Below are 57,671 nucleotides of genomic sequence, written 5' to 3'. Positions count from 1 at the left end.
AATATCAGAGCCTTGAATATCTCTTTGCGCTTGTGGAATAGGATATAATTCACTTTTACCGGCAGTGAAGCTTGCGCCACCAAATTTGGTAACAAGGAATTGTCCTTCATAAGCTAAATACTCATTTAATGTTTCAGCAGCTATTCCCCAACGTACTAAGTCAAAGAAACGGTGACCTTCTCCTGAAAGCTCAAGCTTTCTTTCAAAACGAACTGCAGTTCTTGCAGCATCCTGAGTAGCAAAGTCAGCAGCTACGTATTCAGAGATATTGTAGTTTGCGGCATCTGTACCATCCTCATTTTTAACCCAATGCTCAGAAAGAGCAGCTCTACGGCGTACCTGGTTTACATAATCTAATGCCTTTGTAAGTGATCCTGCTTCAACTTCAGCTTCAGCAGCCATCAGCAATACATCAGCATAACGTATAATGGTATAATTCATGGTGGCATAACCACGTGTCCATGAGCTACCATCTGTAAAAGTATTCTCCTGTGATTTGTAATAGATATATTTCTTAGGAGAGTAAGGACCCGCATACGGGAAACTTCTAATCCAGGCAGAACCAGGATGAGGTATCCAATCTAAATAAGGGATCGATTTTCTCCCGATAGAATGATCTATTCTTGGATCTAACGGACCTGAATCAGGTACAAAAGTAGCTTCATCATTTCCATCCACAATTACGTGAAAGAATGCATTTTGAACTGCGTTGGCCGGATCATTATAAGACTCATCTAACAACGGCAGACCGTTTGCTTGTGTTCTAAAGGAATTGGCTAAAGATAAACTTGGCTGAAAGAATCCACAGCAGTTACCAGGACCATCAGGACCTGTGTTGTATGGGTAGTTTAAATCATCAAAAGCATTTGCATTTTGAACACTTCCCGTATTATTAGCAGATTCAACATCCATTACAGATTCTGCATGGTTGTCATTTTCCGCATTGTAAATTTGCGCGTAATCATCTAATAACGCATACTTTAAACCATTGGAAGTAACTCCATTAGCAATAACATCATCAAACCAGGTTATAGCTTCTGAAAACTTCCCCTGAAATAATTTGGCTTTGCCCATATAAGCTGCAGCCGCCCATTTATTTACCCGACCGGCATCTGTAGTCTCAGGTAAATTATCATACGCATACTGGAAATCAGCTTCTATTTGAGCCCAGGCAGTCCCTGAATTAGGAACCAGAATTACTTCCTCTGCGGGAAGAGTTTCATCAAAAACCGGGATGTTACCGAAATGCTTCTGGAGATCAAAGTAAAAATGACCACGCAACATCCGTGCCTCACCCGTTACCCTGTCACGATCAGACGCTATTAGAGCGTCCGGGTTGGCAGCAACAGTAGCAAGCACTCTGTTAGCCCTTGCAATACCTTCATAACGTCCACGCCAAAGGTTATTCAAATCCCCACTGGTAGGATCTGTTTCATAACGCTGAATGGGGTTGATAGTCGAATAATCCCCTGCATCCGTTCCTTTATTGGCTTCTCCACCCATAATTGAACCGGTAACCCAATGGTTGGGTCCTTCAAATCGATTTCCAAATACGCCATTCAATGCAGAATACGTCCCAATAAGAAGGGCTTCAATACCATCTGCGGTTCCCAACTGAGCATCACCCAATGAACCTGCAGGCGGTACTTCTAAAAATTCATCGCTACATGAGACACCCAATACGAGGGCGCACATGACGAAAACTCCGAATTGTTTAATCTTTTTAATTGTCATCATAACTTTTTTTTTCAAATATAATTAAAATTTTATCATAATTATTCATAATCAAGGTCTTAGAGTCCAATATTAACATTTATCAAATAAGATGGTGTTACGGGGTAGTTACCTACATCAATACCAAATCTAACATCAGCATCTCCACCAACAACCGGGTCTAATCCGCTATAACCCGTTATGGTCCAGATATTATTGGCAGAAAGTCCTACTTCAAATTTGCTAAGTACATTGGAATTATCAACCAGTTGACTAAAAGAGTAGGTGAAAGCAAGTCTTTGAAGTCTTGCATAACTACCATCTTCTACATACCAGGAATTAGAAGCTCCACTGGTACTTAGGTTAGATGCACTTTCCCAGATAGGAGCAGCAGCGTTGTTACCTAATTCAGGAGTCCATGATTTAAATGCAGCGACACCTTTAGCAGAGCCTTCAAAAGTACCAAAGAAATCTCTAAACCATTTGGATTGATTAAAAACCTCCAAGCCAGTAGACCAGTTCCAGAACATCTCCATTCTTAAATCCTTATATTTCAAATCTATAGTTGCCCCACCGCTGTAATTCGCTATAGGATCACCAAGATAGGTTCTGTCTTCCGGGGTAATTGCACCATCTCCGTCAACATCCCTATATTTAAATCTACCTACACCTGCTCCGTCCTGTGAAGGAGAAGAAGCAACATCTGCCGCACTTTCGAAGTAACCTATTACATCATAACCAAAAAAGGAAGATAATGGCTTTCCAATCTGGTTCCTTGTAGGAAATATTCCTCTAAAACCATCTCCATCCAAAAAGTCGATACCTGGTGCAAATGATAACACTTCATTTTTAAGGAAGGTGTTATTAACCGCAAATTCAAATGTAAAATCTTCTGTGAAATTTCCTTTATAAACTACTCGTAAGTCAATTCCCCGGTTAAGCATAGAACCCACATTTCTGGCTGGTGCCTGGGCGAAGTTGCCGGTTACACCTGCTAATGGTACACGGAATAATAGGTCTTCGGTATCGCGTTTCCACCAGTCGAATTCAATATCTAAATGGTTGTCAATAATAGTAGCATCAAAACCTATGTTGGTAGTAGTACTGGTTTCCCATTTAGCATCCGGGTTCCCTATACGGCTGGTAGCAAAACCTTCATCGGCACCACTACTTTGACCTTGTATGGGATAAAAAGTATTATCCAAAGCCGAGGCTGCCAAAGAAAACTGGTTAGCAGGGTCTACGTTGTTGGAGTTACCCATTTGTCCCCAGCCAACTCGAACTTTTAAATCCTGAAAAAAGTTTTGGTTATCCATAAAGGATTCACCAACAATCCTCCAGGCTCCTGAGAATGCAGGAAAGGTACCATATCTGTTGTTAGCCCCGAATACGGAAGAACCGTCTCGCCGAACAACCCCAGAAACATAATATCTTTCGTCATAGTTGTACTGCAACTGGCCAAATAAAGAACTAAAATTAACACCTTTTCTTATAAAACTTTGAACTACCGGGCTCTGTACTGCAGAGAGCGTTACAAAATCTAAATCTGTAGAGAACGGGTTGATACCGGAACCTTGAATTCTTCTTCCCTGAGGCGCGGCTACCGGGGTATTTGTCCCTTCAATTGCTTCCTGACCTACTAAAACTTTTAATTTGTGTTTGTCAGCAATTAATTTCTCATAGGTAATGGTGTTCGTAAATGTCCATGAGAAGCCATATTCTGAACCTTCACTAAAACTATAACTAGCCTGTGGTTCAGAATCTCCCAAATACCTGTAATTGTAATCTAGATTGTTAAAATTATAATAGAACCCACCTATACTACTTCTAAAAGTAAAGCCCTCAAAAGGTTTGATCAGTGCATAAAAATTACCAATGGCACTTGTTGAAAAGGCCTTATCATCACCTCTGTCTTGTTTTAATCTTCTCACCGGGTTACGCGGGTTATTAAAACCTGCGGCCCTTGTACTGGCATAGCTGCCAAATTCATCAAATACCGGGATAATCGTTGGCATACGATAGGCTGAAAGAATTTCAGATTCATCATTCGCAATACCTTGTCCCCCGTTACCACCGGTTTGGCCTACAATTGATTGATATGTAATCTGCAGATTTTCACCAATACTTAACCAGGGTGCCAGATCAAATTCTGAATTAAAACGGGCAGTATACCTGTCCTGGCTGTTCGACAAAAGAATACCATCTATAGACTGCATATTTAATCCTACATAGAAGCGACCATTCTCGTTACCTCCATCAAAACCAACGCTAATCCTTGTAGCCGGTGCAACCCTGGTAATTTCTCTATACCAGTCTGTTCCTGCAAGGTTTGGCCTGATTAAAAAGACATTTTCGGGATCTGCTTCATAATTTGCCTGAATCTGAGCTAAATTTATATCGCTGGCAGAAACACCATTCTGCCCATCTGCATGCAGATAATCAGGAAAAGTTGGTGTTGCATTAGAACCGTATTGCGGATGTGTATACTGTGGTTCAGTTCCGTTAGCCGCAGCATTATTTCGATAGCCAATATGCGTATAATTGGCCATATCCTGAGGGTTCAGCATTTTTGGAGATCCTGCTACATTGGGATCGGTAATACCACTTTGAATATTAATTGAAATGTTGGTTTTTCGATCTCCGCGTGATCCTTGTTTTGTTGTATAAACAATTACACCGTTTGCTGCTCTTGCCCCATAAATGGATGCCGCAGCAGCGTCTTTAAGCACTGTGGTCGTAGCAATATCGTCCGGGCTTAAGAAATCAATATTTTGAATAGGTACCCCATCTACTATATAAAGTGGTTGGTTACCACCAAAACCACCATATCCACGAACCCGCACCTGACTTTGAGTTCCTGGCTGGCCATTAGTGATTACTGTAACACCGGCAACCCTACCAGCTAATTGTTGTTCCACGTTACCGGAAGGAATTGCTGCCAGCTCCTCGGCACTAACAATGGATACCGCTGCTGTGGTTTCCCTTTTTGACTCAGTGGTATACCCTGTTACTACAACTTCGTCTAATGCAAGCCCTTCTTCAAGAGTTGCATTTATAACACTGGAGCTACCCACTGTCAATTCTGCCGAATTGTAACCGGTGTAAGAAAACACCAGGACATCTCCGGGACTGGCCTGGATGGAATAATTTCCATCAAAATCAGCCGCGGCACCAGTTGAAGTGCCTTTAATTACCACATTCGCTCCAGGAAGCGGAACCCCGCTTGCATCTGTAATAGTTCCTGTGATGGTGGATTGAAATGCTTCAATCGTCGTTACTGTTTCGAGACTTGTTGTCGGTGCTGCAAGAGCAAACGAACAAACAAGCCCCATAAGTAATGAAAAAACCTTGATACTGGACCTGCTGATTTTGCCAGCACAAGATTTTAACGAGTGATAATCACTTTTTAGAATCATAATCGTTTGTTGTTTAGTTAGCTTTAATTAATTGATTTTCATGATTTTAAATAACACTTAAAGCGAAAACGTTTGCGGTAAATGTTAAAATAAACCATAAATTTTTGATAATATTAATAAAATTATGCGAATAATATAATAAACGGTGACAATATTTTGTCAATTAGTTGTCAAATAATGAAATATTAGGAATTTGTTATATAAATAAATTTAACATTTTGTTGTTTTTTATCAATTCTTGTAAACTACTACTATTTTTTTTAATAAAACAATACCTTTTGGGGTTAACCAAAAGGCATTGCTTACTACGCTACTGATACTACCTTACTAAGAAGGGCATCACAATTGCAATCGTTCCCCTATGATTTGCCAGTCAGAAACGGGAAACGCCGCGCTAATTCAAAAAAACCAAGCGCAGGTTGGGGAAACTATTTTTAATGCTGTATTTCATTCATTTCAATTAAGTTTAATATGCTTTTTACAGATTCATTGGTTGATAACCTATCTGTGGGCGTGTTTTTGCAATAGTCGACCAAAATATTTATCGACGTGGTGGCTACATGGGTTCTGGTGTCTGAAGACGCATAATAGATAAAAACGGTTCCGTCATTATCTGCTATCCAACCATTAGAAAAAAGAACATTTCCCACATCTCCTACAATCTCTTTAGTATTCGGAGCCATAAAATAACCCCCGGGCTGATAAATGACTTTAGATATATCCCGCAGATCTGTCATAAAAAGATATAATACATATCTTAAACCTGCGGCCGTATTGCGTACTCCATGTGCCAGGTGAAGCCACCCTTCTTTCGTTTTAATTGGTGAAGGTCCCAACCCGTTTTTCAATTCATATATAGTATGATAGGCTTTTTGGTTTATAATTATCTCGTCAACAACCTCGGGGTGGGTCATGTCATCTATAAATCCCAGCCCAATACCTCCTCCGGATCCAGTTTCAATAAATCCATCCTGTGGTCTTGTGTACAGGGCGTATTTACCTTGAACAAATTCCGGGTGCAAAGTCACATTCCTTTGCTGGTTGGATCCCGAAATTAAGTCGGGTAAGCGCTCCCAGTTTTTAAGATCCCTTGATCTGATGATGCCTGCGTTTGCGATTGCAGAAGAAGTGTCCCCGTGTGGCGCATCCGGATTTTTTCTTTCAGCACAAAAAATACCATAAACAAATCCATCTTCATGAGCAATCAACCGCATATCATAGACATTAATATCAGGGTCATTTAATTGTGGAAGCAGTAAAGGCTTTTCCCAGAATTTAAATTTATTTATTCCATCCGGGCTATCTGCAAAGGCAAAATAAGATTTCCTATCGCTGCCTTCAACTCTTACCACAAGTGTATATTTATCATTCCATTTAATTGCCCCCGCATTAAATGCTGCATTAACACCTATACGTTCTAAGCCATATGGATTAGACGCTGCATTTAAATCGTACCGCCAGTTTATTGGTATATGTTCAGCAGTAATCACCGGATACTCATATCTGGTGATTATCCCATTATTTTCCGGAATTGCATCATTAGGCATATTTATAAGTTGCTGATGATTTCTCATAAGCTGCTCATAATTCCAAATCCGTTTTTGGTTTTTTAGCCTGCCTGTTTCCATCACGTTACATTTGTTGGTCTAACTTATCCCACCAGAATTTTTTAAGGAGAAAACCGCAAACAGCAAAAATCGCAAGCGATATCCATAAGGACGTATATTCTCTTAGGATTAAATATATAGGCATAATTACCAAAAGTGTCTGAGCTGCGGTACCAATAAAAATATTAAACATGTCCATTTTGAACATTTTGTTTTTTACAAAATCCGGATACTGAGCACTAACTTTTTCTTGTATGGGTTTCCAAAAACCCCAGGGCCTTGTCTTTTTATAAAAATTAATTAGAGTGGCTTCATTGGTAGGCGGCCCCATATAAGTTCCAATTATACAGCCAAGGGTGGTAATTATAAGAAACAGGGGGAAAAGATAAAGTTCCAGCGTTTCTTTAAAGACCAGTGGAAAAATAATTGCAGGTATCAGGCCCGATACCATTCCCCAAAAATAACCGTAGCCGTTAAATCGCCACCAGTGCCATTTTAAAGTATTAGAAACTACATAACCTCCCCATAGGGCAGAAACTATCCATTGTAAAACAGAATTCACATCCTCGACGAAAAACCCCAAAGCAATACTCACTATGACAACCAGGATACCACTGCCATAGTTCATCCATTTCACCTCTTTTGGTTTTGCATCTTTTTTATATCTTAAGTAAACATCATTTACAATATAGGCCTGAGCCGCGTTTAAGGTTCCTGCAAAAGTGGACATAAATGCAGCCAATAAGCCAGCCAGTAAAAGACCCATTAAACCAACAGGCACAAATTTACTTATGGCCGAGGGAAGAATATTTTCAAAATCAATAATTCCGGCACGTTGTAGATCCAACTGATCATAAAATAGGATACCCAATACTGCAAAACCACCTATCATAAGATACCTGGTAGGCATAAGAACAATCGACACGAATCCACTCATTTTTGCAGCTTCTTTTGGTGATTTGGTAGATAGTATTTTCTGCATATCATAATTTGGTGCAGGACCGGCGATACTGGCCAGAATACCTTTGAAGACAACCAACATAAAGAACAATCCAAATAATGTATAGCCGTCTGAAGCAATTTTGTCGTTAACTTCTGCAATAAGACCAGTCCAATCAATATCCAGAGTCCATCCAAAAAAGGGATCCATCCAACCTTCTGGAACGTTCAGGGTATTTGAGCCCATTGCCTGCCAGGCTATGAAAGCTATGGCAAATGAGGAAATGGTCATTATTGTAAATTGTAAAAGGTCTGCCCATACAATACCGGACATACCGCCAAGCACCGAATAAAATACAGCGAACAAGGTAAAAACAGTGCCATAGAAATGGGGGACATATTCCAGCGGGACATCAAAAGGAATATAACCGCTGACTATTTCCCAGGGAATAAATATTTCAACAAACTTCCCCAGGCCAATAAATCCATAGGCCAAAAAGCCAAGGCAACTAATAATGGCAAAAGCCACAACAACGGTATGTGATAATTTGCCGCCCCTGCCTTCACCAAATCTGAACAAAATCCATTCAGCCCCGGTTGTGACATTGGAACGCCTTAACCAGGCGCTTAGGTAGATCATTAAAAATATCTGATTAAAAACAGGCCAAAGCCAGGGTATCCAAATACTTTTTAAACCGTATACAAAGGTTAAGGTAACCAGCCACATGGTCCCGGAAATATCAAACATCCCTGAGGCATTGGAAAGACCGAGCATATACCAGGGCAGGGATTTGCCGCCAAGTAAATAATCATCTTTGCTTCTTTGTGCCCTTTTGCGGAGTATAAGACCAATAAGCACTGTAGCTAAAAGATATAATAGGATTATTGCAATATCTATTCCCTGCAGCATACTTTGTTTTAACTTAAAAAATTAAAGATTAATCAAATAAGTTGGAATTAGTAAAAATTAGTGTGCTTTTTTAAATATTCATTAAAATATACACCCTTCATTTGCTAAATTCTGGTTCAAATCTAAAATATTTGTTAATATTGTTTTGGTATTATTTTATCATATCAATGAATTATAACGACAGATCTAGCATTGAATAATGGAATTATTAAAAAAAATTCATCGTGAGATCACACCTCTTTCTAATGAAGACAGTTTTCTAGTTTTCGACAGAGTGAAGGATTTTTTTGATTATCCAGTGCACTTCCATCCGGAATTAGAACTGAACTTTATCTCCAATGGAAAAGGAATCCGCAGAATTGTAGGCGACAGCATTGAAGAAATTGACAATCTAGAATTAGTATTGGTTGGCTCTAATCTTTTTCATGGCTGGGAACAACATGAGTGTACAAAAAAAAATATACATGAAATAACGATTCAATTTCACAATGATCTACTCAATTCCGCTTTTCTTGGCCGTAGAATTATGAAACCCTTAAAAGACTTGTTTGATAGGTCGGCTCATGGAATTCTTTTTTCCGAAGAAGTAACTCGTAATATGGCTCCGAGAATACTGAAAGTATCAAAACTGGGTGGAATCGATTACTTTATGGAACTATTTTCAATTTTATATGACCTGGCGACTTCAAGAAATCAACGGTTGCTGTCTACGACCACAATTCTGCTGGAAGACTTTGAGCACAATAAAAAACTCAAAACATTATATGATTATGTTCAGGATAATTATTCGGCAAAAATGACCCTTCAGGAAGTTGCAGATATAATGAATATGAGTAGTGTTTCATTTAATAGATTTATTAAGAAGCGAACCGGTAAGACATTTGTAGAATATGTAAATGATATTCGTATAGGTTATGCTTCCAAATGGTTAATTGAAAGAGATTTGAGCATATCCGAAATAGCCTTTATGTGCGGTTTTAATAGTATTGCAAATTTTAACCGGGTTTTTAGAAAAAGCAAAGGCAGTACGCCTACTCAATACAGGCAGGATTTTTCCGGTATTCGAAGAGTATTATAATTTCATAGAAGTAGTTAATACGTTTAGAGGGTATTTTATGGCAATAGGCTTACACTAAATTGTCAATTTCTTGTACATTTCTACCAAACTGGACGGACTGCAAAATATTTCAAATAAATAATGTAATTTATGCTTGCTATTAACTGATAATAAAGACCGTAATTAATTAAATAAAGCCTATGCAAATAAAAGAATCACCAACTATGTATGATGCAATAATAGTTGGTTCAGGTGCCGGTGGAGGCATGTCAGCCAAAGTCCTGGCAGACGCTGGTCTAAAAATTGCTGTTGTTGAAGCAGGACCTTTTTTTGATCCTGCAGATCCGGAGCAAATGACCCAGTTAAAATGGCCTTACGAATCACCGCGAAGAGGCGCAAATACTACCAGAGATTTTGGTGAATTTGATATGGCGTACGGTGGCTGGGAAATAGAAGGCGAACCTTACACGCGAAAAGAAGGCACGAAATTCGATTGGTACAGGTCGCATATGCTTGGGGGAAGAACCAACCACTGGGGAAGAATTTCACTGCGTTTTGGACCAAAAGATTTTAAGCATAAAGATATAGATGGCCTTGGTGACAATTGGCCAATTGGTTATGAAGATGTAAAACCATATTACGATAAGGTAGACAAACTTATTGGGGTCTTCGGCACCAATGAAGGACTTCCTAATGATCCGGATGGATTTTTTCTGCCACCACCAAAACCGAGACTGCATGAGCTTATGTATATTAAAGGTGCGCGTAAATCCAATATTCCGGTTATTCCTTCCAGAATGTCTATGCTTACGAAAAAAATAAACAACGATCGAGGGGTATGTTTTTACTGCGGCCAGTGTTCTCGTTCCTGCCAGGTATATGCTGATTTTTCTGCAGGTTCCTGTTTAATTTTTCCTGCTCAGAAAAGTGGAGGTCAGGTCGACCTCTATGTGAATTCTGTTGTACGGGAAGTAACAACGAATGAAGAGGGAAAAGCAACAGGGGTCTCATATATTAATAAGGACGATCGCAAAGAGTACCAGCTAAAGGCAAAAGTTGTAGTACTTGCAGCTTCTGCGTGCAGTTCGGCGCGAATTCTCCTGAATTCAAAAAGCAAACAGCATCCCAATGGGCTTGGAAACAGCAGTAATGTTGTTGGGAAGTATCTTCATGACTCTACGGGAAGCAGCCGGGCCGGATTTATCCCGGGTCTGATGAATCGGAAAGTATACAATGAAGATGGGGTAGGCGGTATGCATGTTTATACACCCTGGTGGCTTGATAATAAGAATTTAGATTTCCCCCGGGGTTATCATATTGAGGTCTGGGGTGGAATGCGGATGCCTAATTATGGCTTTGGATTTAACCCAAATGAGTTTAATAAATTTTTTAACCTACCCACGGGAGGTTACGGCGAAAGTTTACGCAAGGACGTAAAAAAATATTACGGCTCTGTCCTGGGTTTTGGAGGACGTGGAGAGGCGGTTGCAAGAGAGGATAACTATTGTGAAATAGATCCGACTACCGTCGATCAATTCGGAATTCCGGTACTTCGTTTCAATTATAATTGGTCAGATTTTGAAAGAAATCAGGCCAGGCATATGCAGTCCACATTTGAAGAACTTATCCACAATATGGGAGGAGAAGTTCTGGGTGATACACCGTCAAAAGAAGAGGATTATGGCCTTTTAGCTCCTGGTAGAATAATCCATGAGGTAGGAACCACGAGAATGGGCGATGACCCAAAAAAGTCGGTGGTAAATAAATTTCAACAGTTACATGATGTCAATAATGTTTTTATAACTGATGCTGGTCCGTTTGTTTCGCAGGGAGATAAAAACTGCACCTGGACCATTCTGGCCTTGTCCTGGCGCGCATCAGACTACATTGTAGAACAATTAAAACAGCAAAATATCTAAAAAATGGATAGAAGGAAGAGTATTAAATCAATCTTACTTGGAACCGTTGCCGGCGGTCTGGTTGTTCATGGTTGTAAACCTGAAGCAGCAAGTACTGAGGAAATTGCAGCAGTTAAATCAGGTGAAAATCACTTTGGGAGGACACCGGAAGAGAAAGAGCTTATTGAGAAATTAAATTCTGAACAATTTTTTAATGAGCATGAATTGGGTACCATTGCGATACTGAGTAATCTGATAATGCCCCCGAATGATAAATTTGGTGGGGCTACAGACGCCGGAGTTCCAGAATTCATTGAATTTATGGCTAAAGACGTTCCTAAATTACAGACAGATTTACGCGGAGGCCTAATGTGGCTCGATCATAAAAGTAATACTGATTTTGGTGCGGAATTTAAGTCGATTACTGAAGAGCAACAAAAACAAATACTGGATCTAATCGCTTTTTATGATTCCAAAATTCCCATGGATGAGCAACCACTGGAAATACAATTTTTCTCATTAATGCGAAACCTAACACTTACCGGATATTATACCTCTAAAATTGGTATTGAAGAGCTGGGCTATAAAGGGAATATGCCGAACGTTTGGGATGGTGTGCCTGAAGATGTACTGCAACAGCATGGGTTAGCTTATGATGAGGAATGGCTCGCTAAATGTGTGGATCAAAGTAAGCGAGGCGTAATTGCGGAATGGGATGATAATGGAAATTTATTGACGTAAATAAAATTTAATAACATGATGAAAAAAAATAATATTTTAATTCTGAGCGTGGCAATTTTATGTTGTCAGTTTAGTACTTATCAGATTGTTGCTCAGGAAGTAGGGTTACAGTTGTACAGCTTAAGAAATCAGTTTAAAACTGATGTTCAGGGAACCCTTAAACTGGTTAATGAATGGGGAATTACTAAAATAGAAGGTGGGGGTAGTTATGGACTTCCAATGGACGAGTATAAAAAATTACTCAAGGATAATAATCTGGATATGGTTAGTGTGGGTGCCGGTTATGAGGACCTGCAGAATGATATTGAGAAGGTCGTTCAAAATGCTAAAACATTTGGTGCCAAATATGTAATGTGCGCATGGATTCCACATGATGGAAATACCTTTGATATTGCCAAAACTAAAGAAGCTACCGAGGTTTTTAATAAAGCAGGGAAACGACTAAAAGAAGAGGGGATTACTCTGGCATATCACGCTCATGGTTATGAATTCAGGCCATATGAGGATGGCACTCTATTTGACTATATGGCAAAAAATGCCAATCATTTTGCTTTTGAGATGGATGTGTATTGGGTACATCATGGAGGAGGAGATCCACTTGCACTTTTGAATCGCTATCCTGATAAGGTTGTATTGCTACACCTTAAAGACATGGAGCATGGAGTAAAAGGCAACAATACAGGGCATGAAGATGTTGAGACCAACGTAGTACTGGGCACAGGACAGGTAGATATTGCTGGAATAGTGAAGCGATCCAAAGAGCTTGGTTTTGTGAAATATATGTTTATTGAAGATGAGTGTTCCAGGGTTGTAGAACAGGTACCTCAAAGTCTTAAATTTCTTAAAACCCTTTGAGAATAGTTATTAGATCAATCCTTTGGTGTTCTATGTTCTTTGCATTCGGGACTGGATGTAAAAATAATGAAATACAAAGTGAAGCCCAAATTAAGCCAAACATTATCTGGTTGGTCGCAGAGGATCAATCGCCCGATTTTTTTCCGATGTACGGTGATAGTACAATCGCTCTGCCTAATATTGAATCGCTTTCTTCGGATGGTGTAGTTTTTACAAATGCCTATACGCCTGTACCGGTTTGTGCCCCTACCAGAAGTGCCATTATAACAGGGATGTACCCAACTACATTAGGTACTCATAATATGCGCACTTATAATGCCTATTCTATGGAGAATCAGCCATCTATAGGGATTCCCAGTTATTCCCCTATAGTTCCGGACGGAGTTAAAATGTTTACAGAATACTTGAGAAAAGAAGGTTATTACTGCACTAATAACGCCAAAGAGGATTACAATTTTAAAGCCCCCGAATCTGGTTGGGATGAAAGCAGTTCAACTGCACATTGGAGGAACAGGCCTAAAGCCGCTCCTTTTTTTTCCGTTTTTAATTTTAATGTTTGTCATGAATCAGGTATCTGGAAACAAGGAGAAGAAGAATTATTCGTTTCACCAGATTCCATAACCGTTCCACCATATTTTCCTGATAATGATGTTATTCGCCATGATCTGGCGGTTAATTACTCCAACTTAAAACGTTTGGATGAACAATTGGGTGCAATTATTAATCAATTAAAGGAAGACGGCCTATATGAGAACAGTATTATTTTCTTTTATGGGGATCATGGGGGTCCCTTTCCAAGGCATAAACGCGCTTTGTATGATACGGGTATAAAACTGCCTTTGGTTATTAAATTTCAGGATAATTTAAAAAAAGGCAGTTACGATGACCAACTTTTAAGTTTTATAGATTTTGCCCCAACCCTTCTTTCCTGGGCGGGCATAAACCCTCCGAAGGTCATGCAGGGCAAGGCACGATTTGGAGTTTATAAAGACAGTACGGCAAGCAAGTATGTTTTCGCCACTTCAGACAGGTTTGACGAAATGTATGATAAATTACGCGCCGTTCGAACTAAGAGATTTAAGTATATCAGGAATTACAATACCGATATATCAAATGCAATGGCGGTTAAATACCGGGAACAAATGCCTATGATGCAAAATATGATGTCTTTGCAGGCTTCCGGAAAATTGGACTCTCTTGCTTCTTTATGGTTCAGAAGACCCAAACCAGAGGAGGAATTATACGATACGCAAAATGATCCTTATGAATTAGTGAATCTTTCAGACCAAACACAATGGCAGGATACTTTGGTTCATCTGAGAACGGTTTTAAACACCTGGATCAAAGAAACCAATGATTTGGGCAGATATCCAGAAAAAGATTTGATGGAAATGTGGTGTCCAAATGGAGAACCACCTAAATTAGAACCACTTCAAATGGTTGAAAAAGGGGAAAAAATTAATCTGATTTCAAAAAAATCAGATGCTACCATTATATGGAAACAACCCGGGGATGTCAGCTGGCATATTTTTTCTCAACCTTTAGACAAGAAAGTTTCATTTATTGCAAAGGCTGTTCGGATTGGTTATACGGATAGTGATGACTTGTTTTATACTATAGATTAAAATCTAATTCAACTTATTAAAAAGCAGCAATCGAAAATCTATAACCTCTTCACCAATTATTTCCGATGCCCGAAGGGTAAGTTGCCCTTTACCTTTTTTTAATTTCATTATTCCCATGGAAACAGGTTTAAAATCTTTTATATAGGATTCAATTCGGGGAATCCGGTCATTTTCCATACCGCTGAGTGGCGTATCATGATATTCAGTAATCTTTTTACTAAGACTATCGGAATCTAATTCAAGCAGGATGGTAGATCCAACATTTTTTTTAGTACAGGTATAATACAGAATAACTTCATAGTCACCATCTGACAAAACCTCTACATCCCAGGTGATGGAATCGCCAAGATTCTTCCAATTTGTAAAAAAGGAACAATTTGGATATTTGTTGCTTCGTTTAATTCCACCATGAGCAATTCCGTCACGTGCAGGGAGTTGGGTAGTTATAAATTTTGAATGCCCCATGGTAAATGGCCTTATTGCCTTAGAAGCAACAGGCACTTCTTTTTGCCAATTCTCTTTTGCGTTTAAGTGAGAGATATACACCTCGGGGTAATCTTTGGCCACATCGCGTGTCTGGCCTAAATCTGATGGAATATGGTAAAGCCGGTTTTCATCATCCAATCGAAATTCCTGTGATCTCACGCTGGTTTTATCATTCCATTGGTTATAAATAAATCGGGATTCCCAGGAAGGATTTTCTTCAAAAATCAGGGGCTCCGTATTAAGTCCATCCAGGGGTTTTTGAGTTTTTACCTCAATACCGGCTAAACCGGCCAAAGTAGGTAGGATATCAATAGCGCTTGTTATCTGAGTTATGTTTTTGGAAGTTGGGATGGTGTTTTTCCAACTGATAAACAAAGGACTACGCACACCACCTTCGTCTACAGAACCTTTTTTACCGCGCATTCCGGCATTCCAACGCCATCCGTTGGGACCATTGTCTGAGAGGTATACGATAATGGTATTTTCCTCTAAATTTAATTCCTGGAGTTTATTTATTATCCTGCCAACATTATCATCAATATTCTCCACCATGGCAAGTGCGGCCCTTGTAAAGTTGGGATCCTCAATAATGGTATCCCGGTGTTTTTCAGTTAATACCTTATCCTTGAATTTATTCCAATACTTGTCTGGAACCTGCATTGGGCTATGAGGTGTGTTATAGGGAACATAAAGTAAAAAGGGCTTTTCCTTATTCTTAATTATAAATTCCAGGGCTCTATTGGTGAGATCATCTGCCAAAAACCCTTTTCCTTTTACCAGTTTGCCGTTATGCTCTATGAGCGGATCAAAATAATTACCCCAATGCCCGGAAGCAAAACCATAAAAGTCATCAAATCCTCGTGAATTAGGATGGTAAGGGGGTTGCATGCCACTGTGCCATTTGCCATAGGCTGCTGTTTGGTAACCTGCCTTTTTAAATACCTCAGCAATTGTGGTTTCGTCCAGATTCAGCCTTTCACCGCCGGCAGAAGTGCCATAAACTCCAAGTCTTTGAAATTGCCTGCCGCATAGTATCTCGGCCCTGGTAGGAGAACAAACAGGCTGAACATAGAAATTTTCAAAAGAAACACCATTTTGGGCCAGCGCATCAATATTAGGCGTGCTGAGATTGCTGTTGCCGCTTATACTTAGATCGCCCCATCCCTGGTCATCTGCTATAATTAAAACAATATTTGGCCGTTTTACTGTTGTTCCACCTTCCTCTTTAGTATCACACCCCAGGAATAATAGAAGTAACAGGAAACTTATATTCAAATTCATTTTAATCCGATTTCACAGCCAATCCTACCATACTGTCAGCCGTACCATAATAAAGAAACCATTTATTTTTATAAAAGACCAAACCTTCAATAAAAGTGGTCCCCGCCTTGTACTGCCCGCTGGTTTCATGCGGTAGACTCGGGCATATAAACGGCTCCTCAAGTCTTTTGATAAACCGGGATGGATCTTTAACATCAAATAATACCTGACCTCCGCAATAAGTGCCCTCAGCTACTTTATTACTGGAGCCTTCTCCACTTAGATTTTTGCCATTGTAAAGCAAAAGTATTCCATGTTCCGTATAAAGCGCAGGAGGTCCGGGTTCGGTTAAATGACTGTCAAATTCACCAATAGAAGGAGTAAAAACATGCAATAGTTCACCTTCTTTATCCAAATAAGGCTCCCAATCGATACCGTCCTCAGATTGTGCTAAATTGACAAATAACTCTCCCCAATACATTAAAAATTTACCATTTACTTTTTTAGCGATTAGCCGTCCATTTTTTAACTCTGTTACTACTGATCCGGATTTACTCCAGATATTATTAAATTTCCCTTTTTGAAAACTTTCAAAAACCGGCCCATGCTTGGTCCAATTCTTAAGGTCTTTTGATGTAGCACTTGACAATCTGGCCACATCTTTGTTCCAGCTCGTATACATCATTAGGTAAGTCCCGTCGGGCATTTCAACTACTCTTGGATCTTCGATGCCCCCGGGGTAATCCCACTTCTGAAATTCATCTTCTTTTGGATATAAAACCGGTTCGGGGTATTTGCTGAAATTTATTCCGTCTGTGCTGTATGCAAGACCAATGCGTGAGGTTCTTCCTCCCAAAATGGCTTCAGGGTTATCCTCGGCCCTAAAGAGCATAAAAACAGTGTCATTCCGCACCACGGCCGCGGGGTTAAATACATCGGCTTTTTGCCATTGTACATCCTCTTTTGTTACGGGGTCCATGAAAACATAACTGGAATCTGCTGTCATAATAGGATTTATATCCGTTTTTTCGAAGCCAAGCATCCATATATCTGCCTCACTAACCGTTGCCTTAGGTTTTTCTTTATTATTCTCCTTACAGGAGATAGCCGTTAAAGAACAAAAAATTAGCAATAATAGGATACTTGTTTTCATTTGTTTAAATTATTTGTTGTTTTTAGTTCAATCCGGGTTGTTTCAATAGCCTTGCAATTTCCATGCAAGCCCTGCTGTTGTGGTAGGGACATTTCCAGGGACCAACCTTATTTTCATTCTCATAAGGTACACCTTCTTTATTAACCCTAAAAAACCATTCCCCATTTGTTTTGTCTATAATTGTTTGTTCAATAAAAGTCCAGATGCCACTGGCAATATCAAGGTATTTATTTATTCCCGTTATATTCCACACATACAATAAACCAACAATGGCCTCGGCCTGTGGCCACCAGTGTTTATCCGTGTCTACTTGCTTAGTGTGCAAATCCATGTTGTTATAAACTCCATAATCACAATCCAGGGCATTCTTTAAGAAAGAATCGGCTATGGAAACTGCTATGGATTCTGTAGATATAATTAACTCTTTATTGCCCAATTCACGAGCGGCATTAATCAATAACCAGGCGGCTTCAATATCGTGCCCGAAAGATGCTTCGGTAGACAAAGAGTTCCAGTCGCTGCTAAAAAATAATTTAAAGTGGCCATCTTTCGTCAAGAATTTGTCTAAAACCAAATAGATTAAATTCTCGAGGGCGCTGCCTACTTTTTCATTCCTGCTTACTTCGAATAAGGTAGTGTAGGCCTCAAGAATATGCAAATGGGTATTCATCGTCTTACTGGCATTGAGATCCTTTTCACTGAGTCTCATATCCTCTATGGGCTCCCAATCGCGTGTAAAGCATTCAATATACCCCCCTGAATTATGGTCCAGAGCTATTCTCTCTAATTGATAAAAAATTTCAAATGCCCAGTCCAGTGCATTTTGGTCCCGGGAATATTTATAGTATTCAGCAAGGGAATAAATGGTAAAAGCCTGGGCGTAAGTTTGTTTTCTTGTTATTGATGGGAAGCCTTTGTAATCCACCATCCAATACACCCCGCCATATTCCTCATCTTTAAATTTGTCTTTTAAATAAGAAAAAGCCCGGCCACAAATCTCCAGATATTGGTTATTGCCATAAAAATTTCCTGCTGCTGAAAAAGACCAAAGAATCCGTGTATTAAGTATAATTCCTTTATGAGCTTTTGGGATAAGCCTGTTAAAATGATCGCGCCTTCCATAAAAGCCACTGAAGGAATTATCGACTGTATTTAATTGCCAAAAGCTTAGAATATTTGCAAGTTCCTGTACTGATTGCTTTATAAATTTGTCATGACTTATATCTCGCTTCTCGGCTGGTTTTTTGTCTTTGCTACCTGATTTTTTTAACATCATTCAGAAATAAGACATGTGATAAATTTTTATATAAAATAAAATCTGATGCACTGGCTTGTCCGGGATATGGAGCAAAATAGTGGTTTGGCCACGCATTTCTCCAAAATAAAGCCCAGGAAATCCCGCTTTTGGCTATATGCCGATCTAGAACCTCGGTCCACCAGTTGGCAATTGGGATTTCATTTAAGCCAGCCTCTGAAAGAACATACGGTTTGTTTTTATCGGTCGCTATTTTTTGTAACAGACCAATATCGTTTTTAAGGGCCTCAATAAACTCTTCAGAGCTGCCGTGTTGATAGATGTCAATTCCCAATATGTCTACATATAAATCACCTGGATAATATTTAAGATAATCCTCTTTTTTTTCTAAGGTATTAGGGGAGTAGGCATAAAGCATATTGTGAACGCTATATTCCTTGGTAAGAATATCAAAGGTTTCTCTCCAAAGACTAATATATTCTTCCGGGCTGCAATTGCCTTTACCCCACCAGAACCAGTCACCATTCATTTCATGAAATGGCCTGAAAACGACAGGAATGCTATTGCCTGATTCATCTTTAAGCTCGTTCATAAAGTTCGCCAGTTTAGAGAGCCATTCCTTGTATTCATTGTGTAAATTTCCTCCTTTAAGGATTTCAGTAACCGCAGCGGTAGTATCCCAGGCACTTTTTTTTGATACCGGATTATCAGGATGCCAGCTTAAGGTGACGATTCCTCTCATCTTATGAGCTCTTTGGATGAGCTTTTGCATTAGTTTAAAATCTACGGTATCAAGATTTATTGAATGTCCCAATTCTATATGCCCTAATTCAAAGCCGTAAACTGCGGGATACGCTCCGGAGACATCATGAACATCACTTCTTTTTATACTACCATCGTTTTTCCAGCCCATACCATAAGCCGTGGCATCCTGGTGTCCAAATGCATAACCGACTTTGGCAATCTCTTTAATTCTGTTGTATAAGTATTCAGTTTGTCTGCTTCCCATTTTGTCAGCCAGAGTAGCTTCCTGTTTCATTAAGGTAGTTGTCGATTTACAGGACTGCAGGAGAACCAATAAAAGAATAATTTTAATCCAATATGTAATGTTTTTACGCATGGGTGTGTATTCATCCATAAAGTTCCTCAAAAATTAATAGAATCTCTAACTAAATTGAATCATTATTCGATCTGATTTTTATCTCATGCAGTCCACATCAGACATTATAATTTGAATCTGGGAAAATTTTTGAAAAAAATACTTTAGAATAGAAATGAGTTATTAGAAGTACATGTGTTTTTAATTTTCTCTAACTTCGTAATTAAACTATTCAATTGCCGAAATCACTTTTGAAAACCATCACATTTTTTTGTTTTATTATCCTCTTTACCGCGTGCAAAGAAAAATCGGTAAAAGAGAAGGTATTAGATACCGAATCAGATTCAGTTATTGTTTTGGACGCACAAACACAATCAAGAATTGCTCCCAGGGAAGACGCGCTCAAATCTTTAGTTGACATAGCTGATACTACTTTCGTGCGTTTAGCCGACTATAGCAGTGACTTTGAATATGATCTTAGATATGCCACAGAAAACAATTTTTTAAAAGCCAAAGTTTACAACTGTGCAGAATGCTATACGCGAGTAAAGACCGCAAAGGCCTTAATTAAGGCAAACAATGATTTTATAAAGCAGGGATACAAAATTAAGTTTTATGATTGCTACCGGCCTAATTCTGTGCAGTATAAAATGTGGGAGATTGTCCCGAACCCGCAGTATGTGGCGAATCCTGTTAAGGGTTCCATCCATAATAAAGGGGGTGCCGTAGATATTACCCTGGAAACATTAAGCGGAGATGAATTGGATATGGGCACCGATTTTGATTTCTTTGGTAAAAAGGCATATCACGATAATACCGATTTACCTAAGGAAATCCTGAAAAACAGAAAGGTCTTAAAGGAAACTATGGAAAAATACGGATTTTGGTCAGTAAGGACGGAGTGGTGGCATTACAACCTCTCCAGTGCTTCCAATGACCGCATTGCAGATTTTAAATGGGAATGTAATTAGACAAATTTCAGAGATGGCTAAACCAAAGAAAAACAGTCAAAAGATTAGGATAATATATGCTTTTTTAATTTCATTTATGCTTATGCATTGTGCTTATCCCCAGGACACCATTTTGCCTCTTTGGCCTGCAGATGCTGTTCCCAACCGAATTGAATCTGATGAAGTCGAGATACTCGAAAAAGGTGCTATTCAAAGGATAAGTTATGTGCAATATCCCCAAATAGAGGTGTATTTACCATCTGAAGCCAATAGTACGGGTAAGGCAATGTTAATTTTCCCGGGAGGGGGGTACCATATTCTTGCTTATGACTGGGAGGGTAGTGATATTGCCAAATTTTTGAATTCAAAAGGAATTGCAGGAATAGTGGTAAAGTATAGGTTACCTATTTCAAAATCCTTGGAAAATAACCAGTTTGTTCCTTTGCAGGATGCACAAAGGGCCATGAGGCTTACACGGTATATGGCAAAAAACTGGAATATTGATGATAACAAGATAGGCATTATTGGATTTTCTGCTGGCGGGCATCTTGCATCTACGCTTGGGACTCATTTTGATGATGAGGTATATAAGTATGTAGACGGTGCCGATTTATTAAGTGCCCGACCCGATTATATGGCATTGGTTTATCCCGTGATATCCTTTTCTGATTCTTTAGTCCATAGCGGATCAAAAAAGGCCCTATTGGGTGATGAGCCGGATAATGAAAGTATTAGGTACTTTTCAAATGAACTTCAGGTTTCAGAGAATACGCCTCCAACAATTCTTTTCCATGCAGCAGATGATAAAGCTGTGCCGCCTCAGAACAGTCTGTTATTTTTTCGGGCTCTAAACCAAAAAGGAGTGCCGGCAGAACTTCATATTTATCCGGAAGGAGGGCATGGCTTCTCATTAGCCACGAAGCACCAAAGTCTTAGCAGGTGGACTCAGCATCTGTACGAATGGACGCTCCAATTTTAATATAACCGAATTTCAATCAAATAAACTGGTTCGGATGGGGATGTTCGTATGGACTGCGATAAGGTCTTTGCAATAATTTTGTCGCTTCTAAATCATTAACTACCACAAAATTTTTAGGGTCATAGATCAAAGGTCTTTTAACTTCCATAGACATATTTGCAAGAATACAACTGGCTGTTGAAATGTGACCGTCCAAAATATCTGCAACCGGTTTTGTTCCTTTATCTATAGCCGCCAGAAAATCGAGCATATGCAACCTCGTGGCCGGAGCCGCATTAAGTTCTATGTCCTTTTCCGTTAAATCTTCGGGATATTTCTCTTTTTCGTATACTACATCCATGTGTATTGGTTTACCATCCCCGTATGGAACAAAATCGTACTTCATAGTACTCCCGGAAAGTGTTCCCTTTTCACCAAATAATTTAAATGACCAGGGGTATTCCGGGTCATCTGGCGTCCCCCAACTTCTGTGCTGCCAGATGCAGTTGAGATCATCATATTCAAAAATAGCCGATTGTGTATCTGCAATATTGGATTTACCGTCCTTTTGAACATAGATACCTCCGGTAGAACTTATGCGGTTGGGCCAATCCAGGTCCAGCATCCATCTAACCGTATCCAGCATATGAACACACATATCACCCATTATTCCATTACCATATTCCATAAAAGTCCGCCACCATCTTTTGTGCGGCAAGCCATCATATGGTCTAAGCGGGGCGGGCCCTGTCCACATTTCATAATCCAGAAAATCCGGGACTTCCTGAACGGGAGGATTTCCATTGGCACGCATATGGAAATAACAACACATCTCAACATGAGAAATTTTTCCAAGCATCCCGGTGTCTACAATATTTTTTTTGGCGTGTATTAAGTGGGGAGTGCTTTTGCGCTGCGTCCCCACTTGCACAACTCTATTATACTTTCGTGCGGCAGCTACCATGGCTTCCCCTTCAATTACATCAACACTAATAGGTTTTTGAACATAAACGTGAGCCCCCGCCTTCAGGGCATCAATGCATTGGAGTGCATGCCAATGGTCCGGGGAGCCTATCAATACAATTTCAAGACCCTCTTTTGCCAGCATTTCCCGATAATCCGAATATTTTTTAGGTTTTTTACCTGATCTCTGACGCTGGGCCACGAGATTGGCCGTGTTCTCAACAAAATTGCTGTCTACATCACATATAGCTATAACTTCTACATTAGCCACCTGTATGAGCTTGAAAAGATCGCTGCTGCCGTACCAACCGGCACCAATAAGTCCTACTCGCCAGGGCTTATCTCTGTACATAAGTTCAAATCCATATGTTCCGAATGAAGATAATACGGCCGCTGCTGTAGCACCTTTAAGAAAATTTCTCCTGTTAATGTTGAATGTTTTGGGTTCCATGTATTTATGATCAATAATTATACTTAGGTGGTTTAATTATCTAAATATACCGAAAAATATTTTTGCTAAGTCTTCACACATTTAAGAATCTGGAGCTTATTATTAAGATCCTTAACAAAAAATAGATAGAGTTCCCCGCCTTCCGGTATTTTATGTTTCTTTCTAATATCAGCCACCGATATTGGGAAGTTGCGAATGGTAACATTTGCTTTTCCAATATTAAGGGCAGCTATTGACTTTTTATTATATGGGTTAACAGAAAGTATTTTAAAAACTCTCCCGGGAAATTTAACCAGCTTTTCCGAGGTGTATAAATGCGTATGTTCGTGTAACTTTTTTAAATGGAATTCATTTCCTATGGTTTTAAAAGCCCCGGCCTTTAGAATAGCTGCGTTTGGCTCATACAGGAAGTCCAGTGGCTCGGAGAAGTCAGATTTGGTTAAATATTCACTTGAGCGTTTATATGCAAAAAACTCATCCTGTGGTTTTTTGATATTTATTGTTTTTATTAATGGCTCTGCATGATATTGGTCCTTAAGGACCCATAGTATTTCCTTAACATCATTATTCAACGCAACTACATGAATTTCTTCAACACTTTTTAATTCCTTGAGTCCCATGGCAATATCTAAGAGGGGAGAGGTCTTTAAGAGGATAGCTTTTGATTTTTCCTTCAATAGATCTAAATGTTCCGTAATGTCCGGAGAACAATCCGATAATTTAAATACTTTGCCCTTGGTTTTATCTCTTCTGGAGGGGTCTATATAAATCCAATCATATATTTTATCAGACTTTTTTAAATATTCTATTCCATCAGTATTTACAACTTTAATACCATCTGCTCCAAGTACTTTTAAATTATGCGCAGTAATTTCAGATAATTCTTTATTAATTTCACATAGAATGACTTCGCGTATTCTTTGACTAAAAAAATAACTATCCACACCAAACCCACCGGTTACATCCAAAAGAGATTTACCATTAAGTAAACCTGCCTTATAGATAGCTGTATTTTCTGAGGAAGATTGTTCAATATTTAACTTTGAAGGAAAGTATATTTCTGCAGTTCTGAACCATGTTGGAAGCTTAACAGCGCATTTTTTTTTACCTTCAATCTGCTGCGCCAGTTCTTTTGAAGAAATTGCATCAAAATTACTCTTTTTAAGCAATACTGACATGATGTCAGTATTTAAATTATTATTTATATAATTCTGTACACCAGTGCTTAAGATATTCTTATTCAAAGTAAAACTATAAATTTTTTGTCAAAGACTTCACGATCTTATTTTCGGCAAAAAACTCCTTCAAAATTACTTTTATTACGGTATAACCAGGTACTGCAATGATCATTCCTGTGATACCAAAGAGGAGTCCGCCAGTGATTATGATAAGGAAAATTTCCAGGGGGTGAGATTTTACACTATTGGAAAAAATAAATGGCTGAGAGAAAAAATTATCAACCAACTGCCCGATTGCAAAACCCATCATGACATATATAGTTTTAGGTAAAATTACCGTGCTGAAATCGGCTCCTAAATTACTGGTCATGGTTAACAGTGCCATTAAAAAAGCACTAATAACAGGTCCTATATAGGGGATAAGATTCAAAAGGGCACAAAGAAAGGCTATGACCACAGGATTTTCAATGCCAAAGATTAAAAGAACTGCGGTATAGATAACGAATAATATTGAGATTTGAAGTACCAATCCTCCAAAATACCTTGATAAAAGTAGTTTTATGGTGTGCATTGATTTTTTTAACCTGGGTTCCTTGTCATCAGGAATAAGGACCATTAAATTCTCCTGTAGAAGTTTGCTGTCCTTAAGGTAAAAGAAAGCAATAAATAGCACTGAGAACAGACCAATACTTAAACTTCCTAAAAGACTTACGATAGAATTTAAAAATTCCGGAATAACACTAAAATTGATTTTTGAAAATATCTTGGATTCCCGAAGCTGCATTTTAATATCTACAGTGGTAATACCAAAATAGTTAGTCACCTCCCGGTAAAGGTTTTCAATATTTTCTTGTAATGCATCAATATTTAAGAGGGAAAGGTTTTGTCCTTGTTTTATCAATAAGGGTATAAACATTGAAACTATTCCGATTACAATCCCCAAAAAAAGTACCATGGTTAAAATCACAGCCAGCGTGCTTCTCATCTTTAACCTTGTTTTTAGGAATACCACCACAGGCCTTCCAATAAGTGAAATAACCACTGCTATGGCTATATAGATCAAGAGTGTGCTGATTTTGAAAAAGAAATAACAAATAATAAGAACCGCAATAATAACTGCCACAGCCCTCAATATTCCATCTGAAATCATCTTCGAATTCATAGTTTAATTTTTAAATGCATAATGTATAATATTAGCACCCATCTGAAGTGCTTTGAGGCGCACTTCCTCAGAATCATTGTGTACTTCCGGATCTTCCCAGCCATCACCCAAGTCTGACTCATAGGTGAATAACAACAGTAGCCTGTTTTCATGAAAAATGCCTAATGCCTGTGGTCTTTTTCCATCATGTTCATGAATCTTTGGTAAGCCTTTAGGAAATTCATATTTTGATTTAAAAATCGGGTGGTCTGCGGCAATCTCAACGAGTTCCTTCTGAGGAAAAACTTTGATAAGTTCTTTTCTTAAATAAGGCTCCATACCGTAATTATCGTCAATATGCATAAATCCTCCAGAAAGAAGGTATGTTCTTAGGTTATCCGCTTCATCCTGGGTAAAGAAAACGTTGCCATGACCAGTCATATGTAAGATGGGATACTGAAATATTTCTGAGCTGCCCACGTCCACAGTTTGAGGTCGTGGCTCAATTTCTGTATCAATATTTTCGTTACAAAATCTGATAAGGTTAGGTAAGGCTGTTGGATTCGCATACCAGTCGCCGCCACCATTGTATTTTAAAATTGCGATTTCCTGTGAATTAACATTGACTATCCACAAAATTGTTAAAAATAGGGGAAGTAATTTCATAAAAAAGGGTCACTTGTCACGTTTCTAAAGATACTATAATCACCATAAAAAAATTCATTTCTAAAAATCTTTCCCCTAAGCAATAATTCAAAATTTAGGTTTCAAGTTTAAATTGAACGCTGTGACCTATAAATAAATTAAGACTTAACGGCTTTTAGGATCATCTATTAATTAATGCTACAGCGGTACAGGCAACTATAGCAGCTGTTTCAGTTCTAAGTCGGGCTTCACCAAGGGATATTGGTAAAAAACCTTTTTTATAAGCCTCTTTTATCTCCTTATGAGAGAAATCCCCTTCGGGACCTATTAAAATAGTTACATCCTTATCTGCGGCGACGCATCGTTTTAGGTCCAGTTTCTCTTCATCTTCACAATGGGCAATAAACAAGAGTTCTTTATGGTCTTGTGCTATAAATTCTGTATAAGAAACCGGATTATTTATTTTAGGCAGGTACGTCCGCAGTGATTGTTTCATGGCCGACTGAACTACTTTTTGTAGCCTCTCCATTTTAAGAATTTTCCGCTCTGAATGATCGCAAAGGATGGGAGTAATTTCATGAACACCAATTTCCGTTGCTTTTTCAAGAAACCATTCGTAGCGTTCAGCGCTTTTGGTAGGAGCAACGGCGAGGTGGAGCCGAAACATTTTAGGATGCCTCTTTTGCGTCGAAATTATTGCCGCTTTGCACATATTTATATCCGCAGCTAGTATTTTGGCAGTAAACAAATCACCTTTGCCATTAGTGATATAAAGTTCGTCTCCTTCTTTTTTGCGCAAAACTTTTACAATATGTTTACTTTCTTCTTTATCAAAAGAGAACAGATTTGCGCTATTATCCAGCGAAGGGTTGTAGAAAAGTTGCATAGTTAAAAAAAGAAAAAATTAGTTAATTGCTATTTAATTTTATGTTGACGAATTCTAATCCTGACCAGATCCTTTTCACTTCTAATTCAAAGGCCATTTCTAATTGGATATAATTATATCACATATCTCGCCTTTGCCGCAATACGCTGGTCGCTGAATTTACCATCAAGATACTTTAAATAGCCAACAATACCAATCATTGCCGCATTATCGGTACAGTATTCAAATTTTGGAATATATGTGTTCCATCCGTATTTGATTTCACTTTCCTGTAATGCCTTTCTTATTCCGGAATTAGCAGAGACGCCACCTGCTATCGCTATTTCTTTTATCCCGGTTTGAGCGGCAGCTTTTTTAAGCTTATCCATCAAAATACCTATAATGGTATGTTGAATCGAGGCACATATATCATTCAAATTCTCTTCAACAAAATTTGGATTTTTACTAGTTTCTCTTTGAATAAAATATAAGATGCTGGTCTTCAAGCCACTAAAACTGAAGTTTAGGCCTTTTACCTTTGGTTTTGGGAAAGGAAAAGCCATAGGATCCCCTTTTGCGGCATGCTTGTCAACTAATGGTCCTCCGGGATATGGTAAGCCAAGAATTTTTGCGCTCTTATCAAATGCTTCTCCAACCGCATCATCAAGGGTTTCCCCAAGAATTTCCATATCAAAATAATTATTGACCAAAACTATCTGAGTGTGTCCGCCACTAATGGTTAAAGCTAAAAATGGAAAGGGGGGCACTTTTTTATCGCCTTCTTTTATAAAATGTGCTAAAATGTGTGCCTGCATGTGATTAACCTCTATTAATGGCACGTTTAGGCCCAATGAAAGTGATTTGGCAAATGAAGTCCCCACTAGTAATGAACCTAGTAGTCCGGGTCCGCGGGTAAATGCTATGGCTGATACTAGTTTTTTGTCGATATTTGCCTTGGCTAACGCTTGGTGTACTACCGGAACAATATTTTGCTGATGTGCTCTTGATGCAAGTTCCGGAACAACACCACCGTATGCCTCATGAATTTTTTGCGTGGCTACCACGTTACTAAGCATGTTGTCGTTATACAAAACAGCGGCCGATGTATCATCACATGATGATTCAATAGCCAGAATATATATATTTTGTTTATCACTCATGGTTTGGAACAAAAATTGGTAGCACAAAGGTAAAACATAATAGCCCTATCAAAAAACTGAGAAAAATACTCGTTAGAACGCTTTTAGTATTCCTGCTGGCTTGCGTTGTAGGGACTATAGTTCTTTCTATTCCTGCTGTGCAGACAAAGCTTGCGCGTTACGCTACTGACACTATAAATGATGAGTTTGGCACCAATATTAATGTAGACAGAATTAGAATTTCCCTTATTTCCTGGGACACGGCTTTAAAGGATGTTTATATTGAAGATTATAAGCAGGACACGCTGATATATATACAAGAGCTGTCTACCTCCATTTTAAGTATACGAAACCTTATTAATGGGAAATTACAATTTGGAGATATAGACATAGAAGGATTGCTTTTTAATCTAAAAACTTATAAGGGAGAAAAAGATAATAATCTCGGAGTTTTTGTTGACAAGCTGGATGATAAAAAACCCCGTGACCCGAACACACCACCTTTTTATTTTTCTTCGTCAGATGTTCAAATAAAAAATAGCACATTCCGGTTAACAGATATGAATAAGGAAAAAGTTGAAATATTAAATTTCAGGGACCTAAACATAGATGCCGGTGATTTTCAAATTCTCGGACCGGAAGTTACTGCGGTTATCGAAAGTTTATCATTAAAAAGCGCTTTGGGTATCGATGTCGAAAAACTGGCTACAAATTTTAAATACACCAAACAGCAGATGCGATTTGATTCCCTGCAAATCCAAACCCCCAAATCTAATATTGTTGGGAATTTGTTATTTACTTATAATAGGGAAGACCTCGCACAATTTATAGACAAGGTAAATTTAAATGCAGATTTTATAGATTCATCAGTTGCATTGGATGAGATTAATATGCTGTATGACCAATTCGGTTCAGAAAAAATAGTAAATTTTTCTGCCACTTTAAATGGGGTGTTAAATGATTTGAATGTAGAACAATTATTTCTACAATCAGATAATACAGGGATCAGAGGGGATTTTAATTTTAAAAATATTTTCTCAAAGGACAGTATTTTTGAGCTGGATGCCAAAATAAAGAATATTACTACCAGCTATTATCAAATGAGATCATTATTGCCTCAAATATTAGGAAAATCTCTTCCCTCTACTTTCCAGAGGCTAGGACAGTTTACAGTTAGGGGTGATGCATTTATTACACCAAAATCAATAGAAACCCAAGCAAACCTGAACACGGCCATAGGAAGCAGCTATGTAGATCTTACCCTAACAGAAATTGACAATATAGACAATGCAAGTTATAAAGGGTTTGTGTCCTTAATTGATTTTGATTTGGGTCGTTTTACGGATAATAAAAGTTTGGGTAAAACAACTATTGATGTTAATGTAGAAGGTAAAGGTTTTGTAAGCAAGAACCTGAATACTGAAGTTTTAGGACAGGTGTATAACATTACTTTCAATGGGTATGATTATAAAGATGTAAAGATTTCCGGTATTTTAAGGGATCAGTTATTTGACGGGTCTTTAATCAGTAATGATGAAAACCTGCAATTTAGATTTGAAGGACTTGCAGATTTTAGCACAGATAAAAGTAGTTTCAACTTTAATGCTTCGGTAGATTATGCAGATCTGAAAATATTGAATTTTATAGACGACAGTGTATCCATATTTAAGGGCAATGTAAGTATGGACATCACAGGAAGTTCCTTCCAAAGTATTGAGGGGGATATTAAGTTTACCCAAACAAATTATCAAAACATAAATGACACGTATTACTTTGAAGATTTTAAAATTGAATCCACATTTTCTGCAGATTCTACCCGGTCTATAGAAATAAATTCCCCCGATATTATTACAGGATATATGAGGGGTAAATTTAAAGTAAGGGAGCTTGGTAGACTAGTCCGAAATTCAATAGGTAGTATCTATACAAACTATAGACCATACGAAATTTCAGGAGGCCAGGAAATGGCCTTTAATTTTAAGATTTATAATAAAATAGTTGAAGTTTTTTTTCCGGAGGTTGAGTTTGGCCCAAATACTTTTATCAGAGGTAATATTATCGCAGATCAGGGAGATTTTAAACTCAATTTCAAATCGCCTTATATTATGGCTTATGGTAATGAACTAGACAGTATTGATTTTAGGATTGATAACAAAAACCCTCTTTTTAACACCTATCTGGCTGTCCAGGATGTTTCAACTCCTTATTATGATTTAAAAGACTTTAACCTGATTAATACCACCTTAAATGACACGCTGTTTTTTAGAACAGAATTTAAGGGAGGTAGTGAGTATGACGATAGTTATAATTTAAATTTTTACCACACTTTCAATCAGGATAATAAATCAGTGATTGGCTTAAAAAAATCTGACGTAAGTTTTAAAGGAAATACATGGATTCTAAATCGTGAAAGCGATAGCAAAAACAAGGTGATTTTTAATAGTACCCTGGATAGTATTACTATAGAAGAAATAGTTATGAATAATGATAACAGGGAACAAATAAGGCTAAAAGGGCAACTTGCAGATTCTACTTATAAGGATTTGGAACTTCAGTTTAAAATAGTATCCTTAAATAAAATAACCCCTACAATAGACAGTTTAAAGCTCAAAGGGGAGATCAATGGCACCTTAAATGTTCTTCAAAAGGACAATATTTACTTGCCCGTTTGTAATTTGGATATATCTGAATTTGGAGTAAATGACATAGACCTGGGGAACCTTACCATTGGCATTGTCGGTAATCGCGACCTTACCGAGTTTTCCGTAAATTCCCAAATTAAGGAAAACGGGCTTGAAAAATTTGGGGTATTTGGCAAGGTCACAAGGGGTCAGGAAATACCTCAGGCAGATTTGGTCGCTACGTTCAGTAATTTTGATATGGCTCCTTTTAGTCCTTTGGGCAAGGATATTATTTCCAATATTCGAGGAATGCTCAATGGCAATGCTCAAATAAAAGGGGATATAAGGAATCCTGATATTGACGGACTTTTAACTATGAATAATGCAGGGCTTTCTGTGCCTTATCTTAATGTAGACTATGATTTTGGGGCGAACTCTGTGGTTAAGTTAAATGAACAGACTTTTAACTTCCAGAATGTGAAACTTATAGATGTAGCTTTGAATACCCAGGCCGTTCTGGACGGTACAATTAAGCACTATTTCTTTAAGAAGTGGAATTTTGATTTAGATATAAATACCAGTGGGGATAGGTTTTTAATACTAAATACTGAATTTGAAGAAGAAAAACTCTACTATGGATCCGGTTTTGTTAATGGTACGGGACGAATTTTTGGCCCGTCTAATGCCATGAACATTAATTTTGAAGGTTCCACAGCCAGGGGGACATCTTTAAAGATACCGATAAGTGATGTGACCTCCGTGGGGGATTATTCCTTTATCACATTTATTGATAAAAATGAAGTTGAGACTATTGATTTCCAGCGCCAGCTCAAAGAATACGACGGATTAGAACTAAGATTTGATTTGGATGTAACTCCAGATGCAGAGGTTGAGATTGTGATTGACCCCAAAACGGGAAGTTCTTTAAAAGGGACAGGTGCAGGGTTGGTTTTTATAGAAATTAATACCAATGGTAAGTTTAATATGTACGGCGATTTTGTGGTGGTCACCGGGTCGTATAATTACAAATTTGGGGGAATTATCGACAGGACTTTTAGTGTTAAACCGGGAGGAAGCATTGTATGGGACGGGGCACCGCTTGATGCAACTTTAAACATGGAGGCCGTATATTCCCTAAACGCGAATCCGGCTCCTTTACTTGATAATTCCGGATATAGCAGGCGAATACCGACGGATGTGGTTATTAGGCTAACAGATCAGTTAGAGAGACCTACAATTGATTTAAATATTGAATTTCCAGGCACAAGTTCTACCGTAAAATCTGAATTGGAATACAGGCTCCAGGATCCGACAATAGAAGAACGAAATGCATTTTTCCTGCTTGCTCAGGGAACTTTTGTCAGTGAGGGGTCAGGTATAAACCAGCAGGCAGTTACTGGCAACTTAATTCAAACGGCCTCCGGTTTATTAAACCAGGTTCTAGACAGCGGCGGCAATGATAAGTTTGACTTTGGGGTTACTTACGAGCAAGGTTATCTGGATCCTAACGATATTTCTACTGAAGACAGAATAGGGGTAACTGTATCTACCCAGATAAGTGACAAAGTTTTATTTAATGGTAGGTTCGGGGTTCCTGTAGGAGGGGTAAGTGAAACAGTGGTTGCGGGCGACGTGGAAGTGCAGATTTTATTAAATGAAGAAGGAACACTGCGGGCCAAGATTTTTAATCGCGAAAATGAAATACAACAGTTTTTGTCAGAACAACAGGGTTATACACAAGGGGTTGGTATTTCCTACGAGGTAGATTTCAATAGTTTTAAGGAACTAATGCAAAAGATTTTTAGGAATAAGAATGTCAAAACAGAGGAACCTCAGGCAACGGCTACTGTGCCCACTGCAGTTATGGGAAAGGATAGTTTAATAAAATTTTATCCTAAGACAAATATTCCAAAATTGTGATTCATCCATTTTAGTAATGTTTATAAAATATACTAAAAAAAAGCACCCCGAAAAACGGTGGTGCTTTTTAAAAAGTTTATATTTTCAGCCTATAATTAAATTTAAGTAAATTACTTTAAAACATTATATATCAAGCAATTGTAATTTTATCATCTAAATATACATTTTGTATTGCGTTTAAAAGTTCTACTCCATCTGCCATAGGTTTTTGGAAGGCTTTTCGTCCGGATATTAATCCCATACCTCCGGCTCGTTTATTAATCACAGCAGTTTTAACAGCCTGAGCCAAATCATTATCGCCAGAAGATCCTCCGGAATTAATTAATCCCGCCCTTCCCATAAGACAATTCATTACCTGGTATCGGGTAAGATCAATTGGATGATCAGTAGTTAATTCTGAATATACTTTCTCATGTGTTTTGGCAAAATTTATGGCTTTAAAACCTCCGTTGTTTTCAGCCTGCTTTTGTTTTACTATATCTGCCTGAATTGTCGAAGCCAAATGGTTAGCCTGTCCGGTTACGTCAGCTGAAACATGATAATCAATACCCTCTTTTTTAAAACCAGGATTGCGAAGGTAAGCCCATAGTACGGTTACCATACCAAGTTCATGAGCATATTCAAAAGCTTCAGTAACTTCCTGAATTTGTCTGGTGCTCTCTTCTGAGCCATAATAGATTGTAGCTCCAACGGCAATGCATCCCATCTCAAACGCCTGATTTACACTTGCAAACATTATCTGATCAAACTTATTGGGATATGTAAGTAATTCATTATGATTCAATTTAAGGAGAAATGGAATCTTGTGCGCGTATTTTCTTGAAACAGAACCAAGGACACCAAGAGTCGAAGCAACGGCATTACAACCACCTTCTATTGCAAGCTCAACAATCTTTTCGGGATCGAAATAAATGGGATTTGGTGCAAACGATGCACCTGCAGTGTGCTCAATTCCTTGATCTACAGGAAGAATAGAGACATATCCGGTGCCACCCATTCGTCCGTTATTAAAGAGAGTTTGCATATTCCGAAGTACGACAGGATTTCTGTCTGAAGCGGTCATAACACGATCCACAAAATCAGGACCGGGCAGATGTAGATGTTCTTTTTTTACCGTTTTGCACTTGTGATCTAGCAGGTAATTGGCTTCTTTACCTAAAATTTTTTCAATGTTAAATGACATAATATTACAGTTTTCAATCTTCCTATAAAGATACGCCGATAAAGCCACTTTTTAGGCTGATTTTAGAGGTTTTTTTTGGAAAATGTTAATAAGATATCAGCATAATTTAGTACTTTAACCATCCTAGTTATTTTGTGGTTTTAAACTGAAAATTAAATAATGATATATCATGGCAAACATTAAGAAGACCAAAGGCACCATCGGCATCTTAACCGGAGGTGGAGACGTTCCCGGACTTAATCCGGCAATCAGGGCGGTTACTTTTAGAGCAATACGGGAAGGATATAGGGTGATTGGTTTTAGAAGAGGGTGGAGGGGATTAATAGATATTGAAAGAAACAGCAAGCACGACAACAGCAATAACTTTATGGAACTTTCCCAGGTAGTGGTGAACAAAGCAGCAAGAACAGGTGGGACTTTTCTTCATACTTCCAGGACCAGGGCAAGTCATGTACCCAACCTAATGGTTCCAGCTCATTTAAGAGATACCTACAAGAAGGAGATCAATGACCTTACCCCGGAAGTGATCAAAAATCTCGATTGGTTAGGTGTAGACTATTTGATTGCGATTGGGGGAGACGATACGCTTAGCTATGCCGTTCATTTGTTCAAACAGGGAGTTAAGGTAATGGCCATTCCCAAAACCATGGATAATGATGTCCCCGGAACGGATTATTGTATTGGTTTCAGTACATGTGTTACCAGAACAATTAGCCTTACAAACAGTCTTCGGACCGCAGCAGGATCTCATGAACGTTTTCTTGTTCTGGAAGTATTTGGACGCTATGCCGGGTTTACAGCTATGTTGCCTACTTTGGCTGGAGCCGCTAATAGATGTCTTATTCCGGAAGTGCCTTTCAATATAGAACTACTGGCGGAGTTACTTACAGAGGACAGGAATAGAAATCCGAGTAACTATTCGATTGTACTTATTTCCGAAGGGGCAACCTTTGAAGGAGGTGAGATGAAATATGAGGGAATGGAAAAAGATGCCTTTGGCCATGCCAAGCTAGGTGGTATTGGTGATGAAGTCTCTCTCGCATTAAAGAAAATCTCCCCTAAATATAATAACGGAAACCGTGTAAATGTTATCAATCAGAAACTCGGATACATGGTACGCTGTGGTGATCCTGATTTTATTGATTCTGTAGTTCCTACGGCTTATGGAAATCTCGCTCTCGATTTAATACTTAAAGGGATTGATGGTAGAATGGTAGTATTGAAAAATGGGCGTTATGATCATGTGCCCATAGAAGTGGTTACAGAAACTAAAAAGTTCGTTAACGTGGATAAATTCTATAACCGCCCTAAACTGCATCCCTATTATAAAAACTTTGAAATGCTACCCTTATTTATTATGACTAATGACTAACTAGTAAGCAGTCTATTCAACAAACAGGCAGGTCCTTAATTAGTTGATTGAACATAACTTTTTTGAGAGGATTTGTTATTTTATTTGCGAATACTATTTGTCCTGATTAAAATGGCTATTTTTTCACAGATTTTGAGGGGTTCAAGACATCCGTGAATAGGGTTATTTTGCCATATAAATAAAGAAATTTACCACTATAACGATTTAGATGCTGTCTGGTGTTAAATAAAGGGTTTGTCTAATTCTTTTTCTGCAATAAGTTTAGTAATTTTGCAATTCTAATTTTTTAAATGAATTCACAAATAAAAAAAATTGCGGTCTTTACTTCTGGAGGTGATTCTCCGGGTATGAACGCAGCCATAAGATCCGTAGTACGTACATGTGCATATTTTAAGAAAGATTGTATTGGGATCTATCGAGGCTACGAAGGGATGATCGAAGGGGATTTTCTTCCAATGAATGCCCGTAGTGTAAATAATATAATTAACAAGGGAGGCACCGTGCTTAAATCTGCCAGGTGCGATGAGTTTAGAAGCCCGGAGGGTCGCAAAAAAGCTTATGATCAGTTGGTTTCCAATAATATTGATGCTTTTGTGGTTATTGGGGGTGACGGAAGCTTTACGGGTGCTCTAGCTTTTTATGAAGAATACAAAATGCCTTTTATTGGTATTCCGGGAACTATAGATAATGATATTTTTGGAACAACATACACTCTTGGTTTTGATACTGCATTGAATACTGTTGTAGAAGCAATTGATAAGATCCGGGATACAGCAAGTTCTCATCATAGACTCTTCTTTGTTGAGGTTATGGGTAGAGATGTAGGCCATATCGCCCTTAACTCCGGAGTAGGTGCGGGTGCTGAAGAGATACTGATTCCTGAAGAGAATTTGGGTTTAGACAGGTTGCTAGATTCCTTAACTCGCAGCAAAGCCAGGGGAAAATCTTCCAGTATTGTAGTGGTTGCAGAAGGAGATAGAACAACCGGAAAAAATGTTTATGAACTAAAGGAATTTGTAGAGAAGAACCTTCCGGTTTACGATGTTCGGGTTTGTGTTCTTGGTCATATGCAACGGGGTGGAGCACCTTCTTGTTTTGATAGGGTACTGGCCAGTAGAATGGGGGTAAAGTCTGTTGAAGCTCTGCTGGAAGGCAAAACAAATTTGATGGCCGGTATTATTGATAATAAAATAACATTTACGCCGGTAAGTGAAGCCATAAAAGGAAAATCAAAAATTGATAAAGAACTCATCAGGGTTTCAGATATCATGACTATATAGTTTTAATCTTAAACAATAAATAATGTCAACACTAAAAATTGGAATTAACGGATTTGGTAGAATTGGTAGACTTGTTTTCAGAGAATCAGTAAAAAGGGATAATGTAGAGGTTGTAGCCATAAATGATTTGCTGGATGTAGAACATCTTGCATATTTGTTGGAATATGATTCGGTACATGGTCGTTTTGATGGTTCTGTGGCAGTAAAGGATGGCAATTTGGTCGTTAATGGCAAAACCGTTAGAATAACCGGCGAAAGGGATCCAAAAATTTTGAAATGGGACGAAGTAGGAGCAGAATATGTTGCGGAATGTACCGGTATTTTTACAACTTTGGAAACTGCACAATACCACATTGATGGTGGAGCTAAAAAAGTAGTTATCTCAGCACCATCAAAAGATGCCCCCATGTTTGTAATGGGTGTAAATCATAAAGATCTAAAAGCTTCAGATAAAATAGTATCTAATGCTTCCTGTACTACAAACTGTCTGGCACCTTTGGCCAAAGTGTTGAATGACAACTATGGGATTGCAGAAGCCTTAATGACAACTGTACATGCTACCACAGCCACTCAGTTTACTGTTGACGGACCATCGCGCAAGGATTACAGAGGTGGTAGAAGTGCTTTGTTGAACATCATACCTGCTTCAACAGGAGCCGCCAAAGCAGTAACCAAAGTTATTCCATCTTTGGAAGGAAAACTTACCGGGATGGCATTTAGGGTACCTACCGCAGATGTTTCTGTTGTTGACCTAACTGTACGCCTGGAAAAGGAAACTTCATATGAAGATATTAAGAAGACCTTTAAAGCAGCATCGGAAGGCGAATTGAAAGGTATTTTAGGTTATACAGATGAGCCTGTGGTCTCTCAAGATTTTATTGGTGATGCCCGCACCAGTATATTTGATGCAGGTGCCGGAATTGAATTGAATTCAAAATTTTTCAAAGTAATTTCCTGGTATGACAATGAGGCAGGCTATTCTAATAAATTATTAGACCTGGCACAATATATTTCTACATTGTAATTAATTATATTTTATAAGTAAGAATCCTCAGAATGAGCAAAACTTTGCTTAATTTGAGGATTCTTTTTTAATGCCTGATTTATGATTTTAATAGTTGATAGTGGTGCCACAAAGTCTGATTGGATTGCCTTAGATGATAAGGGTAAAGAATTATTTATGACCCAAACGCTGGGCTTAAGTCCTGAGGTTCTTACAAGAGAGGTCATCGAAGATAGGTTAGCCAATAATTTTGAGTTGTCTAAAAACAGAGAGAAAGTTAGCCGACTCTATTTCTATGGCGCCGGTTGTGGTACCGATAGAATGAAGAAATTCCTTAAGAATATTTTTAAATCGTTTTTCCCAAATGCCACGGCAGAGGTTAAGGAAGACACCTATGCTGCCATATATTCCACAACAAAAATCGGACATCAGGGAATTGTCTGCATTTTGGGAACAGGTTCAAATTGCAGCTATTATGATGGTCATCAACTGTTTCAAAAAGTGGTCTCTTTAGGTTATATTCCTATGGATGATGGAAGTGGTAATTTCTTTGGGAGGAAATTAATTCGGGATTATTATTTTCATAAAATGCCACAGGCACTGGGAATTAAATTTGACAAAGAGTATGACCTTGATGCCGATGTTATTAAGGAAAACCTTTACAAGCAGCCAAATCCTAATACTTATTTGGCCACATTTGCAAGATTTCTGATTGAGAACAAAGAACACCCCTATTGTAAAGGAGTTATAGACAAGGGCCTTCAGCAATTTGTAAATAATTACATTATGCAGTTTGAATTAGCTACCAAAGTGCCTATACATTTTGTGGGTAGTATTGCTTATTTTCTTAAAGATGAATTAATAGCAGTTCTGGAAAGAAATGACCTGATCGTAGGCGTAATTCGTCAGAGACCAATTGAAGGACTGGTAGAATTCCATAAAGAAACTATCTGACGGCAATCATCGAAATCTCAACATTTACAAATTTAGGAAGATTAGAGACTTCAACAGTCTCTCTGGCAGGGGCGGTTTCAACATTAAAAAATGAGCCATAAACTTCGTTAATAGCTGCAAAGCAATTCATATCTTTAACAAAGATCGTGGCTTTAACTACATCTTCAAAAGACATATCGGCGGCTTCCAGTATTGCTTTTAAGTTTTTCATGCATTGTAGTGTTTCCTTCTTTATATCATCTTCAATGAGTTTTCCGCTTGAAGGATCCAGGGGAATTTGTCCGGAAACATATAATGTATTACCGCTCAAAACTGCCTGGTTATAAGGGCCTATAGGAGCAGGGGCATTAGGAGTATTTATAATTTTTTTCATGCTTTTGAATTTACCTTTAGCCCGTTAAGCTAATTAAAAAATAGATCAGTATAAACAGGTATGCTGTTTTTTTACTTTTGATATTACCTGGGAGGAGGCTGACTTCTATTTTCAAATTTAAGATCCTTAAGAATGGAGCTTTTAATTCCTATAAAAAAGTACCATCTTTCAAAATCACCAAACGGCGTCCAGTCAAAATTTAATTTAAAACTTTTTAAGTCGCGTCTAAACCGAAGCTGGGTAACAGTAAACCCTTTTCTAACGAAATCATAACCCGATGACACGCCAACGTCCCATCCGGGAGATAGCGTAATATTACCGGAAAACATGAGAGAATTATTGGAGATTTGATTTTGTCTGGCATTATTACTGTAGGTCACAGCATATTGCAGCCGAACATCCCATTCTATTTTATTTTGATAAATAGGATTCTCAACTTTACTTTCATCTCTGTCGTCAAACCGGCTTTCATCAAAGTTATTTGCTTTTCCAAAAAGATCATCTGTCCGGCCGCCACTGGCGGCAACGTAGGCATCACCCTCCGTCGGATATTCTTCACGGTCCTTGCTGGGTTGGAAGTCTTTGCTGGTCAGGGAATAACTTAAGTTACCCCTGGCAGATGTAAGTCTGAACAGACTTCCTCCATTATTAATATTAAATGTATTTATACGCCTGCCATTATTGTCAATTGCATATGGATCCAGATTGGCACCAAAGTTTATGGACATTTTATTATTGAGAATATTGGTGCCGCCGGTTAAACTTACCGGACTTAAATTAAGAGAATCTGCCTGGAAATTATAACCTGTGGACAAATTAAAACTATTTAGAAGCATAACCTTCTTGGGTTCCAAAGCCGTGGAATCCTTGTCCCGTACCTTAGCTTCAAGGGTATTGGCGAGAGAAAAGCTTAAAGCACTGGATTTACCATTCCTTGGGGCACCATAGAGCGTATTTTGAAACCTGGTGTACTCAATGGTATCTCCTGTAACTCCATTAATATATTCATCATAATATTGCTCAAAAGAAGGCGCCCAGCCATAACTAACAGAAGGTCTCATTATGTGCCGGATAGCCTGTATCTTTTTTTGCTCACCAAAATTAAATGTACCATAGACTGTTGTCCCAATACTACTGCTAAGACTGTATTGGTTAAACCGATCAAAACCTTTTATAGTATCGGTAACAACTTTTTGCGTCTCTGAATCAAAACGTTGATTAAATGTTTGCAAGGTCCATACGTCTTCATAGGTGCCACCTGCACTTACACTAAAAAATTTAGCTACTTTAAAATTTGTACTCAGCGGTATCCGATGCCGTGCCCCGACCTTAGCGTTATCAAACATCTTGGATGTTCCAAAATCATCAGTAGTGGTACTAATGCTGTTCCTGGCATTAAGATCATACTGAAAATTGATGTTCTGTAATGCACCTTTTTTTATGCCATCCCTTTTAGCAAGAGGAAAAATACGCTCCATACTGGCCTGTAAAGTGGGTAAAGTTAGGTCTACGACATCTGTATTTGTGTTTTGATTATGTGTAGCGGTCAGGCTTAAATTTACTGAAGGATATTCAGGAAAAGTCCGTGAATAGGAGATGGAAGAGGATAAATTATTGATCTGGGTATTGGGCAAATTCTGCTGAAGTAAAGAGTTTCTATAATACTGGCTACTACCCAGGTTTACTGATGCCGATAATCTCGAATTAGGATTAGATTTTGAATCCTGAGAATGTGAGATCTGAATATTGTAAATAGTTCCCCGGCTGTAATCATCAAATCCTTTTTGACTTGTCACCTGATTTTCATATCTAAAATTAAAATTACCTCTGTATTTATAGCGTTTGGAATAAACAGATTGTGTTCTGAAACCCCAACTCCCGTTGGTATAGAGGTCGCCGGTAAGCGTAAGGTCTACATAGTCATTAATAGGTACATAGTAACCCAAGTTTTGTAGAAAGTAGCCCCTGTCCGGGTCGTTTCCAAATGTGGGCATCATTACTCCTGCAGTTCGTCCGGAAGTCAAAGGAAAATATGCGAATGGCATTGCAATAGGGGTGGGTACATCTGCAATATAGATATTACTAAATCCTGCTATGACTTTTTTCTTTGGAACAAACTTTGCCTTTCTGACTCGAATATAATAATCCGGGTCTATAGTATCTTTAGAGGTAGTTAGCCTTCCTTCACTTAAAAAGTAAACCGAGTCGTTTTCCTTTTTGGTAATCGAAGCATAAACCTTCATGGCATCAGAACCAAGTTGCCCCAGACCCGCCTGCTGTTCTGTTCTGGAATTCCAAATCAGGGCTTTTTGTGTGTCAAAATTAAATCGAATTGAATCTGGAATTACCACGTTTTCCCCTTGTTTAAAATAAGGAACTTGCGAATAATTACCCAAAGAATCTTTTATACGCCCGGCATAAACTTCGTTTTTTATGTAATCCATAATTATTATACCGGCTTTTAATTCGGTATCCTGATAATAAATTTCAGCTTCATTGTACAGATAAATTTTTTGATCTTTTTGACTTAATTTAACATAATCCTTCGCTTTATATTTTATTTTATCCGATAAAAAACCTGGCTTCTCACTAATTGAATCTGATTGTATAGAATCGGTCAAAACTGTATCTAATACTGCAGGTGCGGGCATAAGAGGCGCGTAAATAGTATCTCCCACAGCTTTAATAGGTAAGGGCCTGATCAGATCTTCCTGCGCAGAGAGCGGAATAATGCCCATGATAAGCAGTAATAAGAAAAGTAGAGAATGTTTGTTTGATTGCAAAGCGATAAATCCTATTTTTGTAACGGTAAGGCTTCGTTTTTGGTAGTCAAACTTACATATATTTTTTGGTCTGCTTGTAGCACATTACAATAAATTTAACCATAGTAAATGGATGCAAAATTCTTTTAGCAGATGAAAGATGATAATTGTATTTTTGATTTGTAATAGGTAAAAATCATAAAGATTTTTATCTTAGGAAAAGATATAAGGCCATTACAATTGTTCCATGTTCTTTAAAATATAACTCTAAAATCAATGAAGTTTAATAATTTTTTTTTCATTCCCCTGGCAATACTATTTTTCTTGCTATGCTCATATGACAAAAGTGATTCAGATACTCAGACTGATCAATTTATTGTAGTATTAGACGCAGGCCATGGAGGTCACGATCCGGGTAATTTGGGCAATGGCTATATGGAAAAGAATATAGCCCTAAATATTGTATTAAATGTTGGCAGGAAATTAGAATCCAATCCGGACATAAAGGTTATTTACACAAGAAAGGACGATAGTTTTGTAGATCTTTTTGTTAGAGGAGAAATTGCAAATAAGGCAAATGCGGACCTTTTCGTATCTGTACATTGTGATTCACATACTTCTGATGCCAATGGTGCCGGGACATTTGTGCTGGGATTACATGCAAATCAACAGAATTTTGAAATTGCAAAAAAGGAAAACTCCGTGATTTATCTCGAAGATAATTACGAATCTCGCTATGCTGATTATGATATAAATTCTCCCGAATCTATAATTGGTTTGACTATTATGCAGGAAGAATTCCTGGATCAAAGCGTTATGCTTGGTAAGATGATGCAGGACAATTTTTCTAACAACTTGAGCCGAAATGACAGAAAGGTTAAGCAGGCTGGTTTTATTGTATTACATCAAACTTTTATGCCCAGTGTGTTGATCGAAACAGGTTTTCTTACTAATAAGTCAGAGGGATTATACCTAAGCTCTAAAAAAGGCCAGGAAGAAATGGGCAATGCTATTGCGTCTGCAATAATTAATTATAAAAACAACACCAGAATTAACCTGGAGGATGCGGCGTCTTCAGAGCAAATCACCACCACCAAAATTGAGGAGGAGATACCTGTAAATGAGACAATTGAAGCTTCAAAAACAGAAGTATCAGCAGCCACTGAAAGCAATAATGAGGCGACGAAAAAGGAAATCAAGGAACCAATCGCGGTCGTTTCTGCTGAATTACCTCAAACTGAAACTGCTGAGGCTATCCAAAATAAAACTGATGAGGTTGTAATAAGCCAGGAGGCTAAGCCTGTACCAAATAAAGTAGTGCCTGAAGAAGCGGTAAAAGAAATACCCGAAACTATTGCTGAAGAACCCATTGCTACACCAATAGCTGATGAGAAAAAGGAAGAGGTAATAAAGGAGGAGGTTGTTTCAGACTCAGAAATAGTATTTAAAGTACAATTATTGGCAAGTTCAAGGGTACTGCCTCTGCTTCCTGAAGAGTTTAATGGATTGAGTTCACTCTCAACTGAACGCCATAAAAACATTGTGAGGTATATGTATGGTAAGACCAATTCATATTCTCAGGCAAAATTATTTAAGGCCAATGCGGATGCTAAAGGCTATGAAACTTCCTTTATTGTGGCCTATAAAGAGGGCAAAAGAATTCCTGTAACTGAGGCCTTAAAATACATCTCTGAATAAAAGCAGGTCTTGTAAAATTTATTTCTAATTTTGTTTGTAAACTAAATATATTCGTTTGAAGCTATCCAGGGAAATTAAAACAGGAATAATCGTTATTGGAGGTATTTTGCTGTTTGTCATGGGCTTCAGTTTTCTTAAATCAACCCCTATTTTTAACAATAGCAAAACCTTTTATGCGGTTTACAAACACGTTGGAGGTTTGCAGCCCGGAACACAGGTATCTATTAATGGATTTAATGTGGGCAATGTGACTAATATTACTTTTAAGAATGGAAGTGGCAACCTACTTGTTACTTTTTCTGTTGACAGTAATTTCGAATTTTCAGAAAATAGCGTCGCTGAGCTATATGATACAGGAATTATAGGGGGTAAAGGAATTCAAATTAATCCGGTTTTTGACGGCGCTCCATTTGCACAATCCGGGGATACTTTGTCATCTAATATTAAACCCGGCCTAACAGATTTGTTACAGCAAAGATTAGCACCCTTGCAATCTAAAATTGAAGGCGCAGTTTCCAATGCGGATTCCTTATTAATAAATTTCAATGATATTCTGGATGAAGAGACAAAAAGCAGTTTACGGGAAAGTATCCAGGGGCTAAATACTACCGTTCAAAGTTTTCAATCGAGTGCTGCCACTCTAAACACATTATTGTCGGATAATAAAAGTAAGCTGGACAGTTCCATTACAAATATTAATACGATTACCACTAATTTTTCGGTACTCTCAGATTCCATAGCACAGGTGGGACTAACTAATACAATAAGAAGTTTAGAATCTACCATAAGTAATTTGGATAAGATGTTGGCCAAAATTGAAAATGGCGAAGGTACGCTTGGCAAATTGGTGAATAACGAGGAGTTGTACAACAATTTATCTGAAGCATCCAAAGAATTAGACCTCCTGCTTCAGGATTTTCGCTTGAATCCAAAGCGATATGTAAATGTATCCGTTTTTGGGAAAAAGCAAAAAGAATATGAGGTTCCCGAAGATGATCCTGCAATAAATAAACCAAATGAATAGATGCAGTATCTACCAAATATAATTTTCCTTATTATTTTAATTACCGGTATTGGTTATTTTTCCAAGAACGTGAAGAAGCTTATCAGGAATATCAACCTTGGAAGAGGTGAAATGCCTGCAGATGAAAAGCCAGAGCGCTTTAAGAATATGGCCCGTATTGCATTAGGGCAATCCAAAATGGTGGTAAGGCCCATAGCAGGTTTATTGCATGTAATAGTTTATCTCGGATTTATAATTATAAATATTGAAGTTCTGGAGATTATTATTGACGGGATTTTTGGAACCCATAGAGTTTTTGCACCGCTCGGTAAAATTTACAACATCCTTATAGCTTCCTTTGAAGTACTTGCTCTTTTGGTAATACTGGCTGTGGTTATCTTTTGGTTGCGAAGAAATTTTATTCGGATAAAACGCTTTATTAAGCCTGAAATGAAAGGATGGCCAAAAATGGATGCAAACCTTATTTTGTATATAGAATTGGTTTTAATGGCTTTATTCCTAACCATGAATGCGGCGGATTATCAACTTCAGCTCATGGATACACCTCATTATACAAAAGCAGGTCTTTTTCCTGTAAGTCAATTCATCACCTCTATTTTCGATGGAATGTCTGTAAATAGCGTAATGCTGATAGAACGCACCGCCTGGTGGATGCATATCGTTGGAATATTGGCCTTTCTGAATTATTTGTATTATTCTAAACATCTACACATTTTACTTGCCTTTCCAAACACCTATTATGGAAAACTTACCGCTCCGGGTCAATTTGATAATCTTGAAGCAGTAACCAAAGAAGTGAAATTGATGATGGATCCTAATGCGGATCCCTTTGCAGCGCCAGCGGAAGATGCACCTCCCCCGGATAAATTTGGAGCTTCTGATGTAATGGATCTCAGTAAGGTACAGTTGTTGAATGCCTATACATGCACAGAATGCGGACGATGTACCAGTGAGTGTCCAGCAAACCTTACGGGTAAGAAACTATCACCAAGAAAAATAATGATGGATACGCGTGATAGGTTAGAGGAGGTTGGAAGTAATATGGATGCCAATAAAGGGAAATTCATTGAGGATGGGCGCCAGTTATTGGGCGACTTCATTTCACCTGAAGAATTATGGGCCTGTACTTCCTGCAACGCATGCGTGGAAGCTTGTCCGGTAAGCATAGACCCATTATCTATAATCATTAGTATGCGTCAGTATATGGTTATGGAACAATCGGCTGCGCCAAGTGAACTCAATATTATGATGGGAAATATTGAAAATAATGGAGCACCCTGGCCATTTAATCAAATGGATAGGCTTAATTGGGTCGATGAATCTTAAAAAGCATAATAAACAAGATCATGAATGAGGAGTTGAAAGTACCGACTATGGCAGAGCTTTTTGCTGCAGGTAAGCAGCCGGAAGTTTTATTTTGGGTGGGTTGCGCAGGTAGTTTTGATGACCGGGCCAAAAGAATCACCAAGGCTTTTGTGAAAATACTTCAGAAGGCTGATGTGAGTTTTGCCGTTCTTGGAACCGAAGAAAGCTGTTCCGGGGATCCTGCAAAACGGGCGGGAAATGAGTTTTTATTCCAAATGCAGGCCGTAACCAATATTGAAGTAATGAATGGCTACGGGATAAAAAGTATTGTAACCGCATGCCCGCACTGTTTTAACACCATTAAAAATGAATATCCGGGACTGGGAGGAAATTATCAGGTTATGCACCATACCCAGTTCATGAATGCGTTATTGGAAGAAGGAAGAATTACCCTGGAAGGCGGCAGCTATAAAGGTAAACGTATTACATTTCATGACCCGTGCTACCTCGGAAGGGCTAACAACATATATGAAGCACCAAGAAATATCATAAAAAAACTTGATGCCCAACTCGTGGAAATGAAAAATTGCCGAAAAAAAGGCTTATGTTGTGGGGCAGGAGGTGCGCAAATGTTTAAAGAGTCCGAGAAAGGGGATAAGGAAGTGAACATTGAACGTACGGAGGAGGCTATGCAAACTCAGCCGGAAATTATTGCCGCGGCCTGTCCGTTTTGCAATACAATGATGACTGATGGCGTAAAAAGCAAGGATAAAGAAGCTTCGGTAAAGGTAATGGATATCGCCGAGTTGATAGCTAATGCGGAGGATCTGTGATCAGTTTGAAGGACTGTCTAAAATATACATAATTGCTATTAACATGAAAAAGAAAAAATGCTGGTAAATTTTGAATCATTAAGCGATACGGCAAGAGTTTGGATTTACCAGGCTAACAGAAGTTTTTCGGAAGAAGAACTTGGTGAAATAACTACTGCCCTTGACAGATTTATATCGGAATGGACCGCCCATGGAAGCGACCTTAAGGCAGGGTATGAAATTAAATATAAGCGCTTTATTATAATTGCTTTGGATCAGAATTTTGCCTCTGCTTCTGGTTGTTCTATTGATGCATCCGTACATTTTATCCAGGAGCTCGAAAAAAAATATGATGTAGATTTATTGGATAAAATGAACGTTTCCTACAAACAAGGCATGCATATTGCATATAAGCCTTTAGGAGACTTTAAGAAAATGGCAAAGGATAAGGCAGTTTCTAAGAACACCATAGTTTTTAATAATTTAGTTACCAATAAACATGAATATATAAATCATTGGGAAGTGCCGGCGTCTGATAGTTGGCATAGCCGATTTTTATAAAATTGTGTTTATAGCCCCATTAGACCCTTTTGGCACTCTAATATCCCACTGCGGCTGTATTAATGAACAAAAAAACAATATTTAATTTTGTTTTAAGTTAGTACCTTGAATATATTATTTATGGGGAAATACCTACTTTCTTTTCTTTTTTTTACTTTATTACTGGTTGCCCGAGGTCAATATTCACCTTTGGTGACAGCTGATACTTTGTCCCAGATGGGGTGGGTCAATGATAAGTATAGCGCTATGTCCCTGGAAGAAAAGATTGGGCAATTGTTTATGGTAATGGCATCTTCCGGGGAAGATAAAGCAGCAACCCAAAAAATTAAGGGATTCATAAAGGATCACAAAATAGGAGGGTTGATTTTCTCAAAAGGAGGCCCCATGCGCCAGGCTAAACTGACAAATGAATACCAGTCCTTATCAAAAATTCCTCTTCTTATAGGAATGGATGCCGAATGGGGCCTGGCAATGAGACTCGATTCAACCTACTCATTTCCATGGAACATGACCCTGGGTGCAATAGCAGATACTTCAATTGTTTCAAGAGTGGGATATCAAATCGGTAAGCACGCAAACCGACTTGGGGTTCATATAAATTTTGCACCTGATATCGACATAAATATAGATCCGAGAAACCCAATAATTGGGAATCGATCTTTTGGTGAAGATCGTGAGAATGTTGCGATAAAGGGTATTGCGTTTATGAAAGGCATGGAAAGTGCCGGGGTACTTTCAAGCGGGAAACATTTTCCCGGTCATGGGGATACTTTTGTAGATTCACATAAATCCTTGCCTACTTTAGATTTCACAAGGCAGCGTTTAGACAGTATTGAATTATATCCTTATAAAAAACTCATAGAAGCGGGACTTAGCAGCGTTATGGTTGCTCATTTAAATGTACCGGAATTAGAGCCTGAAAATAAACGGCCTTCATCTTTATCCAAAAATATAATTACCAATTTGCTTAAAAGGGAATTGAAATTTGAAGGACTGGTATTTACAGATGCGTTGAATATGAAGGGGGTTTCGGACTTCGCAAGCAACGGGATTACAGAGTTGGAAGCATTTTTATCAGGCAATGATATTTTGCTAATGCCTAAGGATTTTATAAAAAGTAAGGATACCTTTTTAAAGGCATATCAGAATGGCTTAATATCGGAGCAGCGCCTGGCATATTCCGTCAAAAAAATATTAATGGCCAAATACAAAGCAGGCTTAAATGAATATCGTCCAATAGATACAAATAACCTCATTGAGGACTTGAATAGCCCCGAAAATGATGTAATCTATGAAGAAGCCATAGAGAGTGCAATTACGGTTATTAGCGATAAACTAAACCTTGTTGGTATCAAAAAACTTGAAAATAAGAAAATTGCCTATGTAAAATTTGGCGATGGTGTAAATACACCATTTTTGGAAGCATTAAATAAGTACGCTGAAGTAACACAGGTAAACGGTAGTGATATTGCAACCCTAAAAAAGAAACTTTTTGATTTTAATCTGATCATCATTGGATTTCATAAGAGTAATGAAAGTCCCTGGAAACCTTATAAGTTTTCTCAGAAGGAACTTTTTTGGCTTCAGGAAATTTCCAGACAGAGGACTTCCAATGTTTTGCTAAGTGTATTTGCCAAGCCATACGCACTATTAGATATTACAGCTTTTAATGATATAGACGGGATACTTGTTGCCTATCAGAACAGTGAACTTGCTCAGCAGAAAGCGGCAGAAGTGCTTTTTGGGGCTATTCCTGCGAAAGGTATATTACCCGTTACTGCAAATCCGGAGTTTCCTGTGAATACCTCGGTTAAAACAAAGTCTTTATTGCGTTTAGGATACAGTAAACCTGAAAGGGTAGGAATGAGTTCATTAAAACTTGCTAAGGTTGATCAGTTGGTTCAAAATGGCTTGGATTCCTTAATGTTCCCTGGAGCTCAGGTCCTGATTGCCAGAAGAGGTAAAGTAATTTATAATAAAGCTTTTGGTAAACCAACTTATGAATCTAAAGATCAATTAACCACTAATAACCTTTACGACCTTGCCTCGCTTACTAAAATACTCTCTACGCTGCCAGCGGTTATGAAAATGGAAGAGGATGGCAAAATAGCCTTGAATGATACTTTTCAGGATTTAATACCGGAATATGCAGATACAGAGCTTAAAGATGTAACGGTGCTAAAAGCTTTAAGTCATTATGGTAGGTTACCATCCTGGATTGCATTCTACCTGGAAACTTTAAATGCGAGAAGAAGACCTTCTCCGGAATTTTATCGAAGTAACCCTTCAGATGGCTTCTCCATTAAGGTTACGGACAGGATGTATCTGAAAGACTCCTATAAAGATTCAATTTATAGTCGAATTGGGAGACAAGGACTCAAATCAAATAGATATCGTTACAGTGATGTTCCCTATTACGTATTTAAAAAATATATTGAGGAAACCTATAATGCCGGTTTAGATAATTTAATGGATAAATTCCTTTACAAGCCTCTGGGAGCCAACCACACCGCTTATAATCCGTTAAAAAAATTCCCAATCAATATGATAGTTCCTTCTGAGGTAGATAATTATTACAGATACCAACTCGTTCAGGGGTATGTCCATGATATGGGAGCAGCAATGCAAGGTGGGGTAGGAGGGCACGCCGGATTGTTCAGTAATGCAAACGATGTGGCAAAAATTATGCAGATGTACATACAGGGGGGGTATTACGGAGGTGAGCGGTTTTTAGACGCTCGGACCATAGAAAAATTCAATAAGTGTTATTTCTGCGATAAGAATGTACGGCGTGGAGTAGGATTTGATAAGCCGCAGCTCGAAGAGAAAGGACCAACCTGTGGTTGCGTGTCCAGAAAGAGTTTTGGGCATAGTGGATTTACCGGAACTTTTACCTGGGCAGATCCGGACGAGGAGATAGTATATGTTTTTCTATCCAATAGGACCTATCCGTCGGCTACAAACAGACTTTTGGTGAAATCAGAGCTGAGGACAAGGATTCAAAAGGCAATTTATGATTCTCTTATCAATGAGGCAGGAAATTAAATATTAGATTTGTAAATAAGGAAGGTTTTATCTTTTCTCAATCCATATAAGAGACTAATATACAGCAATTTAAAAAAAGCCTGTTAAATGAAAATAGCTATAGTTTGTTACCCAACTTTTGGAGGAAGTGGCGTTGTTGCCACGGAATTAGGGATTGCTTTGGCCAATAGAGGGCACGAAATACATTTTGTCACATACAGACAACCGGTTCGACTAGAATTATTGAGTAATAAAATTCATTTTCATGAGGTACACGTACCGGAATATGCTCTTTTTCATTACCAGCCATATGAATTGGCGCTTTCGAGTAAACTCGTTGATACAATTAAGCTTTATGGCATAGAATTACTTCATGTCCACTACGCAATACCGCATGCCTATGCTGGTTATATGGCGAAGAAAATACTTGAAGAAGACGGTATTTATATACCCATGATTACAACCTTGCATGGTACAGATATCACCCTGGTGGGTAACCATCCTTTTTATAAACCAGCAGTGAACTTTAGCATTAATAAAAGCGATGTAGTAACCTCAGTATCAGAAGATTTAAAGCAGAAAACTATAGATTTTTTCGATATTAAAAAAGAAATTGAGGTGATCCCCAATTTTATTGATAAAACAAAATACAGTTTGGATTTCACGGACTGTCAGCGATCACTAATGGCAAATGAAAATGAAAAGATAATTACCCATATTAGTAACTTTAGAAAAGTAAAGCATATTCCTGATGTTATTCATGTTTTTAATGGCATTCAAAAGCAATTAGCGGCTAAATTGATAATGGTTGGTGAGGGCCCGGAAAAGGAGCACGCTGAGTTTTTATGTGAGCAATTGGGTATTGCAGATAAAGTGGTGTTTTTAGGTAATAGTAATGAGATTGATAGAATACTTTGTTTTTCTGATTTATTTCTATTGCCTTCTAAATCAGAAAGTTTTGGTTTAGCTGCTCTGGAAGCAATGGTAAACAGGACTCCTGTAATATCGAGTAATACAGGGGGGATTCCGGAAGTTAACATACATGGGGTGACCGGTTATTTGAGCGATGTAGGCGACGTGGATGATATGGTTAAAAATGCACTAAAAATCCTTAGTGATGATACTGTTCTTGCAGAGTTTAAGGAGAATGCCTATCAGGTGGCCCTGAATTTTGATATAAAGAATGTACTACCCTTGTACGAGGCACTCTATGAAAAAGCCTATAAGGCTCACTATAACAATACCTATTAAAGTAATTTCTCATGAGAATTCTTATTTTGGGACTATTAATGTTGGCGGGAACTTGTGGCAGTCAAAAGGATAAGGTTAAAGACATAAATTATCAGGAGTTGGGCAATAATCCTTTAACACTAATATTGAGTGATAATTACGGAGGAGCGGAATCTGAACAATTATTAGTCATACGGGATAACAAGGCATTAAAAAGATTCTTTACCAAAGTAAATATGACTCGAAAGCCAGGACTTCAAATTCCTGAAATTGATTTTAATACTGAAATGGTTGTGATCTATTGTAACGGAAAAACAACTGATATGAATACTCCTATATTAGCTAGGATGGAGGACAAGGACGATAAAATGATCTTTGCGAGAAAACCAGAGTCTAATCAAAAGAAAGGTTCTTCTACGGCTGTATTAATGCCCTTTTATCTATATAAAATGCCACTTACCGAGAAGGAAATTATGCTCAGTAATAACTAGTAATTATTAATAGCATTTTTAGGTTTCATATCGAATTTAATTGCACATCAACTTGCTTTGTAGGAATCGTATTTAATGGATAGTAATTTTGTAATGTAATACTCCTAAATCATTACATTATGAAATCCTACACAACAAGCGCCCTCGCTGTTCTTTTCTTTGGGACATATGCATTTTACGCACAGGAAGAAATTCAATCAACTCAACAAGAACAACTTGTACTAGATCAGCAGGAAGAACTTCAGTTAACTGCTAAGGACAGTATGGTGGTGAGTTCCTGGATGGTAGGTTTAGGCTGGAATTTTGTGAATGATTCCGGAGATAGATTGAACAATATTACCAAAATTAAAGGCTATTACAATAGTGTTGCTTTTCCCTCTAGAATAAGTATAGGCCGTTATTTTAAGAGCGGAATAGGATTGGAAGCAATTACATCTTATAACAATTATAAAAAAGGCAAAATCATAGATGGTGTTGTTAATCCTGAGGATAAGGACTATTTTGGTTTTGATACTAGGTTTAGCTATGATTTAAACAAAATAGTAGGCCAGACAGGTTGGTTTGATCCTTATGTGGGCGTAGGAGCAGGATATACGTACGCGAATGATCTTGGGAGAGGAACTTATAATGCTGTAATCGGATTCAGAACCTGGTTTTCAGATAGATGGGGGCTGGATTTTAGTTCCTCTGGAAAATGGTCGTTCGGAAACGAAGCATCCAACCACATACAACACGCTGTAGGTGTTGTTTATCAATTTAATATTGAAAAAGAGCTTACCAAAAAAGGGCTCGAAAAACTGGCTTTAATTAATGCCATGGAAGAAGAGGCCAAGCGTGTTTCAGATTCAATTAACGCGGCTTTAGAAGCGGAGGCTGCAGCTGCGGCACTTGCAGAAAGGCTAGCCAGGGAAAAGGAAGAGGCTGCCAGATTAGCAGCTGAAAATAAGGCCAATCAGGAAGCAATTGACTTGCAGAAACAGAAAATGGATGAGCTTTCCAATCTCAATAAAGTATTTTTCAGGTTCGATTCTTCTTATTTAACTGTTTCCGATCAAGGTATTTTGGATGAATTGGTAGCATTTATGAATAAATATCCAGATGTTATCATAGAAGTCAAAGGACATGCAGATTCAAGGGGCAAGGCAGATTATAACCAGTGGCTATCGCAGAGAAGGGCCGATAGTGCCGTTAAGCATATCGTTGACTCAGGAATAGATAGTAATCGAATATATGGAACCGGGTATGGGGAATTGCAGATCTCGAACGGATGTACGGACGGCGTAAGATGTACCAAAGAAGAACATAAACAAAATAGAATAACCGAATATTCCATGGTTGAAGAGAGCGAAAATGTAATTAGTTTAAATAAATAGGAATTAGATTTTATTAATGTTTTTACTTTTTCCAGTACCAAATTTAATTCCCTATTTGGGATTCAGAAGACCAACTTGCTTTCGAAGGCTTTTTTGGTAATTGGTATGTTATTGCCACTGATCTTATTGTATAATATGTAGCATTTTGAAGTAATTCTTGTATTTATGGATACCAATTATGGAAGAAGCCCAACTAGGGGCTACTAGTTTTGAATTATCCGGTTTATCCGGAGGAGGTCAAATCTTTTTCAGAATGGCCCTGTAAATATTAAAGATCAAATAAAACGGACATTTTTATTATGGAATGGGTATCCAGCGCGCTAGGATTCATATGTAATCTTTAGTATTTGATTTTCTACTTTGAAAAAAAAAGTCCTGTTTCTCTCAAATTCATAGACCTCAACTTTAGATACATTTTCTTGATATGTATACAAGAAGTCGCAAAGTGCTCTTCTCAAAAACGCAAATGAATTATCTTTCATAGGATAAATTATTTTGCATTTATTTAGTTCTAATGAATTAGCATCCACCTGCTCCTTACTAAATTTTTTTAGGTCAGACTTTTTCCCTCCAAGAAAGAAAGTTTTCAGTTGATGATAATAAAGATTGACTTTTTTTGAAAGTAAATAATTGATCAATTTGGTTTTCACGCTGATATAGAATACCAACATTCTTGAAAGTATTGATGATTTTGTATAAAATAAATGATGCTCAAAATCGTAGGTTTGGTTACACCATTTAACCTTATAGTCAAAGGCACCAAAACCCATGTCCATAACCTCATACTTATTGACAATGCACCATTCCAATATTTTCAATACTGAAATATTTCCCAGGCCAAATTTCGAATAATCTATATTATATGATGGGATTGATAAAAACAGAATTTTATCGCAATGGTAGCTTAATGAAATTTGAATGGGTTTGACATCGTCGTAGATCACATATAAGGAAGCTTTATTCTCATTAATCAACTCAAATGTATTATCGTAGTAATCTTTCCATCTGCTTAGAGCCATATTTTGGTCGTTACGCTGCGCAAATCGTCTGATTAACATTGCATGCAACTCATTCATTAGGTAATCGTATTCACCTCGTTCAATATTCCCATAAAACATCCGATAACTTACATTAAAGCATTTTTCCAAGCCTTTAAGCCTTCTTCTCATGGAAGTTCTGAAATTTGGCTTAAAATAAGTTTTTAAATACCCTTCTAAACTTTCTTCTTTGCCAATTGTGATGCAGTACCCTTTTACCCTGAATATCTTTAATAGATCAAAAGCGTACCGGCTATCAAGTTGATAAGTTAAATAGGAGGGGAACAATTCTATGATTAAGGTGCCAAAATCCTCCAGTTCAAAATCATTTAGGGTTTTGGAGTTAATTGGAATTGTATTGACATTAGATTTAATTGAAGTGTAAATTTTGGGGTATATATTCTTTTCAAAAAAATTAAAATAAAAATTTGTTTTGTATAAAACTTTATTGCCCATTGGTTTGCGAATTTATCCCCTAGATTTTATATGTTAAACAGGACTTTATATTGCTATTTATGAAATTTTATAAATATACATGCATGATTTACTATTGGAAATTATTTTACATAAGTAATTTTTTGGGTAATATTTTTTCCTGAAATTATAAAAGAACCTTGTTCCTGAAGTACTTCTTGAAAAATCATTTGATCTTTGTGTTCTATATTAGCATAAAGAAAATCATTTACAACCAACTTCAATGGAAAAGGGCGTTCATGTTTATGAGGAATCTCTTTTAGTTTTCCATAACTGTTTGGATTGGTAATTGTGATTTTTTCGTAATTTAAGTTAGTTTCCCCATATACTTCTTTATTTTGTCTAAAAATTATTAAGGCTTTTAGACTTTTGAAATAAGCATCTATCTTTTTTGCTTTAAGATCATTGGTTAAGGCAATTGCCAGTAATATTTCCATTTGATCAAGTTCTTATTGTAAATCTTTTTTATATCCATTAAAATCTGGATTTAGCCATTCGCTATTATTTGTTTTGGATATGTTTATAGTAAAAAGGGTATAATTTCCTCTAATAGAAAAATTCCAGGGTAAAATGTCAATATCTGTTATCAAATACTCCCATTGATTAAATATTAATCATTCACCAAGGGCTTTCACCTGATGTCCTTGCCCCTTTAATATATAAGTGTTTGGCTCATTGATAACTTGATAAACATGAAGCATCTGGTGGTTTTCTTGATTTAAATATAAAAAATCAAATATGGCATTTTTTAAGAATTCATATTCCTTAGAGAAATGATCTATTTGTTTTAGCTGAGGAGATGAAATTGGTGTGTTATCATCAATTAAAGAATAAGTATACCCTACTTTTAATGGTTGTTTTCTATTTTTTAATTGAAATGTCAGTTTATGTATCATTTCATTTACATGTCGTTTTCTAAGCCCCTGTTTTAGATTAAAAAACAATTTTAGGCTATGCGCTATAATATGAGATAGCAAGGAATTTCTGTCATAGTAAATATGATATTCAAAAAGATATTTTTTGGTGGCCCAACGCTCTTTATATTCAAAATACCCTTTGGAAAAGTCCAGAATTTGAATGTCATTAAGAAGACACCACTCTATCTGTTTCATAATAGTTACGGTACCCAGATGAAACTTTGCATAATCTGTATCAAAAACAGTTATTGCATCAAATAAGATTTCTCCTGACAGATAATTCAAAGTCACTCCTATAGGTTTATCACCATCATATATAACGAAAAGACCGGCTTTTTTTGCCAGTATCATTGGATAAGACACATCATAGTAAAAATTCCATTCTGCAGGATCAAGGTTGTTATTTCTGATTTGTTTTTCAGCAAACCTTTTCTCCAGTAAGGTTTTAAAGTGTTCAAATATATGATCGTAGGAGTCTTTGGAAATATCACCAGAATACATTTTATATTTTATATCAAAGCACAGTTCCAGTCTTTTTTTATATTTTTTCAGTTTATACCTGCTGCTTTTACTGAAAGTTGTCTGCATATAATGATTAACATCTTCAAATGACTGCAATTCAATTAAATATCCTGGATATTGCTTTATTCTCTTAAACCTTAAATTTTTATTTTCTATTTCGGTTACCACATTAAAATAAGTGGGGACATCATAAATTAGAAGTGTTTTCTTACGAATATCCGAAATATTGTGTTTGTTCAAAGAATAGGAAATTCCCTTGGTATGTGTTTTACCGTAATTGAAGTAAATAGGTAAATATTTATGTTTTAAAAATAGAAGATTTTTTATAAAGGAAAAACGGATGCCCTGCGCTGCATGGTCAAAGTGCTTGGACCATATGTTGGTAAAAATATCCGAAGTAAACGGATTGTCTTTCATGTATTTTCAACTTGATATCCTAAAACATTGTACTACATATCATTTGGGAGAATCAATATGGTTATATTGTGTTGTCTATACAACAAATAAAGGGGAAACCATTTTTTTGTAAAAAAAGCCTGCTTTATAAGCCTAATCATTGTTTCCCCGCAGGGTACATTATTGTTTTTTATGAATTCAGTCCTATTCTAATTTATTTTCGGAATTGCCATAACCTTTTCTTTAAACCTATAGAAAACCGTGGTGTCATCTTTCACATTTTTGTCAACAATCATACCGGCCTGTATAACATTATTGTTACCTACTTCAACGCCGGGAATTACTGTAGATCTTAATCCAAAGTAATTATTGCTACCAACCTTGACCGATCCTGCGAAACCTGCCACTGATAAGAAATTATTATCACCCACCACACAATCATGGCTAATAAAACAATAAGATGTAAGAAAATTATAACTGCCTATGGTTGCATGTTTCTCGAGAATACAGAATGGGAAAACTATATTACCCTCACCAATATCAAGGTTTTCGGGCATTACAACACTATGATGTATAAAACTACCAATTTTGGCATTCTTGTCTAAAAGAGTTTTAATCATTTTCTCCCTTAAACTAATATCCATTATTGCAATCAAGACCTCTTCGCCTTCATTAGGAGTATATGAATCAATATCACTTAAAAGTGGTGCTTTATAATTATATTTTTCCCAATTCTCTTTAGAGTCGTCAATATAACCAGATATTCTGATTTTTTGATCATTTCCAACCTTTGAATTATGATCTTCAATATAAAATGTTACTTCAGCGCCTGCTCCTCCTGCTCCTAAAATGATAATGTTCCTCATAATTATATTTATTTTTTTGGTTGTACAGTTTGGGACAATTATATAAGTATCTATTGCAATATAAGTATTTACAAAATTAATTTTTAATATAACTTAAATCTAGTTTAAAGCGATCCAAAAATATAGTATTGAACTTACACCATAATGAAATACTACATTTTACTTTCAA

The 57,671-nt window shown here is 37.6% G+C and carries 43 protein-coding genes (2 of these 43 cut by a window edge); 21 read left to right on the top strand and 22 right to left on the bottom strand.

Annotation, left to right across the window (positions count from 1 at the left end; all coding sequences use genetic code 11):
• From Q0874_RS16095 to Q0874_RS16080, 4 genes are all read right to left on the bottom strand, one after another.
• A protein-coding gene (locus Q0874_RS16095) for a RagB/SusD family nutrient uptake outer membrane protein (protein WP_299164541.1) crosses the window boundary here: on the bottom strand, nt 1-1,737 show its 5' portion. Its footprint begins 24 nt before the window's first position; the window shows 1,737 of its 1,761 coding nt (coding positions 1-1,737); its start codon is at nt 1,735-1,737; its stop codon lies off the left edge, out of view.
• A 56-nt stretch (nt 1,738-1,793) separates the two neighbouring features.
• Nucleotides 1,794-5,129, bottom strand: a complete 3,336-nt coding sequence (locus tag Q0874_RS16090; RefSeq protein WP_299164540.1) for a SusC/RagA family TonB-linked outer membrane protein — start codon at nt 5,127-5,129, stop codon at nt 1,794-1,796.
• 434 nt (nt 5,130-5,563) lie between these two features.
• Nucleotides 5,564-6,703 carry a glycosidase gene (locus Q0874_RS16085; protein ID WP_299164552.1) on the bottom strand — a complete coding sequence of 380 codons (1,140 nt, stop codon included), beginning with the start codon at nt 6,701-6,703 and terminating at the stop codon, nt 5,564-5,566.
• 58 nt (nt 6,704-6,761) lie between these two features.
• Nucleotides 6,762-8,585: a sodium:solute symporter family protein gene (locus Q0874_RS16080; RefSeq protein ID WP_299164539.1), complete on the bottom strand. Its 1,824-nt coding sequence runs from the start codon at nt 8,583-8,585 to the stop codon at nt 6,762-6,764.
• Nucleotides 8,586-8,784: 199 nt separating this feature from the next.
• On the opposite strand from Q0874_RS16080, the gene Q0874_RS16075 reads away from it, so the two are divergent.
• From Q0874_RS16075 to Q0874_RS16055, 5 genes are all read left to right on the top strand, one after another.
• Nucleotides 8,785-9,663 carry an AraC family transcriptional regulator gene (locus Q0874_RS16075; RefSeq protein WP_299164538.1) on the top strand — a complete coding sequence of 293 codons (879 nt, stop codon included), beginning with the start codon at nt 8,785-8,787 and terminating at the stop codon, nt 9,661-9,663.
• Nucleotides 9,664-9,842: 179 nt separating this feature from the next.
• Nucleotides 9,843-11,561 (top strand): GMC oxidoreductase, encoded by a 1,719-nt coding sequence (locus Q0874_RS16070; RefSeq protein ID WP_299164537.1) that lies wholly within the window; start codon nt 9,843-9,845, stop codon nt 11,559-11,561.
• Nucleotides 11,562-11,564: 3 nt separating this feature from the next.
• Nucleotides 11,565-12,281, top strand: a complete 717-nt coding sequence (locus Q0874_RS16065) for a gluconate 2-dehydrogenase subunit 3 family protein (RefSeq protein WP_299164536.1) — start codon at nt 11,565-11,567, stop codon at nt 12,279-12,281.
• Nucleotides 12,282-12,296: 15 nt separating this feature from the next.
• Entirely contained in the window at nt 12,297-13,136 is an 840-nt protein-coding gene (locus Q0874_RS16060) for a sugar phosphate isomerase/epimerase (RefSeq protein ID WP_299164535.1), read from the top strand.
• A 32-nt stretch (nt 13,137-13,168) separates the two neighbouring features.
• Nucleotides 13,169-14,761, top strand: coding sequence for a sulfatase (locus tag Q0874_RS16055; RefSeq protein ID WP_299164534.1), 1,593 nt, complete (start codon nt 13,169-13,171; stop codon nt 14,759-14,761).
• Between the two features lie 3 nt (nt 14,762-14,764).
• On the opposite strand, the gene Q0874_RS16050 is transcribed toward Q0874_RS16055, so the two are convergent.
• The 4 genes from Q0874_RS16050 to Q0874_RS16035 are packed head-to-tail and all read right to left on the bottom strand — an operon-like array spanning nt 14,765 to nt 20,053.
• On the bottom strand, nt 14,765-16,528 hold the full coding sequence (locus Q0874_RS16050) for an arylsulfatase (RefSeq protein ID WP_299164533.1): 1,764 nt from the start codon (nt 16,526-16,528) through the stop codon (nt 14,765-14,767).
• Nucleotide 16,529: 1 nt separating this feature from the next.
• On the bottom strand, nt 16,530-17,660 hold the full coding sequence (locus Q0874_RS16045) for a glycoside hydrolase family 130 protein (RefSeq protein ID WP_299164532.1): 1,131 nt from the start codon (nt 17,658-17,660) through the stop codon (nt 16,530-16,532).
• 22 nt (nt 17,661-17,682) lie between these two features.
• The gene (locus tag Q0874_RS16040; RefSeq protein ID WP_299164531.1) at nt 17,683-18,936 is read right to left on the bottom strand and encodes an AGE family epimerase/isomerase; all 1,254 of its coding nucleotides are present in this window, start codon (nt 18,934-18,936) and stop codon (nt 17,683-17,685) included.
• Nucleotides 18,914-20,053, bottom strand: coding sequence for a glycoside hydrolase family 26 protein (locus tag Q0874_RS16035; protein ID WP_299164530.1), 1,140 nt, complete (start codon nt 20,051-20,053; stop codon nt 18,914-18,916). Before Q0874_RS16035 ends, Q0874_RS16040 begins: the two co-directional genes overlap by 23 nt.
• Before the next feature lie 197 nt (nt 20,054-20,250).
• On the opposite strand from Q0874_RS16035, the gene Q0874_RS16030 reads away from it, so the two are divergent.
• Nucleotides 20,251-20,985, top strand: a complete 735-nt coding sequence (locus tag Q0874_RS16030) for a M15 family metallopeptidase (protein ID WP_299164529.1) — start codon at nt 20,251-20,253, stop codon at nt 20,983-20,985.
• Nucleotides 20,986-20,998: 13 nt separating this feature from the next.
• Complete coding sequence (locus tag Q0874_RS16025; RefSeq protein WP_299164528.1) at nt 20,999-21,943, top strand: alpha/beta hydrolase; 945 nt, start codon at nt 20,999-21,001, stop codon at nt 21,941-21,943.
• 16 nt (nt 21,944-21,959) lie between these two features.
• On the opposite strand, the gene Q0874_RS16020 is transcribed toward Q0874_RS16025, so the two are convergent.
• From Q0874_RS16020 to tsaD, 6 genes are all read right to left on the bottom strand, one after another.
• Nucleotides 21,960-23,336, bottom strand: coding sequence for a Gfo/Idh/MocA family oxidoreductase (locus Q0874_RS16020; protein WP_299164527.1), 1,377 nt, complete (start codon nt 23,334-23,336; stop codon nt 21,960-21,962).
• 65 nt (nt 23,337-23,401) lie between these two features.
• Nucleotides 23,402-24,514, bottom strand: coding sequence for a class I SAM-dependent methyltransferase (locus Q0874_RS16015; RefSeq protein ID WP_367275454.1), 1,113 nt, complete (start codon nt 24,512-24,514; stop codon nt 23,402-23,404).
• Nucleotides 24,515-24,587: 73 nt separating this feature from the next.
• The gene (locus tag Q0874_RS16010; protein ID WP_299164525.1) at nt 24,588-25,676 is read right to left on the bottom strand and encodes an AI-2E family transporter; all 1,089 of its coding nucleotides are present in this window, start codon (nt 25,674-25,676) and stop codon (nt 24,588-24,590) included.
• Between the two features lie 3 nt (nt 25,677-25,679).
• Nucleotides 25,680-26,321, bottom strand: a complete 642-nt coding sequence (locus Q0874_RS16005; protein WP_299164524.1) for a DUF4159 domain-containing protein — start codon at nt 26,319-26,321, stop codon at nt 25,680-25,682.
• A 160-nt stretch (nt 26,322-26,481) separates the two neighbouring features.
• Nucleotides 26,482-27,186 carry a 16S rRNA (uracil(1498)-N(3))-methyltransferase gene (locus Q0874_RS16000; RefSeq protein WP_299164523.1) on the bottom strand — a complete coding sequence of 235 codons (705 nt, stop codon included), beginning with the start codon at nt 27,184-27,186 and terminating at the stop codon, nt 26,482-26,484.
• Nucleotides 27,187-27,299: 113 nt separating this feature from the next.
• Nucleotides 27,300-28,325, bottom strand: a complete 1,026-nt coding sequence (gene tsaD, locus Q0874_RS15995) for a tRNA (adenosine(37)-N6)-threonylcarbamoyltransferase complex transferase subunit TsaD (protein ID WP_299164522.1) — start codon at nt 28,323-28,325, stop codon at nt 27,300-27,302.
• A gap of 137 nt (nt 28,326-28,462) precedes the next feature.
• On the opposite strand from tsaD, the gene Q0874_RS15990 reads away from it, so the two are divergent.
• The gene (locus Q0874_RS15990; RefSeq protein WP_367275453.1) at nt 28,463-32,845 is read left to right on the top strand and encodes a translocation/assembly module TamB domain-containing protein; all 4,383 of its coding nucleotides are present in this window, start codon (nt 28,463-28,465) and stop codon (nt 32,843-32,845) included.
• A 130-nt stretch (nt 32,846-32,975) separates the two neighbouring features.
• Here Q0874_RS15990 and Q0874_RS15985 read toward each other — a convergent pair whose 3' ends face one another.
• Nucleotides 32,976-34,028, bottom strand: coding sequence for a class I fructose-bisphosphate aldolase (locus tag Q0874_RS15985; protein WP_299164521.1), 1,053 nt, complete (start codon nt 34,026-34,028; stop codon nt 32,976-32,978).
• A 169-nt stretch (nt 34,029-34,197) separates the two neighbouring features.
• Here Q0874_RS15985 and Q0874_RS15980 point away from each other — a divergent pair, with 169 nt between their 5' ends.
• The 4 genes from Q0874_RS15980 (at nt 34,198) to Q0874_RS15965 (ending at nt 38,637) form a co-directional block, all read left to right on the top strand.
• Entirely contained in the window at nt 34,198-35,400 is a 1,203-nt protein-coding gene (locus Q0874_RS15980) for a 6-phosphofructokinase (RefSeq protein ID WP_299164520.1), read from the top strand.
• 290 nt (nt 35,401-35,690) lie between these two features.
• Entirely contained in the window at nt 35,691-36,680 is a 990-nt protein-coding gene (gene pfkA, locus Q0874_RS15975) for a 6-phosphofructokinase (protein WP_299164519.1), read from the top strand.
• A 22-nt stretch (nt 36,681-36,702) separates the two neighbouring features.
• Entirely contained in the window at nt 36,703-37,704 is a 1,002-nt protein-coding gene (gene gap, locus Q0874_RS15970; RefSeq protein WP_299164518.1) for a type I glyceraldehyde-3-phosphate dehydrogenase, read from the top strand.
• Between the two features lie 81 nt (nt 37,705-37,785).
• Entirely contained in the window at nt 37,786-38,637 is an 852-nt protein-coding gene (locus tag Q0874_RS15965) for an N-acetylglucosamine kinase (RefSeq protein ID WP_299164517.1), read from the top strand.
• On the opposite strand, the gene Q0874_RS15960 is transcribed toward Q0874_RS15965, so the two are convergent.
• Complete coding sequence (locus Q0874_RS15960; RefSeq protein ID WP_299164516.1) at nt 38,630-39,010, bottom strand: RidA family protein; 381 nt, start codon at nt 39,008-39,010, stop codon at nt 38,630-38,632. The two genes, Q0874_RS15965 and Q0874_RS15960, sit on opposite strands and share 8 nt — an antisense overlap.
• A gap of 83 nt (nt 39,011-39,093) precedes the next feature.
• Nucleotides 39,094-41,748, bottom strand: a complete 2,655-nt coding sequence (locus Q0874_RS15955; RefSeq protein WP_299164515.1) for a putative LPS assembly protein LptD — start codon at nt 41,746-41,748, stop codon at nt 39,094-39,096.
• 300 nt (nt 41,749-42,048) lie between these two features.
• Between Q0874_RS15955 and Q0874_RS15950 the strand changes: the two genes are divergently transcribed.
• The 9 genes from Q0874_RS15950 (at nt 42,049) to Q0874_RS15910 (ending at nt 53,290) form a co-directional block, all read left to right on the top strand.
• Nucleotides 42,049-43,470, top strand: coding sequence for an N-acetylmuramoyl-L-alanine amidase (locus Q0874_RS15950; protein ID WP_299164514.1), 1,422 nt, complete (start codon nt 42,049-42,051; stop codon nt 43,468-43,470).
• Nucleotides 43,471-43,525: 55 nt separating this feature from the next.
• Nucleotides 43,526-44,494 (top strand): MlaD family protein, encoded by a 969-nt coding sequence (locus tag Q0874_RS15945; protein WP_299164513.1) that lies wholly within the window; start codon nt 43,526-43,528, stop codon nt 44,492-44,494.
• Nucleotides 44,495-45,820 (top strand): (Fe-S)-binding protein, encoded by a 1,326-nt coding sequence (locus Q0874_RS15940; protein ID WP_299164512.1) that lies wholly within the window; start codon nt 44,495-44,497, stop codon nt 45,818-45,820. It abuts the gene before it with no gap.
• A 20-nt stretch (nt 45,821-45,840) separates the two neighbouring features.
• A complete protein-coding gene (locus tag Q0874_RS15935) occupies nt 45,841-46,632 on the top strand; it encodes a (Fe-S)-binding protein (protein ID WP_299164511.1) in 792 nt (263 codons plus the stop codon).
• Nucleotides 46,633-46,689: 57 nt separating this feature from the next.
• Nucleotides 46,690-47,172 (top strand): ABC transporter ATPase, encoded by a 483-nt coding sequence (locus tag Q0874_RS15930; protein WP_299164510.1) that lies wholly within the window; start codon nt 46,690-46,692, stop codon nt 47,170-47,172.
• Nucleotides 47,173-47,292: 120 nt separating this feature from the next.
• Nucleotides 47,293-50,217 (top strand): glycoside hydrolase family 3 N-terminal domain-containing protein, encoded by a 2,925-nt coding sequence (locus tag Q0874_RS15925; RefSeq protein ID WP_299164509.1) that lies wholly within the window; start codon nt 47,293-47,295, stop codon nt 50,215-50,217.
• A gap of 87 nt (nt 50,218-50,304) precedes the next feature.
• The gene (gene bshA / locus Q0874_RS15920) at nt 50,305-51,447 is read left to right on the top strand and encodes an N-acetyl-alpha-D-glucosaminyl L-malate synthase BshA (RefSeq protein WP_299164508.1); all 1,143 of its coding nucleotides are present in this window, start codon (nt 50,305-50,307) and stop codon (nt 51,445-51,447) included.
• A gap of 11 nt (nt 51,448-51,458) precedes the next feature.
• On the top strand, nt 51,459-51,917 hold the full coding sequence (locus Q0874_RS15915; protein ID WP_299164507.1) for a hypothetical protein: 459 nt from the start codon (nt 51,459-51,461) through the stop codon (nt 51,915-51,917).
• Nucleotides 51,918-52,036: 119 nt separating this feature from the next.
• Nucleotides 52,037-53,290, top strand: a complete 1,254-nt coding sequence (locus tag Q0874_RS15910) for an OmpA family protein (RefSeq protein ID WP_299164506.1) — start codon at nt 52,037-52,039, stop codon at nt 53,288-53,290.
• Between the two features lie 320 nt (nt 53,291-53,610).
• Here the strand turns inward: Q0874_RS15910 and Q0874_RS15905 are convergent, their stop codons facing one another.
• The 5 genes from Q0874_RS15905 to Q0874_RS15885 all read right to left on the bottom strand — a co-directional run.
• Nucleotides 53,611-54,783: a GNAT family N-acetyltransferase gene (locus Q0874_RS15905; protein WP_299164505.1), complete on the bottom strand. Its 1,173-nt coding sequence runs from the start codon at nt 54,781-54,783 to the stop codon at nt 53,611-53,613.
• A gap of 101 nt (nt 54,784-54,884) precedes the next feature.
• Nucleotides 54,885-55,238: a hypothetical protein gene (locus tag Q0874_RS15900; RefSeq protein ID WP_299164504.1), complete on the bottom strand. Its 354-nt coding sequence runs from the start codon at nt 55,236-55,238 to the stop codon at nt 54,885-54,887.
• Nucleotides 55,239-55,415: 177 nt separating this feature from the next.
• Entirely contained in the window at nt 55,416-56,657 is a 1,242-nt protein-coding gene (locus tag Q0874_RS15895) for a GNAT family N-acetyltransferase (RefSeq protein ID WP_299164503.1), read from the bottom strand.
• Nucleotides 56,658-56,845: 188 nt separating this feature from the next.
• On the bottom strand, nt 56,846-57,502 hold the full coding sequence (locus Q0874_RS15890) for an acetyltransferase (RefSeq protein WP_299164502.1): 657 nt from the start codon (nt 57,500-57,502) through the stop codon (nt 56,846-56,848).
• 152 nt (nt 57,503-57,654) lie between these two features.
• On the bottom strand, nt 57,655-57,671 hold the end of the coding sequence (locus Q0874_RS15885; protein ID WP_299164501.1) for an acyl carrier protein. It continues 199 nt past the right edge of the window; only the last 17 of its 216 coding nucleotides appear in the window; the start codon falls outside the window, past its right edge; the stop codon is at nt 57,655-57,657.

Origin of the sequence: uncultured Eudoraea sp., assembly GCF_947490415.1 — a bacterium.
Classification (GTDB): domain Bacteria; phylum Bacteroidota; class Bacteroidia; order Flavobacteriales; family Flavobacteriaceae; genus Eudoraea.
The sequence above is the reverse complement of the archived record's forward strand: the minus strand, read 5'-3'. Positions and strand labels throughout refer to the sequence as shown.

What these genes read in the sequence shown, in the direction of transcription:
- Q0874_RS16090 (WP_299164540.1), bottom strand. Translation starts at nt 5,129, where the DNA reads ATGATTCTAAAAAGTGATTATCACTCGTTAAAATCTTGTGCTGGCAAA.
- Q0874_RS16085 (WP_299164552.1), bottom strand. Translation starts at nt 6,703, where the DNA reads ATGAGAAATCATCAGCAACTTATAAATATGCCTAATGATGCAATTCCG.
- Q0874_RS16080 (WP_299164539.1), bottom strand. Translation starts at nt 8,585, where the DNA reads ATGCTGCAGGGAATAGATATTGCAATAATCCTATTATATCTTTTAGCT.
- Q0874_RS16075 (WP_299164538.1), top strand. Translation starts at nt 8,785, where the DNA reads ATGGAATTATTAAAAAAAATTCATCGTGAGATCACACCTCTTTCTAAT.
- Q0874_RS16070 (WP_299164537.1), top strand. Translation starts at nt 9,843, where the DNA reads ATGCAAATAAAAGAATCACCAACTATGTATGATGCAATAATAGTTGGT.
- Q0874_RS16065 (WP_299164536.1), top strand. Translation starts at nt 11,565, where the DNA reads ATGGATAGAAGGAAGAGTATTAAATCAATCTTACTTGGAACCGTTGCC.
- Q0874_RS16060 (WP_299164535.1), top strand. Translation starts at nt 12,297, where the DNA reads ATGATGAAAAAAAATAATATTTTAATTCTGAGCGTGGCAATTTTATGT.
- Q0874_RS16055 (WP_299164534.1), top strand. Translation starts at nt 13,169, where the DNA reads ATGTTCTTTGCATTCGGGACTGGATGTAAAAATAATGAAATACAAAGT.
- Q0874_RS16050 (WP_299164533.1), bottom strand. Translation starts at nt 16,528, where the DNA reads ATGAATTTGAATATAAGTTTCCTGTTACTTCTATTATTCCTGGGGTGT.
- Q0874_RS16045 (WP_299164532.1), bottom strand. Translation starts at nt 17,660, where the DNA reads ATGAAAACAAGTATCCTATTATTGCTAATTTTTTGTTCTTTAACGGCT.
- Q0874_RS16040 (WP_299164531.1), bottom strand. Translation starts at nt 18,936, where the DNA reads ATGATGTTAAAAAAATCAGGTAGCAAAGACAAAAAACCAGCCGAGAAG.
- Q0874_RS16035 (WP_299164530.1), bottom strand. Translation starts at nt 20,053, where the DNA reads ATGGATGAATACACACCCATGCGTAAAAACATTACATATTGGATTAAA.
- Q0874_RS16025 (WP_299164528.1), top strand. Translation starts at nt 20,999, where the DNA reads ATGGCTAAACCAAAGAAAAACAGTCAAAAGATTAGGATAATATATGCT.
- Q0874_RS16020 (WP_299164527.1), bottom strand. Translation starts at nt 23,336, where the DNA reads ATGGAACCCAAAACATTCAACATTAACAGGAGAAATTTTCTTAAAGGT.
- Q0874_RS16015 (WP_367275454.1), bottom strand. Translation starts at nt 24,514, where the DNA reads ATGTCAGTATTGCTTAAAAAGAGTAATTTTGATGCAATTTCTTCAAAA.
- Q0874_RS16010 (WP_299164525.1), bottom strand. Translation starts at nt 25,676, where the DNA reads ATGAATTCGAAGATGATTTCAGATGGAATATTGAGGGCTGTGGCAGTT.
- Q0874_RS16005 (WP_299164524.1), bottom strand. Translation starts at nt 26,321, where the DNA reads ATGAAATTACTTCCCCTATTTTTAACAATTTTGTGGATAGTCAATGTT.
- Q0874_RS16000 (WP_299164523.1), bottom strand. Translation starts at nt 27,186, where the DNA reads ATGCAACTTTTCTACAACCCTTCGCTGGATAATAGCGCAAATCTGTTC.
- tsaD (WP_299164522.1), bottom strand. Translation starts at nt 28,325, where the DNA reads ATGAGTGATAAACAAAATATATATATTCTGGCTATTGAATCATCATGT.
- Q0874_RS15985 (WP_299164521.1), bottom strand. Translation starts at nt 34,028, where the DNA reads ATGTCATTTAACATTGAAAAAATTTTAGGTAAAGAAGCCAATTACCTG.
- Q0874_RS15980 (WP_299164520.1), top strand. Translation starts at nt 34,198, where the DNA reads ATGGCAAACATTAAGAAGACCAAAGGCACCATCGGCATCTTAACCGGA.
- pfkA (WP_299164519.1), top strand. Translation starts at nt 35,691, where the DNA reads ATGAATTCACAAATAAAAAAAATTGCGGTCTTTACTTCTGGAGGTGAT.
- gap (WP_299164518.1), top strand. Translation starts at nt 36,703, where the DNA reads ATGTCAACACTAAAAATTGGAATTAACGGATTTGGTAGAATTGGTAGA.
- Q0874_RS15965 (WP_299164517.1), top strand. Translation starts at nt 37,786, where the DNA reads ATGATTTTAATAGTTGATAGTGGTGCCACAAAGTCTGATTGGATTGCC.
- Q0874_RS15960 (WP_299164516.1), bottom strand. Translation starts at nt 39,010, where the DNA reads ATGAAAAAAATTATAAATACTCCTAATGCCCCTGCTCCTATAGGCCCT.
- Q0874_RS15955 (WP_299164515.1), bottom strand. Translation starts at nt 41,748, where the DNA reads ATGGGCATTATTCCGCTCTCTGCGCAGGAAGATCTGATCAGGCCCTTA.
- Q0874_RS15950 (WP_299164514.1), top strand. Translation starts at nt 42,049, where the DNA reads ATGAAGTTTAATAATTTTTTTTTCATTCCCCTGGCAATACTATTTTTC.
- Q0874_RS15940 (WP_299164512.1), top strand. Translation starts at nt 44,495, where the DNA reads ATGCAGTATCTACCAAATATAATTTTCCTTATTATTTTAATTACCGGT.
- Q0874_RS15935 (WP_299164511.1), top strand. Translation starts at nt 45,841, where the DNA reads ATGAATGAGGAGTTGAAAGTACCGACTATGGCAGAGCTTTTTGCTGCA.
- Q0874_RS15930 (WP_299164510.1), top strand. Translation starts at nt 46,690, where the DNA reads ATGCTGGTAAATTTTGAATCATTAAGCGATACGGCAAGAGTTTGGATT.
- Q0874_RS15925 (WP_299164509.1), top strand. Translation starts at nt 47,293, where the DNA reads ATGGGGAAATACCTACTTTCTTTTCTTTTTTTTACTTTATTACTGGTT.
- bshA (WP_299164508.1), top strand. Translation starts at nt 50,305, where the DNA reads ATGAAAATAGCTATAGTTTGTTACCCAACTTTTGGAGGAAGTGGCGTT.
- Q0874_RS15915 (WP_299164507.1), top strand. Translation starts at nt 51,459, where the DNA reads ATGAGAATTCTTATTTTGGGACTATTAATGTTGGCGGGAACTTGTGGC.
- Q0874_RS15910 (WP_299164506.1), top strand. Translation starts at nt 52,037, where the DNA reads ATGAAATCCTACACAACAAGCGCCCTCGCTGTTCTTTTCTTTGGGACA.
- Q0874_RS15905 (WP_299164505.1), bottom strand. Translation starts at nt 54,783, where the DNA reads ATGGGCAATAAAGTTTTATACAAAACAAATTTTTATTTTAATTTTTTT.
- Q0874_RS15900 (WP_299164504.1), bottom strand. Translation starts at nt 55,238, where the DNA reads ATGGAAATATTACTGGCAATTGCCTTAACCAATGATCTTAAAGCAAAA.
- Q0874_RS15895 (WP_299164503.1), bottom strand. Translation starts at nt 56,657, where the DNA reads ATGAAAGACAATCCGTTTACTTCGGATATTTTTACCAACATATGGTCC.
- Q0874_RS15890 (WP_299164502.1), bottom strand. Translation starts at nt 57,502, where the DNA reads ATGAGGAACATTATCATTTTAGGAGCAGGAGGAGCAGGCGCTGAAGTA.